61 protein-coding genes and 1 tRNA gene are annotated in these 49,984 nt (G+C 68.1%); 21 read left to right on the forward strand and 41 right to left on the reverse strand.

Going from position 1 to position 49,984, the window contains the following annotated elements:
- Positions 1-114 (forward strand): transposase (locus ACE3OG_RS14215; RefSeq protein ID WP_374309885.1); only part of this gene is annotated, 114 nt, incomplete at its 5' end.
- Between the two features lie 17 nt (positions 115-131).
- Here ACE3OG_RS14215 and murI read toward each other — a convergent pair.
- From murI to ACE3OG_RS14235, 4 genes are all read right to left on the reverse strand, one after another.
- Entirely contained in the window at positions 132-965 is an 834-nt protein-coding gene (gene murI, locus ACE3OG_RS14220) for a glutamate racemase (protein WP_374309774.1), read from the reverse strand.
- 128 nt (positions 966-1,093) lie between these two features.
- Positions 1,094-1,930: an RNA methyltransferase gene (locus ACE3OG_RS14225; RefSeq protein WP_374309776.1), complete on the reverse strand. Its 837-nt coding sequence runs from the start codon at positions 1,928-1,930 to the stop codon at positions 1,094-1,096.
- Positions 1,931-1,972: 42 nt separating this feature from the next.
- Positions 1,973-2,830 carry a pyridoxal kinase gene (pdxY, locus tag ACE3OG_RS14230; RefSeq protein WP_374309778.1) on the reverse strand — a complete coding sequence of 286 codons (858 nt, stop codon included), beginning with the start codon at positions 2,828-2,830 and terminating at the stop codon, positions 1,973-1,975.
- A complete protein-coding gene (locus ACE3OG_RS14235; RefSeq protein WP_374309780.1) occupies positions 2,827-3,684 on the reverse strand; it encodes a LysR family transcriptional regulator in 858 nt (285 codons plus the stop codon). Before ACE3OG_RS14235 ends, pdxY begins: the two co-directional genes overlap by 4 nt.
- 123 nt (positions 3,685-3,807) lie before the next feature.
- On the opposite strand from ACE3OG_RS14235, the gene ACE3OG_RS14240 reads away from it, so the two are divergent.
- Positions 3,808-4,605, forward strand: coding sequence for an SDR family NAD(P)-dependent oxidoreductase (locus ACE3OG_RS14240; protein WP_374309782.1), 798 nt, complete (start codon positions 3,808-3,810; stop codon positions 4,603-4,605).
- A gap of 21 nt (positions 4,606-4,626) precedes the next feature.
- On the opposite strand, the gene rfaE1 is transcribed toward ACE3OG_RS14240, so the two are convergent.
- The 7 genes from rfaE1 to ACE3OG_RS14275 all read right to left on the reverse strand — a co-directional run bounded on the left by rfaE1 (position 4,627) and on the right by ACE3OG_RS14275 (position 15,427).
- Positions 4,627-6,201 (reverse strand): D-glycero-beta-D-manno-heptose-7-phosphate kinase, encoded by a 1,575-nt coding sequence (gene rfaE1 / locus ACE3OG_RS14245; protein ID WP_374309784.1) that lies wholly within the window; start codon positions 6,199-6,201, stop codon positions 4,627-4,629.
- 112 nt (positions 6,202-6,313) lie between these two features.
- Positions 6,314-7,507, reverse strand: coding sequence for an AGE family epimerase/isomerase (locus ACE3OG_RS14250; protein WP_374309786.1), 1,194 nt, complete (start codon positions 7,505-7,507; stop codon positions 6,314-6,316).
- 96 nt (positions 7,508-7,603) lie between these two features.
- The gene (locus ACE3OG_RS14255) at positions 7,604-9,142 is read right to left on the reverse strand and encodes a YifB family Mg chelatase-like AAA ATPase (RefSeq protein ID WP_374309788.1); all 1,539 of its coding nucleotides are present in this window, start codon (positions 9,140-9,142) and stop codon (positions 7,604-7,606) included.
- A gap of 93 nt (positions 9,143-9,235) precedes the next feature.
- Positions 9,236-9,961 (reverse strand): nucleotidyltransferase family protein, encoded by a 726-nt coding sequence (locus ACE3OG_RS14260; RefSeq protein ID WP_374309790.1) that lies wholly within the window; start codon positions 9,959-9,961, stop codon positions 9,236-9,238.
- A 90-nt stretch (positions 9,962-10,051) separates the two neighbouring features.
- Positions 10,052-11,611, reverse strand: a complete 1,560-nt coding sequence (gene tsaE, locus ACE3OG_RS14265; protein WP_374309792.1) for a tRNA (adenosine(37)-N6)-threonylcarbamoyltransferase complex ATPase subunit type 1 TsaE — start codon at positions 11,609-11,611, stop codon at positions 10,052-10,054.
- 117 nt (positions 11,612-11,728) lie between these two features.
- A complete protein-coding gene (locus tag ACE3OG_RS14270; RefSeq protein ID WP_374309794.1) occupies positions 11,729-14,164 on the reverse strand; it encodes an ATP-binding protein in 2,436 nt (811 codons plus the stop codon).
- Between the two features lie 78 nt (positions 14,165-14,242).
- Positions 14,243-15,427 (reverse strand): glycosyltransferase family 2 protein, encoded by a 1,185-nt coding sequence (locus ACE3OG_RS14275; RefSeq protein ID WP_374309796.1) that lies wholly within the window; start codon positions 15,425-15,427, stop codon positions 14,243-14,245.
- Between the two features lie 86 nt (positions 15,428-15,513).
- Between ACE3OG_RS14275 and ACE3OG_RS14280 the strand changes: the two genes are divergently transcribed.
- Complete coding sequence (locus ACE3OG_RS14280; RefSeq protein ID WP_374309798.1) at positions 15,514-16,488, forward strand: aldo/keto reductase; 975 nt, start codon at positions 15,514-15,516, stop codon at positions 16,486-16,488.
- On the opposite strand, the gene ACE3OG_RS14285 is transcribed toward ACE3OG_RS14280, so the two are convergent.
- On the reverse strand, positions 16,452-16,688 hold the full coding sequence (locus ACE3OG_RS14285; protein ID WP_374309800.1) for a 2-oxoglutarate and iron-dependent oxygenase domain-containing protein: 237 nt from the start codon (positions 16,686-16,688) through the stop codon (positions 16,452-16,454). The genes ACE3OG_RS14280 and ACE3OG_RS14285 overlap by 37 nt on opposite strands.
- Positions 16,689-16,713: 25 nt before the next feature.
- On the reverse strand, positions 16,714-17,169 hold the full coding sequence (locus ACE3OG_RS14290) for an Lrp/AsnC family transcriptional regulator (RefSeq protein ID WP_374309887.1): 456 nt from the start codon (positions 17,167-17,169) through the stop codon (positions 16,714-16,716).
- A 288-nt stretch (positions 17,170-17,457) separates the two neighbouring features.
- On the opposite strand from ACE3OG_RS14290, the gene carB reads away from it, so the two are divergent.
- The 3 genes from carB to ACE3OG_RS14305 all read left to right on the forward strand — a co-directional run bounded on the left by carB (position 17,458) and on the right by ACE3OG_RS14305 (position 22,359).
- Positions 17,458-20,781 (forward strand): carbamoyl-phosphate synthase large subunit, encoded by a 3,324-nt coding sequence (gene carB / locus ACE3OG_RS14295; protein ID WP_374309802.1) that lies wholly within the window; start codon positions 17,458-17,460, stop codon positions 20,779-20,781.
- Between the two features lie 218 nt (positions 20,782-20,999).
- Positions 21,000-21,473, forward strand: coding sequence for a transcription elongation factor GreA (greA, locus tag ACE3OG_RS14300; RefSeq protein ID WP_374309804.1), 474 nt, complete (start codon positions 21,000-21,002; stop codon positions 21,471-21,473).
- Between the two features lie 67 nt (positions 21,474-21,540).
- A complete protein-coding gene (locus ACE3OG_RS14305; protein WP_374309806.1) occupies positions 21,541-22,359 on the forward strand; it encodes an EamA family transporter in 819 nt (272 codons plus the stop codon).
- Here the strand turns inward: ACE3OG_RS14305 and ACE3OG_RS14310 are convergent.
- The 6 genes from ACE3OG_RS14310 to ACE3OG_RS14335 all read right to left on the reverse strand — a co-directional run bounded on the left by ACE3OG_RS14310 (position 22,356) and on the right by ACE3OG_RS14335 (position 28,332).
- Positions 22,356-23,627 (reverse strand): Hsp70 family protein, encoded by a 1,272-nt coding sequence (locus ACE3OG_RS14310; protein WP_374309808.1) that lies wholly within the window; start codon positions 23,625-23,627, stop codon positions 22,356-22,358. The genes ACE3OG_RS14305 and ACE3OG_RS14310 overlap by 4 nt on opposite strands.
- Positions 23,628-23,717: 90 nt before the next feature.
- Positions 23,718-25,460, reverse strand: a complete 1,743-nt coding sequence (rpsA, locus tag ACE3OG_RS14315) for a 30S ribosomal protein S1 (RefSeq protein ID WP_374309810.1) — start codon at positions 25,458-25,460, stop codon at positions 23,718-23,720.
- A gap of 270 nt (positions 25,461-25,730) precedes the next feature.
- A complete protein-coding gene (locus ACE3OG_RS14320) occupies positions 25,731-26,093 on the reverse strand; it encodes a septal ring lytic transglycosylase RlpA family protein (protein WP_374309811.1) in 363 nt (120 codons plus the stop codon).
- 419 nt (positions 26,094-26,512) lie between these two features.
- On the reverse strand, positions 26,513-26,839 hold the full coding sequence (locus tag ACE3OG_RS14325) for a rhodanese-like domain-containing protein (protein ID WP_374309813.1): 327 nt from the start codon (positions 26,837-26,839) through the stop codon (positions 26,513-26,515).
- 63 nt (positions 26,840-26,902) lie between these two features.
- Positions 26,903-27,529 (reverse strand): molybdenum cofactor guanylyltransferase MobA, encoded by a 627-nt coding sequence (mobA, locus tag ACE3OG_RS14330; protein ID WP_374309815.1) that lies wholly within the window; start codon positions 27,527-27,529, stop codon positions 26,903-26,905.
- The gene (locus ACE3OG_RS14335; protein ID WP_374309817.1) at positions 27,514-28,332 is read right to left on the reverse strand and encodes a hypothetical protein; all 819 of its coding nucleotides are present in this window, start codon (positions 28,330-28,332) and stop codon (positions 27,514-27,516) included. Before ACE3OG_RS14335 ends, mobA begins: the two co-directional genes overlap by 16 nt.
- 159 nt (positions 28,333-28,491) lie before the next feature.
- Here ACE3OG_RS14335 and ACE3OG_RS14340 point away from each other — a divergent pair, with 159 nt between their 5' ends.
- The 4 genes from ACE3OG_RS14340 (at position 28,492) to ACE3OG_RS14355 (ending at position 32,548) form a co-directional block, all read left to right on the forward strand.
- On the forward strand, positions 28,492-29,379 hold the full coding sequence (locus ACE3OG_RS14340; RefSeq protein WP_374309819.1) for a TIGR01459 family HAD-type hydrolase: 888 nt from the start codon (positions 28,492-28,494) through the stop codon (positions 29,377-29,379).
- 131 nt (positions 29,380-29,510) lie between these two features.
- Positions 29,511-30,476 (forward strand): bifunctional riboflavin kinase/FAD synthetase, encoded by a 966-nt coding sequence (locus tag ACE3OG_RS14345; RefSeq protein ID WP_374309821.1) that lies wholly within the window; start codon positions 29,511-29,513, stop codon positions 30,474-30,476.
- A 269-nt stretch (positions 30,477-30,745) separates the two neighbouring features.
- Positions 30,746-32,320, forward strand: coding sequence for a 2-isopropylmalate synthase (locus ACE3OG_RS14350; RefSeq protein ID WP_374309823.1), 1,575 nt, complete (start codon positions 30,746-30,748; stop codon positions 32,318-32,320).
- A 152-nt stretch (positions 32,321-32,472) separates the two neighbouring features.
- A tRNA-Lys gene (locus tag ACE3OG_RS14355) sits at positions 32,473-32,548 on the forward strand.
- A 71-nt stretch (positions 32,549-32,619) separates the two neighbouring features.
- On the opposite strand, the gene ACE3OG_RS14360 is transcribed toward ACE3OG_RS14355, so the two are convergent.
- Positions 32,620-32,991 carry a hypothetical protein gene (locus tag ACE3OG_RS14360; protein WP_374309825.1) on the reverse strand — a complete coding sequence of 124 codons (372 nt, stop codon included), beginning with the start codon at positions 32,989-32,991 and terminating at the stop codon, positions 32,620-32,622.
- Here ACE3OG_RS14360 and ACE3OG_RS14365 point away from each other — a divergent pair.
- Positions 32,981-33,367, forward strand: coding sequence for a hypothetical protein (locus ACE3OG_RS14365; protein WP_374309827.1), 387 nt, complete (start codon positions 32,981-32,983; stop codon positions 33,365-33,367). The two genes, ACE3OG_RS14360 and ACE3OG_RS14365, sit on opposite strands and share 11 nt — an antisense overlap.
- Positions 33,368-33,586: 219 nt before the next feature.
- On the opposite strand, the gene ACE3OG_RS14370 is transcribed toward ACE3OG_RS14365, so the two are convergent.
- The 6 genes from ACE3OG_RS14370 to ACE3OG_RS14395 form a co-directional block, all read right to left on the reverse strand.
- Complete coding sequence (locus ACE3OG_RS14370; RefSeq protein WP_374309829.1) at positions 33,587-34,009, reverse strand: single-stranded DNA-binding protein; 423 nt, start codon at positions 34,007-34,009, stop codon at positions 33,587-33,589.
- Positions 34,006-34,206, reverse strand: a complete 201-nt coding sequence (locus ACE3OG_RS14375) for a hypothetical protein (RefSeq protein ID WP_374309830.1) — start codon at positions 34,204-34,206, stop codon at positions 34,006-34,008. The genes ACE3OG_RS14370 and ACE3OG_RS14375 overlap by 4 nt, the downstream gene beginning before the upstream one ends.
- 1 nt (position 34,207) lies before the next feature.
- On the reverse strand, positions 34,208-34,447 hold the full coding sequence (locus ACE3OG_RS14380; protein ID WP_374309832.1) for a DNA-binding protein: 240 nt from the start codon (positions 34,445-34,447) through the stop codon (positions 34,208-34,210).
- 86 nt (positions 34,448-34,533) lie between these two features.
- Positions 34,534-35,046: a hypothetical protein gene (locus tag ACE3OG_RS14385; RefSeq protein WP_374309834.1), complete on the reverse strand. Its 513-nt coding sequence runs from the start codon at positions 35,044-35,046 to the stop codon at positions 34,534-34,536.
- Between the two features lie 28 nt (positions 35,047-35,074).
- A complete protein-coding gene (locus tag ACE3OG_RS14390) occupies positions 35,075-35,272 on the reverse strand; it encodes a hypothetical protein (RefSeq protein ID WP_374309836.1) in 198 nt (65 codons plus the stop codon).
- On the reverse strand, positions 35,265-35,534 hold the full coding sequence (locus ACE3OG_RS14395; RefSeq protein ID WP_374309838.1) for a hypothetical protein: 270 nt from the start codon (positions 35,532-35,534) through the stop codon (positions 35,265-35,267). Before ACE3OG_RS14395 ends, ACE3OG_RS14390 begins: the two co-directional genes overlap by 8 nt.
- 225 nt (positions 35,535-35,759) lie before the next feature.
- Here ACE3OG_RS14395 and ACE3OG_RS14400 point away from each other — a divergent pair, with 225 nt between their 5' ends.
- Together ACE3OG_RS14400 and ACE3OG_RS14405 are read left to right on the forward strand one after the other, a co-directional pair.
- Positions 35,760-35,882, forward strand: coding sequence for a hypothetical protein (locus ACE3OG_RS14400; RefSeq protein ID WP_374309840.1), 123 nt, complete (start codon positions 35,760-35,762; stop codon positions 35,880-35,882).
- A gap of 49 nt (positions 35,883-35,931) precedes the next feature.
- The gene (locus ACE3OG_RS14405) at positions 35,932-36,177 is read left to right on the forward strand and encodes a hypothetical protein (protein ID WP_374309841.1); all 246 of its coding nucleotides are present in this window, start codon (positions 35,932-35,934) and stop codon (positions 36,175-36,177) included.
- Positions 36,178-36,194: 17 nt separating this feature from the next.
- Here the strand turns inward: ACE3OG_RS14405 and ACE3OG_RS14410 are convergent, their stop codons facing one another.
- The 5 genes from ACE3OG_RS14410 to ACE3OG_RS14430 form a co-directional block, all read right to left on the reverse strand.
- Positions 36,195-38,297: a hypothetical protein gene (locus ACE3OG_RS14410; RefSeq protein ID WP_374309843.1), complete on the reverse strand. Its 2,103-nt coding sequence runs from the start codon at positions 38,295-38,297 to the stop codon at positions 36,195-36,197.
- Positions 38,297-38,743: a hypothetical protein gene (locus tag ACE3OG_RS14415; protein ID WP_374309845.1), complete on the reverse strand. Its 447-nt coding sequence runs from the start codon at positions 38,741-38,743 to the stop codon at positions 38,297-38,299. Before ACE3OG_RS14415 ends, ACE3OG_RS14410 begins: the two co-directional genes overlap by 1 nt.
- A complete protein-coding gene (locus ACE3OG_RS14420) occupies positions 38,743-39,123 on the reverse strand; it encodes a hypothetical protein (protein ID WP_374309847.1) in 381 nt (126 codons plus the stop codon). Before ACE3OG_RS14420 ends, ACE3OG_RS14415 begins: the two co-directional genes overlap by 1 nt.
- Positions 39,120-39,335, reverse strand: coding sequence for a hypothetical protein (locus ACE3OG_RS14425; RefSeq protein WP_374309848.1), 216 nt, complete (start codon positions 39,333-39,335; stop codon positions 39,120-39,122). The genes ACE3OG_RS14420 and ACE3OG_RS14425 overlap by 4 nt, the downstream gene beginning before the upstream one ends.
- A gap of 297 nt (positions 39,336-39,632) precedes the next feature.
- Positions 39,633-39,875, reverse strand: coding sequence for a hypothetical protein (locus tag ACE3OG_RS14430; protein WP_374309850.1), 243 nt, complete (start codon positions 39,873-39,875; stop codon positions 39,633-39,635).
- Between the two features lie 908 nt (positions 39,876-40,783).
- Between ACE3OG_RS14430 and ACE3OG_RS14435 the strand changes: the two genes are divergently transcribed.
- From ACE3OG_RS14435 to ACE3OG_RS14450, 4 genes are all read left to right on the forward strand, one after another.
- Complete coding sequence (locus ACE3OG_RS14435) at positions 40,784-41,527, forward strand: hypothetical protein (RefSeq protein ID WP_374309852.1); 744 nt, start codon at positions 40,784-40,786, stop codon at positions 41,525-41,527.
- An 89-nt stretch (positions 41,528-41,616) separates the two neighbouring features.
- Positions 41,617-41,931, forward strand: coding sequence for a hypothetical protein (locus ACE3OG_RS14440; protein WP_374309854.1), 315 nt, complete (start codon positions 41,617-41,619; stop codon positions 41,929-41,931).
- Positions 41,921-42,187 (forward strand): hypothetical protein, encoded by a 267-nt coding sequence (locus ACE3OG_RS14445; RefSeq protein ID WP_374309856.1) that lies wholly within the window; start codon positions 41,921-41,923, stop codon positions 42,185-42,187. The genes ACE3OG_RS14440 and ACE3OG_RS14445 overlap by 11 nt, the downstream gene beginning before the upstream one ends.
- A complete protein-coding gene (locus ACE3OG_RS14450) occupies positions 42,184-42,510 on the forward strand; it encodes a hypothetical protein (protein WP_374309857.1) in 327 nt (108 codons plus the stop codon). Before ACE3OG_RS14445 ends, ACE3OG_RS14450 begins: the two co-directional genes overlap by 4 nt.
- 134 nt (positions 42,511-42,644) lie before the next feature.
- Here ACE3OG_RS14450 and ACE3OG_RS14455 read toward each other — a convergent pair whose 3' ends face one another.
- Complete coding sequence (locus ACE3OG_RS14455) at positions 42,645-42,863, reverse strand: hypothetical protein (RefSeq protein WP_374309859.1); 219 nt, start codon at positions 42,861-42,863, stop codon at positions 42,645-42,647.
- A gap of 157 nt (positions 42,864-43,020) precedes the next feature.
- Here ACE3OG_RS14455 and ACE3OG_RS14460 point away from each other — a divergent pair, with 157 nt between their 5' ends.
- The 4 genes from ACE3OG_RS14460 (at position 43,021) to ACE3OG_RS14475 (ending at position 44,895) form a co-directional block, all read left to right on the forward strand.
- Positions 43,021-43,587, forward strand: a complete 567-nt coding sequence (locus ACE3OG_RS14460; RefSeq protein ID WP_374309861.1) for a hypothetical protein — start codon at positions 43,021-43,023, stop codon at positions 43,585-43,587.
- A gap of 194 nt (positions 43,588-43,781) precedes the next feature.
- The gene (locus ACE3OG_RS14465) at positions 43,782-44,126 is read left to right on the forward strand and encodes a hypothetical protein (RefSeq protein ID WP_374309863.1); all 345 of its coding nucleotides are present in this window, start codon (positions 43,782-43,784) and stop codon (positions 44,124-44,126) included.
- Positions 44,126-44,470, forward strand: coding sequence for a hypothetical protein (locus ACE3OG_RS14470; protein WP_374309864.1), 345 nt, complete (start codon positions 44,126-44,128; stop codon positions 44,468-44,470). Before ACE3OG_RS14465 ends, ACE3OG_RS14470 begins: the two co-directional genes overlap by 1 nt.
- Positions 44,467-44,895, forward strand: coding sequence for a hypothetical protein (locus tag ACE3OG_RS14475; RefSeq protein WP_374309866.1), 429 nt, complete (start codon positions 44,467-44,469; stop codon positions 44,893-44,895). The genes ACE3OG_RS14470 and ACE3OG_RS14475 overlap by 4 nt, the downstream gene beginning before the upstream one ends.
- Before the next feature lie 4 nt (positions 44,896-44,899).
- Here the strand turns inward: ACE3OG_RS14475 and ACE3OG_RS14480 are convergent, their stop codons facing one another.
- From ACE3OG_RS14480 to ACE3OG_RS14520, 9 genes are all read right to left on the reverse strand, one after another.
- Positions 44,900-45,055, reverse strand: a complete 156-nt coding sequence (locus ACE3OG_RS14480) for a hypothetical protein (protein ID WP_374309868.1) — start codon at positions 45,053-45,055, stop codon at positions 44,900-44,902.
- 132 nt (positions 45,056-45,187) lie between these two features.
- A complete protein-coding gene (locus ACE3OG_RS14485; protein ID WP_374309870.1) occupies positions 45,188-45,799 on the reverse strand; it encodes a hypothetical protein in 612 nt (203 codons plus the stop codon).
- A complete protein-coding gene (locus ACE3OG_RS14490) occupies positions 45,762-46,604 on the reverse strand; it encodes a hypothetical protein (RefSeq protein WP_374309872.1) in 843 nt (280 codons plus the stop codon). The genes ACE3OG_RS14485 and ACE3OG_RS14490 overlap by 38 nt, the downstream gene beginning before the upstream one ends.
- 215 nt (positions 46,605-46,819) lie before the next feature.
- On the reverse strand, positions 46,820-47,311 hold the full coding sequence (locus ACE3OG_RS14495) for a hypothetical protein (RefSeq protein WP_374309874.1): 492 nt from the start codon (positions 47,309-47,311) through the stop codon (positions 46,820-46,822).
- Entirely contained in the window at positions 47,311-47,970 is a 660-nt protein-coding gene (locus ACE3OG_RS14500; RefSeq protein WP_374309876.1) for a hypothetical protein, read from the reverse strand. The genes ACE3OG_RS14495 and ACE3OG_RS14500 overlap by 1 nt, the downstream gene beginning before the upstream one ends.
- Positions 47,967-48,359, reverse strand: coding sequence for a hypothetical protein (locus ACE3OG_RS14505; protein WP_374309877.1), 393 nt, complete (start codon positions 48,357-48,359; stop codon positions 47,967-47,969). Before ACE3OG_RS14505 ends, ACE3OG_RS14500 begins: the two co-directional genes overlap by 4 nt.
- A 101-nt stretch (positions 48,360-48,460) precedes the next feature.
- Positions 48,461-49,225 (reverse strand): hypothetical protein, encoded by a 765-nt coding sequence (locus tag ACE3OG_RS14510; RefSeq protein ID WP_374309879.1) that lies wholly within the window; start codon positions 49,223-49,225, stop codon positions 48,461-48,463.
- A gap of 319 nt (positions 49,226-49,544) precedes the next feature.
- Positions 49,545-49,715, reverse strand: coding sequence for a hypothetical protein (locus tag ACE3OG_RS14515; protein WP_374309881.1), 171 nt, complete (start codon positions 49,713-49,715; stop codon positions 49,545-49,547).
- A 22-nt stretch (positions 49,716-49,737) separates the two neighbouring features.
- On the reverse strand, positions 49,738-49,984 hold a 247-nt coding region (locus ACE3OG_RS14520; RefSeq protein WP_374309883.1), incomplete at its 5' end, for a hypothetical protein.

Genomic DNA, 49,984 nt, shown 5'->3' on the forward strand with positions numbered 1-49,984 from the left:
AACTTCTTCGCCAGACTCAAGCAATACCGCGCGATCGCAACACGCTACGACAAGACCGCCCGAATTTTCCTCGGTGCTGTCCATCTCGCAGCCAGCGTGATCTGGCTCAATTGACGACAGGCTCTAAATCTTCAGGCGAACACGAGCGGCATCGGCTCGAGGCGGATCGCGCCGAATCCGCGCCGGCGCAGCGCCGCGGCGAGCGCGTCTTTCGGCTCGCGCTCGCCCGTGAAGACGGCGAGCGGCCGGGCCGGCCGCGCGGCGGAAGGCGGCAGGCCGAGCTCGCGCGTCAGCACATGGTCGGCGCGCCGGGCGATCGCCGGGGCCGGGTCGATCCACTCGACCGGCCAGGGCGCGAGCCGCTCGAACTCGCCCAGCAGCAGCGGATAATGGGTGCAGCCGAGCGCGATGCAGTCGGTGCGCCGTCCGTCCTCCTCGACGAAGGCCGGCGCGATCTCCGCCAGAACGTCGGCGTCGGGCGCTCCCGCGCCCTGCATGAAATCCTCGGCGAGGCGGGCGAGCCCGCGCGCGCCGACGAGCGTCACCTTGCAGTCGCCGGCGTAGGATTCGATCAGCGCGCGCGTGTAGTCGCGCGCCACCGTGCCGGGCGTCGCCAGCACCGAGATCATGCGCGAGCGCGAATGGGCCGCCGCCGGCTTGATCGCCGGCACCGTCCCGACGAAGGGCGCGCCCGGAAAGGCCGCGCGAAGATCGGCGAGCGCCAGCGTCGAGGCGGTGTTGCAGGCGACCACGACGATGTCGGGCGAGAACAGTTCGATCATCCGGCCGACGACGTCGACGACGCGCGGGGCGAGCGCCGATTCGGGCAGCGCGCCATAGGGAAAGCCCGCCTCGTCCGCCGCGTAGACATATTCGGCGTCCGGCCGCAGCCGCGCGATCTCGGCGTAGACCGTCAGCCCGCCGAGCCCGGAATCGAACACGAGGATTTTCGGCGCGCGCGCCATGCGGGAAAGACCTTCCAGATGGTCCGCGCCGGAGCGGCCGCGTCCGGCGCCGGATCGCCTCCATGGAGCCGCGCGAAGGTTAAGGCCCCGTTGATCGCCGCAAATCGCGACGCAAAGATGGCGCCGGCCTAGGCCCCGGCCTCGTCGGGGCCGGCGTCTTTGGCCGCGCGACGCTCCGCCGCGCCGACGCGCTGCCCCTCGACGAGCCGGACGAACATTCCTCGCAGCGTGCTCACGTCCTGCGCGCTCAGCTCCAGCCGATGAAAAATGTTGCGCAGGTTGCGCCGCATCACCGGCGCCTTGCCGAGCGGCCGGAAGAAGCCGACGCGCTCCAGCTCGGCCTCGAGATAGTCGAAAAAGGACAGCACCATCTCGCGCGGCGCAGGCGGCGAGCGGGGATCGGCGGCGAACGGCGCAGCCCCGCCTCCGCTGGCGCGCATCCACTCATAGCCGATGAGCAGCACGGCCTGCGCAAGGTTGAGCGAGGCGTAGGCCGGATTGACCGGAAAGGTGACGACGCGATCGGCGACGGCGACCTCGTCGTTGTCGAGGCCGGTGCGCTCGGGGCCGAACATGAAGCCGCCCTTCGCTCCCTGCGCGATGAGCGCCGCGGCGCGCGGCATGGCCTCCTCCGGCGTTTCGATCGGCTTGTGCTGGCCGCGCTCGCGCGCCGTGGTCGCGTAGACGAAATGGAGGTCGGCGCAGGCGGCCTCGACGCTGTCGAAGACTTTCGCCGCTTCGAGCAGATGCGCCGCGCCGGCCGCCGCCGCGTCGGCCTCCTTCTCATAGCCGTCGGTGCGCGGCCATCCCTGCCGCGGCGCAACGAGGCGCAGGTCGCAGAGGCCGAAATTGGCCATCGCCCGCGCGCACATGCCGATGTTCACCGCAAGTTGCGGCCGCACGAGGATCACCGCCGGCCCGCCGGCGAGATTGGGCCTTGTGTGGTTCGTTCCAGCTCCGACCATCGCGCCTTCTCGCCCGAAGCGGCCGCGAAGGCAATGCGCCCGTCACGCCGGGGAGAGATCGGAAAGGTCGAACCGAAGCTCGTAGGCGTTCTCGGCGAAGCTGCGCGCAAGGGCCCTGGAGACGCCGAGGGCGCTGAGACGCGCGGCCTCCGCCAGCGGCTCGCCGCGCGCGAGACGGGCGGCGAGCAGCCCCGCGAACAGATCGCCCGCCCCGTTGGGGCGCAGCGGCAGGCGCGGCGTGCTGACGCGCAGCGCCTCTCCTGCTCCGAAGACGATCGTCTCGATCTCGCCTTGCGGCGTCTGCGCGAGCGCGGCGCCGGTGACGACGAGCCGATCCGGCCCCTGCGCCATGACACGCGCGGCGGCGCGCTCCGCGTCCGCGAGCGTCCGAGCCGGCGCGTCCGCCAGAATCTCGAGCTCGAACTGGTTGGGCGTCGCGAGGCCACAGAGCGGGACGAGCCTGCGCCGAAACAGCTCGACGAGCCGCCCGTCGACGAAGACGCCCGGACCGTCGTCGCCGATCACTGGGTCGCACAGATAAAGCAGCGCCGGATTGCGCTCCCGCGCCCTTTCGACGAAATCGGCGACGACGGCGCCGATTTCAGCCGAGCCGAGGTAGCCGGTCAGCAGCACGCGCGCCGCCTCGACGAGGCCGCGCTCCTCGAGCCCGAGCAGGAGATCGGCGACGAGCTGCGGGTCGAGGACGCGGCCGCGCGCGCTTGGATAGCGCGGATGGTTCGACAGGAGCACGGTCGGGATCGCGACGACGCGGGCGCCGAGCGCCTGCATCGGAAACAGCGCGGCCGAATTCCCCACCGCGCCATGCGCCACCTGGCTCTGGACGGAGATGACGAAAGGCCCCGGCCCGAGCGGCGGCTCCGACGCGCCGGCGCCGCTCATCGCCGATCCGAGCCGGCGAGCGCGGCGCGCAGGCGCGGCGTCATAAAGTCGAGAAAAACCTGGATGCGGCGCGGCAGACGCTTGCGGCCGAAATAAAGCGCGTGCGCCTCCTCGGCGTCGACCATCGCCTCGTCGAGGACGCTGACGAGGCGTCCCTCGGCGAGTTCGCGCACCGTCTCGCCGTCGCCGGCGGCGATGCGGCCGCGGACCTCGCGGTCGACGAGGCGCCCGCCGCTCTTGAGCGGCCAGACCGCCGCCGCGCGGCGGAAGCTGAAGCCGAGGCAATTGTGGCGCGCGAGGTCGTCGACCGTCACGGGCGTTCCGTTGGCCGCGAGATAGGAAGGCGCCGCGACGACGCGCCGCCGCGCCCGCCCGAGCCGCGCCGCGGTCAGGCCCGAATCTGCGAGCTCGCCGATGCGGAACGCGACGTCGCACTGCGCGTCGTAGAAATCCACCACCTCGTCGGTCAAGGAAAGCTCGAGCTTCATCGATGGATAGTCTTGCGCGAAGGATGGCACGAGCGGCGACAGGCGATGGCGGCCGAACGGGACCGAGGCGCTGACGCGCAGCAGTCCGCGCGGCGACGCCGCGCCGCCGCCGATCTCGGCGTCGAGCGCGTCGAGGTCTTCGATGAGCTCCTCCGCCCGCGTGCGGTAGAGTTCGCCTTCCGGCGTCAGGCGCAGGCGGCGGGTCGAGCGCTCGACAAGGCGCGCGCCGAGCCGCGTTTCGATCCGCGACACCAGCTTGGCGGTCGAGGACGGCGTCATGCCGACGGCGCGGCCGGCGGCGCTGAAGCTCCCCGCGCGAGAGACATGCAGGAACACTGTCATCTCCCAGGCGCGCGCGTCGCTCACAGCCTCGATCCGCTCGATCCTGTCCTTGAATGACAAAGCATTACGACCGGACGACGGGCGCCGCCAGAGGCCGCGCGCCCTTACGTTGCGGCGAGCCGCACGCGACAGGAAAGGGACGCGCGAATGGATCTGCAACTTCAGGGCAAGACGGCGCTGGTGACCGGGGCGACCGCCGGCATCGGCCTCTCGATCGCGGAGCGGCTCGCCGTCGAAGGGGCGGGAGTCGTCCTCGCCGGCCGCTCGCGCGAAAAGCTCGACGCCGCGGCGGCCAAGGTCAAGGCGCAGGCGCGCGAGGGCGCGGCCGTCTCGACCATCCTCGCCGACGCCGGAACGGCGCAGGGCTGCGCGCGGATCGCCGAAGAGGCGCCGGACGTCGACATCCTCGTCAACAATCTCGGGATTTATGAATCGAAGCCTTTCGAGGAGATCGCCGACGCCGACTGGCAGCGCCTCTTCGAGGTCAACGTGCTGAGCGGCGTGCGGCTGTCGCGCGCCTTCTTTCCGAAGATGCTCGCGCGGGGTTGGGGGCGGATCATTTTCGTCTCGAGCGAATCCTCGCTGATGATTCCCGGCGAGATGATCCATTACGGGACGACCAAGACCGCCCAGCTCTCGCTGTCGCGCGGCCTCGCCGGGCTGACGAAAGGGACCGGCGTGACGGTCAACGCCGTGCCGCCCGGCCCGACCCGCTCCGAGGGCGTCTTCGACTTCATCAGGAGCGTCGCGCGCGACCCCGACGCGCCGGTGGATCGGCTCGAGGCGGAATTCTTCGACGCGATGCGGCCGACCTCGCTGCTGCGCCGGATGATCGAGCCGGAGGAGGTCGCGGCGCTCGTCGCTTTCGTGGCGAGCCCGCTGGGCGCGGCGACCAACGGCGCGGCGCTGCGCGTCGAGGGCGGCCTCATTCCGACGGCGGTCTGAGGCGCCGCGCGCCGCGCGGCCTCAGTGGGTGACTTCGGCCTTCTTGACGAGCTTCGTCGTCGACTGGCCGGGCGAGAGCCCGGCGAGCACGACCCGCCCGCCCCGCGCGCGCACGATGTCGCCGCCGACCACCTGCTCCTCCGAATAGTCGGCGCCCTTGACGAGGACGTCGGGCTGCAGCGCCTTGATGAGCTCATAGGGCGTGTCCTCGTCGAACAGCACGACAGCGGACACGCCCTTGAGCGCGCCCATGACGGCGGCGCGCGATTCCTCGTCCTGAATCGGCCGGGTCGGCCCCTTGAGCCGGCGCACAGAGGCGTCGGAGTTCAGCGCCATGATCAGGCGGTCGCAGGTCGCGGCCGCCTGCTTGATGAGCGAAATGTGGCCGGGGTGCAGGAGGTCGAAGCAACCATTGGCGACGCCGACGGTCAGCTTCTCCTTCGCCCACGCCCAACGCTGCGCGACGGCTTCCTCGAGCGTGACGTGCCGCCCGTCGTTGACGACGGGCGAGGCGAATTCCGAGGCCAGCGAGGCCGAAAGCTCCTCGGGCGTCACGCAGGCGGTGCCCACCTTGGCGACGACGACGCCCGCCGCGTGATTGGCGAGCTTCATCGAATCGTGCATCGAAAGGCCGGAGGCCAGCGCGGCGGCGAGCGTCGCGATCACCGTGTCGCCCGCGCCCGAGACGTCGAACACGTCCTGCGCGACCGTCGCCATATGGATGGGCGGTCCGGAGAGCGGGAAATAGGACATGCCCTTCTCCGACCGGGTGAGGAGGATGTTCGCCTCGCTCGCCTCCTGCGCGACGAGCGCGGCGTTGAGCGCCTGCGCGTCGCTCTCGCAAGGCAGGCGCGTCGCGGCGGTCATCTCCTTGCGGTTGGGCGTGAGGATGGTCGCGCCGCGATAGGCCGAGAAGTCCAGCCGTTTCGGGTCGACCAGCACCTTTCTGCCCGTGCCGGCGCAGGCGTCGATGATCTCGCGCAGCGCGCGCAGGGACAGCGCGCCCTTGCCGTAGTCCGACAGGACGACGACGTCGGCGCGCGCCGCGGCGGCGGCGGCCGCGGCGATCAGCGCGTCCTCGACCGCCGGGTCGTGCGGCGTGGTGTCCTCATGGTCGACGCGCACGATCTGCTGGTGCGCGCCGAGCACCCTGAGCTTGCGGGTCGTCGGGCGGTCGGCGACCGCGATCATGCCGGAAAGGTCGACGCTGCCATGCGATTCGAGGCAGCGGACGAGGTCGTCGCGCGCCTGATCGAGGCCGGTGAGACCGACGACGTCGACGGTCGCGCCGAGCGTCGCGAGATTGGCGACGACGTTGGCGGCGCCGCCGGCCACCACGCGCTCGTTGAGCGAGCGGACGATCGGCACCGGCGCCTCAGGGGAGATGCGGCTGACGTCGCCGTGCAGGTAGCAGTCGAGGATCAGGTCGCCGATCACCGCGACCCTGCAGCGGGAGAAGCGGTCGATGACGGGAATCATCTGCGGGCGGCGCTCGGCGCCGGCCTCCTCCGCGCCCCCTGCCGACGCGCCCCGGGAAAGGGCGGCGGGGGCGGCGGGCTGCGCCGCGCTGTCGCGGTCGGACTGAGGCGAGGGCATCAATGCTGGCTCCAGATCGTTGGTCCGTCGGACATCGGCCGCCCGAAGGGGCGGCGTCGCGACGAGCGGCTGAAAGGCCCGCCCGACGTCTTCTCCCATGCGCCGCGCCGCGTCAGGCGCTTTTCGGCTCGAACGCCTTCGACGCCTCCACGGCGGCGAAGGCGAGATGGTAGAGCGTGCTCGACGGCGCGAAGGCGACGATCGGCTCGCCGTCCGCCGAAACATGATCGATCCAGCCGCCGGCGAAGGGCCGGCCGAGGAACGTCGAGGTGAGCGCGCCGATCATGTCGGCGGCGAAGCGCGGCGCGCCGGCGTCGCCCCTGTCCGCCATCGCGGCGGCGGCCTTGACCGCCTCGGCGTGCGGCCAGACGCGATGCGAAGGCTTCGCCACCCTCATGTCGCGGTCGATCTCGTCGACGATGAGGCCGTCGGCCGCGACGCCGCGCCGCAGCGCGCTCTGATGAAGCTGCAGGATGAAAGGAAAGACGCCCTCGCCCGAAAGTCGCTCGTATTGGGAGAGCAGCCAGACCCATTCGAAATGATGGCCCGGCTCGAAGATTCCAGCCTTCGCCGGATCGGGATGCGGGCTCCAGTCCTGCGCGAAATGTTCGAGCAGGACGCCCGGATCGGCCGCGAAAAGCCGCGCGCGGAAGAGGTCGACGATCTTCTTCGCGCGTTCAAGGAAGCCGCGGCCGGGGGCCGCCTCCTCGAGCGCGAGGCACGCCTCGAGAAGATGCATCAGGGGATTCTGGCGCTTTGCGCGGTCGTCCACGGGGAAGCGGTCGTAGAGCCCGCCGTATGTTTCGTCGGTGAGCGAAGCGTCGACGAAGCGGGCGACGTCGTCGGCGTGGGCGAGCAGGCGGGGATCGCCGTTGAGGCGATGGAGCGCGGCGAGCGCGAAAAGCACGAAGGCGTGCGCGTAGGAGTCGCGGACCGCGGATGCGACCGCGCCGTCGGCGCCGACCGAGAAGGCGACGCCGTTCGCGAGCGAGCCGTCCGCGCCGTAGAGGCGGACGAGGGACGCCATGGCGGCCTCGGCGAGCCGGCCGCCGTCGGCGCTCCAGCCGAGTTCGGCCGCCTGCGAGAAGACATAGATCTGGCGGGCCTGCGTCATCACGCGACGCGGAACGTCGCGGATCGGACGGCCGTCGAAATCAAAGCGCTCGTCGAACAGGCCGAGCCGCTTGTCGAACCCCTCTGCGCCCCATAGCGGCAGCGCGACGTTCGTGATCCAGCCGCGAAACGCCGCGGCCGCGACGCGCGCGGCGGAAAGGTCGGCGGCCTCCTTCAAAAGCGCTTCGTTCATGCAATCCTTCTTCGGCCGCTTCCGACGGCGCGCCAGATTCCCGTAAACGGGCCCGCAGTTCAACCCCGGCGGCCGCCGCGGGCCGGGGGCGCGGCGTCAGGCCGCGCGCATCAGCCGCGTCGCGTCGACGCGATAGGACAGCGCCTCGGCGAGATGCGCGCTCCCGACCTCGGCCGCGCCGTCGAGGTCGGCGATGGTGCGCGCGATCTTGAGCACGCGGTGAAAGCCGCGCGCCGACAGGCGCAGCCGCTCGGACGCCTCCCGCACGAGCCGCAGGCCCGAGGAGTCGGGCCGCGCCGCCTCCTCGATGACCGCGACCGGAGCCGCGGCGTTGCAGGCGACGCCCGAAAGCCCCATGCCCGCGTAACGCGCGCGCTGGAGCGTGCGCGCGGCGGCGACGCGGGCGGCGACCTCGCGCGAGCCCTCCGCCGGCGCCGGCAGCATCAGATCCGCCGCGGAGACGGCGGGCGCCTCGACATGCAGGTCGATGCGGTCGAGCAGCGGCCCCGATATCTTCGCCTGATACTGGGCCATGCAGCGCTCGTTCGGCTGCCGCTGGCAGGCGAAGCCAGGGTCGATGGCGTGGCCGCAGCGGCAGGGATTCATCGCCGCGACGAGCTGGAACCGCGCCGGATAGACGGTGCGATGCGCCGCCCGCGAGATCAGCACCTCGCCCGTTTCGAGCGGCTGGCGCAGGCTGTCGAGCGCCTGCGCCGAGAATTCCGGCAATTCGTCGAGGAACAGCACGCCGTGATGGGCGAGCGAGACCTCGCCGGGGCGCGCCTTGACGCCGCCGCCGACGAGCGCCGCCATCGACGCCGAATGATGCGGCGCGCGGAACGGGCGCCGGTCGGTGAGCGCGCCGCCCGCGAGGTCCCCGGCGACCGAATGGACGAGCGAGACTTCGAGCAGCTCGGCGGGCGAGAGCGGCGGCAGGATCGAGGGCAGCCGCGCCGCCAGCATCGACTTGCCCGCGCCCGGCGGGCCGTTGAAGAGCAGATTGTGGCCGCCGGCGGCGGCGATCTCGAGCGCCCGCTTGGCGCTCTCCTGCCCCTTGACGTCGCGCAGGTCCGGTTGCGCGTCGCCGGCCTTGCGTACGCCCGGACGCGGCCGCGCCATGACCTGCGTCCCCTTGAAATGATTGACGAGTTGGAGTAGCGACAGCGGCGCGAGCACGTCGAGATCCTCGCCCGCCCAGGCGGCTTCGGGGCCGCAGTCGTGCGGGCAGATCAGGCCGTGGCCGCGGGCGTTGGCGGCGATCGCGGCGGGCAGCACGCCGGCGACGGCGGCCACCGCCCCGTCGAGCGCCAGCTCGCCGAGCACGGTGTAGTTCTGCAGCGCGTCGGGCGAGATCGCGCCGATCGCCGCCATGACGCCGAGCGCGATCGGCAGATCGTAATGGCTGCCCTCCTTGGGCAGGTCGGCCGGAGCGAGATTGACGGTGATGCGCTTGGCCGGCAGGGCGAGGCCGGAGGCGTTGAGCGCGGCGCGCACCCGCTCGCGCGATTCGGCGACCGCCTTGTCGCCGAGGCCGACGACGGCGAAGACGACGTTGCCGTTGGCGATCTGAACCTGCACGTCGACGGGGCGGGCCTCGACGCCTTCAAACGCCACCGTCGCGACTCTAACGACCATCGGATGATCTCAACCATCAACTCTCGGCCAGCGTAACCGAAGCCGCAATCGAGAGCAAGAACATCCTGTGAACAAAGACCGACGCGAACGATCTCAGCTCACGTTGCGCTCAAGCTCCCGCTCGGCCTCGGCGATCACATGCGGCTCGCCGACATGCAGCCACACGCCGTCGAGCCGCTGGCCGTAGAGGCGGCCTTTCCCGGCGGCGTCCCAAAAGAAGGGCGCGAGCGGAAAGATCTTCTCGGCTCGGCCGGCGAACAGCTCGGGCTTCAGGATTCCGACGCCGGCGTAGACGAAGGGCGCGACCTCGCGCTCCGGTCGGCGGGAGAGGCGGCCGGCGGCGTCCATGAACACGTCGCCCGGCCAGTCGACGCCGACGCTCGTCGCGGTCGCGGCGACGAGCAGCAGGACGTCCATCTCGGCGGGATCCCACGTCTCGGCCAGACGGCTCAGGTTCCGCCTCGGCCCCTCGATCCACAGCGCGTCGGTGTTGGCGACGAAGAAGGGCGCCTCGCCCAGCAGCGGCAGGGCCTTCGCGATTCCCCCGCCCTGATCGAGCAGCGCGTCGCGCTCGTCGGAGACGATGACCTCGAGGTCGCGGCGGCTCGCAAGATGCGACTCGATCTGGTCGGCGAGGTGATGCACGTTGACCACGACGCGGCGCACGCCGGCCTCGGCGAAGCGGTCGAGCATATGGTCGAGCATCGACCTGCCGCCCACCTTGATCAGCGGCTTCGGCGTCGTCTGCGTCAGCGGCAGCATGCGCCGCCCGAGGCCGGCGGCGAACACCATCGCCGTCGACGGAATTTCATGAGCCATCTCGAAATCGCCGCCTTTCCGCCGGCGGCGCGCCGCGTGCGCCGCCGTTCCCTGATGACATTCCTGTTTGACCGCGCGACGACGCTTCGCTCAGGGCTCGGCGACGAGCCGCGGCGCGTGGGCCTCGCACCAGGTCCTGATCTCGGCGAGGCTTTCATGGCGCAGGTTCTTGCGCAGATAGCGCTCCACGCGCGGCAGATGGGCGAGGTATTGCGGCTTGCGGTCGCGCGCGTCGAGCCGCACGAAGATGCCCAGGATCTTCGTCGCGCGCTGCGCCCCGAGAACGGCGTAGGCCCGGGCGAATTCGGCGAGGTCGAACGAGGGGCCCGCCTCGCGCCGCCAGCGCGCGTAGGCGCCGAGCAGCTTCAGCTCCATCGCGTCGGACACGTCGACGCGCGCGTCCTGCAGCAGCGAGACGACGTCATAGGCCGGATGGCCGAGCACGCAGTCCTGAAAATCGACGAGGCCGACGCGGGCGAGCCCCTCGCGCTTCGGCAGCCAGAGAAGGTTCGGCGAGTGGTAGTCGCGCAGCGTCCACGTCGTCTCAAGGGTCAGCGACGAGGACAGGACCTTCTTCCACAGATTGACGAACGTCGCCTTGGCGCCGGAGGAGAGATGCCTGCCGCCGCGGGCCGGCGCGTACCAGTCGATGAACAGCTCGACCTCGATCAGCAGGGCGTCGAGGTCGTAGGGCGGGATCTGGTATTCGTCGCCGGGAGCGATCTCGATCGTCTCGGGCGGCTTCGCCGCATGGAGCTTGGCGAGCGCCCCGGCGGCGAGCGCGTAGCGCTCGAAGTCGGGCGCGCCGTCGACGAGCACGCCCTCGACGCCGAGGTCCTCGAGCAGGACGAGGCCGCTTTCGAGATCGAAGGCGTAGATCTCCGGCGCCGACAGCCCCTCGGCTCGCAGGCCCTTGTCGATGGCGACGAACGGCCGCGCGTCCTCGGCGAGCCGGGCGATGGCGCTGTAGGGCTTGCCGAAGCGCACCGGCGGCCCGTCCGGGCGCGGCGGCGAGATCATCAGGATCGCCGTCCCGCCGTCCTCGCGGACGAGGCGCTCGAACTGCCGCGTCGAGGCGTCGCCCTGCATGTGCTCGCGCCGCGCCCCGCGCCAGGGCGTCGCGGCGAGCAGCGTCTCGAGCGCGCGCGAGCGGGCGAGGCGCTCGGCGAAGGCGCCATGGCCGGCGACGACGACGGAGCGCGCTTCGTCCCCGCTCTCCGGGTCGAGGGCGAAGCTGAGGTCGAGCCGGTCCTGCGACAGGCGCGAACCGCCGCGCTCGGGCCACTCGACGATGACGAAGGCGCCGTCGGCGGCGTCGTCGAAGCCAAGCTCGTCGAGCTCCTCGGGTTTTTGCAGGCGATAGAGGTCGGCGTGCACGACGGGCGCCTCGATCCCGTCATAGACCTGCACCAGCAGGAAGGTCGGGCTCGGGGCCTCGAGCTCCGGGTCGCCGGTGAGGCGGCGGATCAGCGCGCGCGCGAAAGTGGTCTTGCCCGCGCCGAGCTCGCCGGAAAGGGTCACGAGGTCGCCGGGGCGGATCAGCTCCGCGACCTCGTCGGCGAGGCGCGCCGTCGCGGCCTCGTCGGGCAGGCGGCGCAGCCAGGAGGCATCGTTCGTCTGCGGCGCGTCCGCCTGCGTCGTCAGATCCATCGCCCCCTCCGCCTGCCTGAATTTAAGAGCGCCGCCCGAAGAGCCGCGCTCTTCTGGGAACAAGTCGATGCGTCAAAATTATGAGAGCGGCCGCGAACGGCGGGAGCCGGGATGCGGTCACCGCGGCCCGCTTTCGCGGTCTTCGCCCTGCGCGTCGCGCGGATCGGGGAAGAAGCAGGTGACCGTCGTCCCCGCTCCCGGCGTCGAATCGACGGCGATCCTCCCCCCGTGCAGCTCGACGAAGGAGCGGGCGATCGAGAGGCCAAGGCCGACGCCGCGATGGCGCGAGCCCGAAGCATGGGTCCTGAAGCGGTCGAAGATATGGTCGATCACTTCGGGCGGCACGCCGCGTCCGTGGTCGATCACCTCGAACACGACCTCACCGTCGCGCCGCAGGGCGACGAGCTCGACGCCCGCTCCGGCCGGCGAGAAGCCGATCGCGTTCGACAGGAGATTCGTCAGGATCTGGCGCACGCGCTTGCCGTCGGCGACGAAGGCGCCGAGCGGCTCATGCGTCTTCACTTCAAGGCTCACTCCCGCCTCGGCGGCGCGGTCGCGCATGGCGTCCGCCGCGGCTCTGGCGGCCTCGCCGGCGTCGATCTCCTCGCGCGAGAGCTCCATGGCGTCGGCGTCGATCGAGGCGAGGTCGAGGATGTCGTTGATGATGGCGAGCAGCGCCGTCGAGGAGGCGTTGACGTAGCCGACATATTCGAGCTGGCGCTCGTTGAGCGGCCCGACCGCCGGGTCGCCGAGGAGCTGCACGAAGCCGATGATGTTGGTGAGCGGCGAGCGCAGCTCGTAGGAGACGTGGTGGACGAAGTCGTTGCGCAGGCGTTCGGCCTCGACGAGCGCCTGGTTGCGCTCCGTCAGCGCCCGCGCGACGTTCACGCCGGCGGTGGCGTCGATGAAGGTGACGAGCGTCGCCCCGTCCGGCAGCGGCGCGGCGGCGCAGTCGAGCACGCTCGAATCGGCCCGCGTCATCCGCGTCTCGCAGCCGAGACGGCTGTCCTCGAGGCCGGCGACGGCGGCGCGCAGCTGGCTCCAGTCGTCGGGGCGCGCGAAACGCGGCGCGCACAGCTCGACGACGCGGTCGACATGGGGCTCGCCGCCGAGCATGGCGGGTTCGAGCCCCCACAGCTCGGCGAAGGCGGGATTGAACAGCTTGAGCCTGCCGTCGCTGCCGAACACGGCGACGCCTTCCTTCAGCGCATCGAGCGTCTCGCTCTGGACCCTGATCGCGGCGTTGAACTGGGATTCCAGGCGGAAGCGCTCGGTCAGGTCGTCGTAGAGGTAGGTCACGCCTCCTTGCGGATTGGGGTTGATGAACACCCGCAGCGTGCGCCCGTCCGGCAGGTGCCAGGCCTGCTCCTCGGGCTCCAGCGCGCGATAGGCGGCCATGAGGCCCTCTTTCCACAGGCGGTAGTCGGCCTGCTCGGGGATGAGCATCGCGGCGCGCAGATGGTCGAGGATCTCCGAATCGCTCGGGCGCTCGTCGAGGAAGGCCTGGTCGAGGCCCCAGAGCTGGCGGTAGGCGGCGTTGTGGAAGACAAGGCGCTTGCCGCCGTCGAAGATGGCGACGGCGGTCGAAAGCTGGTCGAGCGTGCGCGCATGAGCCTCGCGCTCACGCGCCAGCGCGTCGCGCGCCGCCTGCAGCTCGCTGACGTCGACGGCGGTTCCGGCCGAGGCGAGCCCCTGCCCCGCCTCGCCCGCGGGCGCCTCGACGACGTCGAACTGGCGGCGCTCGCCGGCGACGACCGCCGGCGCGCGGGCGCGCCAGACGCCGCCCGCGGCGCGCGCCGCACGGCTCGCCTCCCGCGCCGGCTTCTCGAGAAGCTCGAGGCCGCGCGCCACGGCGTCCCTGGCGTCCCTGGCCTCGACCGCTCTGGCGTAGGCGGCGTTGACGAAGGCGAGGGCGCCGTCGGCGCCGCGCAGCCAGGCGGGATCGGGCGAGGCCTCGATCATCGCCCACAGGGATTTGAGCTCGGCCCGCGCCTCGGCCTCGAGCTGGCTGAGGCGCAGCGCTTCGCGCCGGTCTTCGGAGACGTCGCGCAGGCGCAGCGCGGCGAGGCCATGGACCGGCGCGCCCTCGGCGGCGAGGCTGCGTCCTTCGCGCGTCGCGACGGTCAGGCTGAACCTCCGGCCTTCCGCGCGCAAGGCGGCGGCGGCCTCCCCGAGCGCGCGCGCGCATTCCGGCGCGAGCCAGGTCTCGAAGCGCGCGGGCTCGCCCGGCAGGAGCGAGAGGTCGCCAAGGGCCCGCGGCGGCGCGTCGGCGGCGGGCCAGACGAGGACGGCCTGCCCGGTCCCGCACAGCGCAAATTCGGCCTCGTCGAGCCGCGCGCGCAGCGGCGCGTCCTCCGACGCGGCTGCGGCATCAGAGGCGAAGGCCATGCGGCGACCCGATTTGCGCAGGAGCGCCGCGCCGGCGAACAGCGCGCCGCCGCCAACGAGCGCGAGGGCCGCCGCCGCCGTCGCGCCGTCGAGCGGCTGCGCGCAGGCCGGGCTCGAAAGAAGCGCGAAAAAAACGCCTGCGCAGATTCTGAGCCGCCCCGCCATGCCGCTTCCCGAACTATCCTGAAGAGCCTCGCCGCCGCGCAGCCTAAAGCCTGCGGGCGGGAATGAGAATCCACCCGTTCAGGGTCGCGGACGCAGCGCTTTCGACAGGGGCGCGCCGCTGATGAACAACAGCCCGCGCGCGATCGGCTCGCCGAGCGCGGCGGCGGCGGCGGGATAGCGCGCCAGCAACCGCGTCGCGACGCGCGAGCGCGCCGACCAGCGCGGCGTCGCGGCCGTCGCGTCGGGATCGGAGCAGTCCATCCGCCGCAGGAGCCGGGCGAAGTCGAAGGGCGTCCAGCCGCGCTCGATGAAGAAGCGCGCATGGTCGATCAGGTGGTCGATCAGGATCGCCTTGGCGCGGTCGTTCGAGTCGCCCGACCCGCCCGGCTGGTAGGAGAGCACGTTGCGCAGTTGCGGGCGCTTGGAGAAGACGTTGCCGCCGTGCAGCCGGTAGACGGCGAGCGCGTCGTCGATCAGCACGCTGCCGCAGACCGCGTTGACGCCGAGGCAGAAATAAAGGTCCGTTCCGGTGCGCAACGTCTTGAGGGCCGGCTGGTCGAGAAAGAGTTCGAGCGCGTCGCGGCGGAAGCAGTTGCCGGAAGTCGGCGACCATACCCATTCGTTGGTCATCGGCTCGACGAAACGCAGGCGGGCGAGGATCGAGCGGTCGACGTCCTCGCCCGGCCAGTCCTGCGAAAACATCGCTCCGGCGCGCTGGCGGTAGGCGCGCAGGCGCTGCGGCTCGCGCCCGCGCCGCCCGGCGACGACGCGTCCGAAAGCCTCCTCGGAGCCGAGCACCACCTCGCGTCCCGAGGCCTGCAGCATGTCCCCCGACGAGAAGCCGACATGCACGCGTAGCGAAAGATGCACGAAGACGTGGGTCGCTACGCAGTGCGGCAGCAGAAGGTCGTCGGCGTCGACGAAGATGACATAAGGCGCGTCCGAGGCGCGCAGCCCGTCGAGGGCCGCCGGAGTCTGCCCGTCGTTGGCGGCGCGGCGGATGATCTTCACGCCGCGCCGGCCGGCCTCGATGCGGGCGAGAACCTGCGGCGTCTCGTCGGTCGAGGCGTTGTCGACGACGACGCATTCGACGTCGGGATAGGTCTGCGCCAGCGCCGAGCCGACGCAGGCCTCGAGAAAACGGCCATAGTTGTAGTTGACGATCACGACGCAGACGCGCGGCAGGCTCAGGGCCGGCGCCGCGGCTCCCGTCTCGCCCCCCGTGCGCGCCGCCGGCGCCTCGCGCGTCAACGCCTCGTCCATGCTCCGCCCCCGATCCGTCAGGCCGACATGGACAGGGAATTGGCGAATCCGTCAATATGGCGGCGCAAGCCGTCCGGAGGCCTCCCATGGAACGCATCTCCAGATATGTCCCGCTCGGCGCGGGCGGACCGCAGGTCAGCGCGCTCGGCCTCGGCTGCATGTCTTTGTCAGGCGCCTATGGCGCGAACGACGACGCCGAAGGCGTGAAGCTCATCCGGTCGGCGCTCGACAGGGGCGTGACCTTTCTCGACACCGCCGACATGTATGGCTGGGGCCGTAACGAGACGCTGGTCGGCGCGGCGCTCGCCGGTCGGCGCGGCGAGGCGTTCGTCGCCACCAAATTCGGCTATGTGCGCGGCGAGGGCGACGCGCTTTTGATCAACGGCCGCCCGGATTATGTGTTCAGGGCCTGCGACGCGAGCCTCGCCCGGCTCAAGCTCGATCATATCGACCTTTACTATCAGCACCGCGTCGATCCCGACGTGCCGATCGACGAGACGGTCGACGCCATGGGCCAGCTCGTGCGGAAAGGCAAGGTCCGCCATATAGGGCTCTCGGAGGCGCGGCCGGAGACGATCCGCCGCGCGCAAAAAGTGTTTCCGGTGAGCGCGGCGCAGACGGAGTTCTCCCTGCTCTATCGCGTCGAGGCGCAGGAGACGCTCGAGACGACGCGCGAGCTCGGGATCGCCTTCGTCGCCTGTTCGCCGCTCGGGCGCGGCCTGCTGACGAGCGCCGCGCCTTCGTCCGCCGGGATCGCCGGCGACCGGCCTGCGACGCATCCGCGTTTTTCGGCCCGCAATCTCGAGCTCGTCGACCGTCTCGCGCAACTGGCCAAGGCCAAGGGCTGCAGCCCGTCGCAGCTCGCGCTGGCCTATGTGCTGGCGAAGGGCGCGATCCCCATCCCCGGCACGCGGCGCCTCGCGCGCCTCGAAGAGAACGTCGAGGCGCTCGACGTCGCGCTCAGCGAGCAGGACGTCGCCGCGCTCGAGCAGGCGATCCCCGCCGACGCCGCGGCGGGCGAGCGCTATCCGCCCGACCTGCTCGCCAAGGCCTGTCTTTGAGCGCCGCCGGCGAGCGCTTCGCCGCCCGCGACGCCATGGCCGGTCAGATAGAAGAAGCCGAAGCCGCGCGCCGCCTCGCGCAGCTCCCGCAGGAAAGCTTCGCGCGCCTCCCCAGCCGCCGCGGCGCGCCGCAGATCGACGACCGGAAGATCGAATCCGGCGCGGCCGTCCTCCTCGCGCGTCGCGTTCGGCTCGCCCATCCGCGCCTGTCCCCTTCGTCCGGTCCTATCCGGCGATCGGAAAGGCCGTCTCCGACTTAATCGTTTCCAGCACGAAGCGCGAGGTGACTTCGCGCAACGGCGCGAGGGCGACGAGGCGCTTGTAGAACGCGTCGAACGCCGCGGCGTCGGCGGCGACGACCCGCAGCGCGTAGTCGACGTCTCCCGCCATGCGGTAGAACTCCATCACCTCCTCCATGTCGGAGAGGGCGGCGCCGAAGTCGGCGAGGATTTGGGCGGAATGCTCGGCCAGCCGCACGGTGACGAAAACGGTCACGCCGAGGCCAAGCTTGACCGGGTCGAGCAGCGCGATGCGGCGCCGGATCACCCCGGCGGCCTCGAGCCGCTGGAGCCTTTTCCAGCACGGCGTCTGCGAAAGGCCGACGGCGGCGGCGATCTCGTGGATGGGACGGGCGGCGTCCTGCTGGATGAGGCGCAGGATGCGGCGATCGGTGGCGTCGATTTTGGGCGGCATCATGATAATTCAGTCTATAGATTTTATGTAATTAAGAACGCCACACTTCGCGACGCATTGCAAGCCCCGCGACGGGTTGAGACGAGAGGGGTTCTGGTCTAGACACCTGTGGCCGCGCCCGCCCGCCCGCGCCCTCGCGCGCGTGCGGCCCGGCGCGATCCTTGCTCCGCGCCGCGTTCGATCGCCGCGTGGGCGGCTCCGGTTCGAGCCGCCCACGGCGTCGGCGCGCGGCGCGCTCAGGCCCTAGCTTCAACCCCGCGCGACTGGGACCCTTTCATGCCGAAGCGCACCGACATCTCGACGATCCTCATCATCGGCGCGGGGCCGATCATCATCGGACAGGCCTGCGAGTTCGATTATTCGGGGACGCAGGCGTGCAAGGCGCTGCGCGAGGAAGGCTACCGCATCGTCCTCGTGAATTCGAACCCGGCGACGATCATGACCGACCCGGACATGGCCGACCGCACCTACATCGAGCCGATCGTTCCCGAGGTCGTCGCCAAGATCATCGCCAAGGAGCGCTACGCCTCTCCCGGCGGCTTCGCGCTTTTGCCGACCATGGGCGGCCAGACGGCGCTGAACTGCGCGCTCTCGCTCAAGAAGATGGGGGTGCTGGAGCAATATGACGTCGAGATGATCGGCGCCTCGGCGGAGGCGATCGACAAGGCCGAAGACCGCGAGCTGTTCCGCGAGGCGATGACCCGGATCGGCCTTTCGACGCCGCGCTCGCACCAGATCAAGACGCTGTCGCAGGCGCTCGCCGTCCTCGACGATATCGGCCTGCCGGCGATCATCCGCCCCTCCTTCACCATGGGCGGCACCGGCGGCGGCATCGCCTACAACAAGGCCGAATTCATCGACATCATCGAGCGCGGCATCGACGCCTCGCCGACGAGCGAGGTTCTGGTCGAGGAGAGCGTGCTCGGCTGGAAGGAATACGAGATGGAGGTCGTCCGCGACCGCGCGGACAACTGCATCATCGTCTGCTCCATCGAGAACATCGACCCGATGGGCGTCCATACCGGCGACTCCATCACCGTCGCGCCGGCGCTGACCCTGACCGACAAGGAATATCAGGTGATGCGCGACGCCTCGCTCGCCGTGCTGCGCGAGATCGGCGTCGAGACGGGCGGCTCCAACGTGCAGTTCGCGATCAATCCGGTCGACGGCCGCATGATCGTGATCGAGATGAATCCGCGCGTCTCGCGCTCCTCCGCGCTGGCCTCCAAGGCGACCGGCTTCCCGATCGCCAAGGTCGCCGCCAAGCTCGCGGTCGGCTTCACCCTCGACGAGATAGCGAACGACATCACCGGCGGCGCGACGCCGGCCTCGTTCGAGCCCTCGATCGACTACGTGGTGACCAAGATCCCGCGCTTCGCCTTCGAGAAATTTCCCGGCGCCGACAATGTGCTGACCACGGCGATGAAGTCGGTCGGCGAATCCATGGCCATCGGGCGCACCTTCGCCGAGAGCCTGCAGAAGGCGCTGCGCTCGCTCGACACCGGACTCGACGGGCTCGACGAGATCGAGATCGACGGGCTCGGCCTTGGCGACGACATGAACGCCCTGCGCGCCGCGCTCGGCGTGCCGACGCCCGACCGCCTGCTCGTCGTCGCGCAGGCGCTGCGCCACGGCATGACCCCGCAGGAGATCCACGAAGCCTGCCGCATCGACCCGTGGTTCATCGAACGCATCCGGGAGATCCTCGACCTCGAGGCCCTCGTGCGCCAGCGCGGCCTGCCGCAGGACGCCGAAAATCTGAGGATGCTGAAGGCGGCCGGCTTCTCCGACGCGCGTCTTGGCGCGCTGACGCCCCAGAGCGCGGCCGCCGTCGGCAAGTTGCGCCAGAAACTCGGCGTGCGCCCGGTCTACAAGCGCATCGACACCTGCGCGGCCGAGTTCGCCTCCCCCACGGCCTACATGTATTCGACCTACGCGCCGCCTTTCGCCGGCGCGCCCGCCGACGAGGCGCGCCCTTCGCAGCGCGAGAAGGTCGTCATCCTCGGCGGCGGCCCGAACCGCATCGGCCAGGGCATCGAGTTCGACTATTGCTGCTGCCACGCCTCCTTCGCCCTGCGCGAGCGCGGGATCGAGACGATCATGGTCAACTGCAATCCCGAGACCGTCTCGACCGACTACGACACCTCCGACCGCCTGTATTTCGAGCCGCTGACCGCCGAGGACGTGCTCGAGGTCATCGCCAGGGAGCGGGAGGCCGGGACGCTCAGGGGCGTGATCGTGCAGTTCGGCGGCCAGACGCCGCTGAAGCTCGCCAGCGCCCTGCAGAAGGCCGGCGTGCCCATTCTCGGCACCAGCGTCGATTCGATCGACCTCGCCGAGGATCGCGACCGCTTCAAGCGGCTGCTCGACAAGATCGGCCTCAAGCAGCCGATGAACGGCATCGCCTATTCGGTCGAGCAGTCGCGCATGGTCGCCGCCGACCTCGGCCTGCCGCTCGTCGTGCGCCCCTCCTACGTGCTGGGCGGACGGGCGATGGCGATCATCCGCGACCACGCCGAATTCGACGATTATCTTCTCGGCGTGCTGCCGGGCCTCGTGCCCGCGGACGTCAAGGCGCGCTACCCCAACGACAAGACCGGGCAGATCAACACGGTGCTCGGCAAGAACCCGCTGCTGTTCGACCGCTACCTCTCCGACGCCGTCGAGGTCGACGTCGACGCGCTTTGCGACGGCCGCGACGTGTTCGTCTGCGGCGTCATGGAGCATATCGAGGAGGCCGGCATCCACTCGGGCGACAGCGCCTGCTCGCTGCCGCCGCGCTCGCTCTCCGCGCAGACGATCGCCGAGCTCGAGCGGCAGACGCGCGAGCTCGCCCTCGCCCTCGAGGTCGGCGGCCTGATGAACGTCCAGTACGCGCTGAAGGACGGCGAGATCTTCGTGCTCGAGGTCAATCCGCGCGCCGCCCGCACCGTGCCCTTCGTCGCCAAGGTGGTCGGCCTGCCCATCGCCGGGATCGCCGCGCGGATCATGGCCGGCGAGAGCCTTTCGAGCTTCGGCCTCGCCGCGCCCGCGCTCGACCATGTCGGCGTCAAGGAGAGCGTCTTCCCCTTCGCGCGCTTTCCCGGCGTCGACACCGTGCTCGGCCCGGAGATGCGCTCGACCGGCGAGGTCATGGGCCTCGACCGCTCCTTCGCCGTCGCCTTCGCCAAGAGCCAGCTCGGCGGCGGCACCAAGGTGCCGACCTCCGGCGCCGTCTTCGTCTCGGTGCGCGACGACGACAAGGCGCGCGTGCTCGGCGCGATCAAGCTGCTCGCCGGCCTCGGCTTCAAGATCCTGGCGACCGGCGGCACGGCGCGCTACCTCGCCGGCGAAGGCGTGCCGGCGCAGCGGATCAACAAGGTGTCGGAAGGGCGCCCGCATGTCGTCGACGCGATCAAGAACGGCGGCGTGCAGCTCGTGCTGAACACCACCGAGGGCAAGCAGGCGCTCGCCGACTCGCGCTCGCTGCGCCGGGCGGCGCTGCTGCACAAGGTGCCCTATTACACGACGCTCGCCGGCGCGATCGCCGCCGCCGAGGGGGTCAAGGCCTATCTCGCCGGCGACCTCGAAGTCCGCGCTCTCCAGGATTATTTCGGATAGCGGACTATTTGGGCTTAACCTTTACGCTGGCGCGCCTGCCACTTGCGGCGGCGCGCGCGAAGGTGTCTCTTAAGGACGACCGATTTCCAGACGGTTCGCGCAAGCCGGTGGCGCTCCGCCCCCGGCTTGCGCGTCATTTAAGCCCGCCGCGAAAGTCGGCGCGACGAAGGCGCTCCGCCCGGCGGGCGGACGCCCGGACCAAGGATGCGAAGACGGATATGGACAAGGTTCCGATGACGGCGGCGGGCCATCTCGCCCTCGAAAGCGAGCTGAAGCGGCTGCAGCAGATCGAACGGCCCCGGATCATCCAGGCGATCGCCGAGGCGCGCAGCCATGGCGACCTGTCGGAGAACGCCGAATATCACTCGGCGAAGGAGGCCCAGTCGCTCAACGAAGGCCGCATCGCCGAGCTCGAGGACAAGCTGTCGCGCGCCGAAGTCATCGACGTCTCGAAACTCTCCGGCTCGACCGTGATGTTCGGCGCGACCGTCACCCTCGTCGACGAGGACACCGAGGAGGAGAAGACCTACCAGATCGTCGGCGAGGCCGAGGCCGACGTGAAGTCCGGCCGCGTGTCGATCACCTCCCCCACCGCCCGCGCGCTGATCGGCAAGAAGGTCGGCGACAGCGTCGAGGTGAACACGCCCGGCGGCGGCAAGAGCTACGAGATCCTGAAGGTCGTCTTCCACTAGGTTTTGGGCTTGGCGCGCGGGCTCGGCTCCCTGGCGCGCGACGGGAGGCGCATTGCCGGCGCACACCATGGCGCTCGTCCTCCTGGCGGCGCTGCTGCACGCCAGCTGGAACGCGCTGATCCGCTCGAGCGCCGACCGCAGCCTCGACGCCGCGTTCGTCGCCGGCGGCGCGGGAGTCGCGGCGCTCGCCGCCCTGCCCTTCCTCGCCGCGCCCGCGCCGGCCTCTTTCGGCTTCCTCGGCGCGTCGGGCGTCATCCACGTCTTTTACATGCTACTCGTCGGCGCGATCTACGCGCGCGGCGAGATGAGCGTCTCCTACCCGCTCATGCGCGGCTCCGCGCCGCTGTTGACCGCGCTCGGCGGCGCGCTTCTCTTGGGCGAACGAATGTCGGCGCTGGGATGGGCCGGCGTGGCGCTGACGAGCGGCGGCGTCCTCGGCCTCGCCGCCTCGGCGGCGCGGCGCGGAAGCGCGCCGACCGCGCTCGCCTTCCTCAACGCGGCGGTCATCGCGAGCTATACGCTGGTCGACGGCGCGGGCGCGCGCGTCTCGGGCTCGCCCGTCGCCTATACGCTGTGGACGCTTCTTCTCAGCGGCGCGCCGGTCGTCGCGCTGGCCATGCGGCGGCGCGGCGAAGCCTTCTGGCGGCATTTGCGCAGCCGCTGGAACAAGGGGCTCGCCGGCGGCGCGGCCAACGCCGCCGCCTATGCGCTCGTGCTTCAGGCCATGACGCAGGCGCCGGTCGCGGCCGTCGCGGCGCTGCGCGAAAGCTCGATCGTCTTCGCCATGGCGATCTCGGCCTTTTTCCTGAAGGAGCGGCTGACCCCGGCGCGGCTCGCCGCTGCCGGCGCGATCGCCTGCGGCGCGGTCCTGCTGCGCCTCGCCTAAGCCCTCACCCTGTCCGTCGCCATCAGCGCGAGGCCGGAGGCCACCGACTGGAAGGCGTCGCCGACATGAATTTTCCCCTCGCCGAAGCGGCGCGCGAACAGCGCCCGCACGGCCGGCACGTAGGAGGTGCCGCCGGTGAGGAACACGGCGTCGATCTCCTCCGCGCCGAGGCCCGAGGCGTCGAGCGCGCGCTGCGTCGCCGCGCCGATCCGGTCGAGGTCGTCGGCGATCCAGCTTTCGAACGCGCGTCGGCTCACCTGCGCCTCGATATCCACCCCCTCGCGCGAAAAGGAGAAGCGCGCGCTCTCCTCGCCCGACAGCGCCGCCTTCAGCGCGCCGACCGCGCGATAGAGCTCGAAGGCGAGGTCATGCTCGATCACGACCCTGAGCTTGCCGAGCTTCTGCGGCTCCTCCGCCGTCTTGATCAGCTGATCGAGCTCGGCGAGCGTCTGCGGGGTCTTGAGGAAGGAGAGCTGGTGCCATTGCGCGAAGGCGGCGTGCCAGAAGGCGGGGATCGGCAGGCGCTTGTCGAACGAGCGATAGAACGAGCCCTTGCCGAGCTTCGGCGCGACGACGTGCTCGATGATGCGGTAATCGAAGCTGTCGCCGGCGACGCCGACGCCCGCATGGCCGAGCGGCGCTGCCTTGAGGCGTCCCTTTTCGCGCGAGAGGCGCAGCACGGAGAAGTCGCTGGTGCCGCCGCCGAAGTCGGCGACGAGCGCGGTTTCCTCGCGCCGCGCCGTCCGCGCGCGCCAGTAGGCGGCGCCCATCGGCTCGAGAGCGAGCTCGACCTCGCCGACGCCGGCGAGGCGGAAGGCCTCGCGCAGCCGCGCGACGGCGAGCGCCTCGTCGGGATTCTCGCCGGCGAAGACGACCGGCCGGCCGGCGAGGACGGCGACGCCGCGCGGCGCCTGCGCCAGCAGGTCGCGCAGGAACACGGCGATCAGCTCCTCGACCGTCAGCCGGTGGCCGTAGAGGCGCGTCTCCGAAAAGCCGCGGCTGCCGAGATAGGTCTTCACCGACTGGATGAAGCGCTGCTCGCCTTCGGGCGCGAGCGCCCGCTCGAGCGCCTGCGGCCCGCAGGCGTGGGCGAGCCTTCGCCCCTCGCGCCAGAAGGCGAGCGCCGAGCGGAACGTCGGCGTCGGCCCCTGCGCGCTCGGAAAGACGAGGCTCTCGACTTCGCCGTCCTCGAAGGCGAGCGCGACGACGCTGTTGGTCGTGCCGAAATCGACGCCTATGCCGCACAGGCGCGGGCCGCTCGCGCTCATTCCTCGTCCCCTCAAAACAAAGGCCCGCGCGAGTTTTCGCGCGGGCCGGAATTATTGGGCCGCCCCGCGCGTCGCGGGGTGGAATATGCGTCAGTCTTCGGCCTTGCCGCCCTTCTCGCGCGCCTTGAGGGCCGCGCCGAGAATGTCGCCGAGCGAGGCGCCGGAGTCGGCCGAGCCGTACTGGGCGATCGCCTCCTTCTCCTCGGCGACCTCGAGCGCCTTGATCGAGACCGACACCTTGCGGGCGCGGCGTTCGAACTGGGTGACGCGGGCGTCGACCTTCTCGCCGACGGCGAAGCGCTCGGGGCGCTGGTCGGCGCGGTCGCGCGCGAGCTCGCTGCGCTTGATGAAGGCGGTGTAGTCGGTGCCGACGACGCGCACGTCGAGGCCGCCGTCCTTCACGTCCATGATCTCGCAGGTGACGACGGCGCCCTTCTTGAGGTCGTCGCCGGCCTCGCCCGGAGCGCGCGGCTCGGACGATTTGGTCGACTCGCCGTCGAGCTGCTTCACGCCGAGCGAGATGCGCTCCTTGTCGATGTCGACGTCGAGCACCTTGGCGCGGACGACGTCGCCCTTCTTGTAGTCCTCGATCGCCTGCTCGCCCGGACGCTTCCAGTCGAGGTCGGAGAGGTGGACCATGCCGTCGACGTCGCCGTCGAGGCCGATGAACAGGCCGAACTCGGTCTTGTTCTTGACCTCGCCCTCGACCTCGGAGCCGATCGGGTACTTCTCGGCGAAGGACTCCCACGGATTGGCGAGAGTCTGCTTGAGGCCGAGCGAGATGCGGCGCTTGACCGGATCGACCTCGAGCACCTGGACGTCGACCTCCTGGCTCGTCGCGACGATCTTGCCGGGATGGACGTTCTTCTTGGTCCAGGACATCTCCGAGACGTGGATCAGGCCTTCGATGCCGGGCTCGAGCTCGACGAAGGCGCCGTAGTCGGTGATGTTGGTCACGCGGCCGCGGAAGCGGGCCTCGACCGGATATTTCGCCTCGATGCCCTGCCACGGATCGTCGAGCAGCTGCTTCATGCCGAGCGAGATGCGGTGCGTCTCGTGGTTGATCTTGATGATCTTGACGCGGACCGTCTGGCCGATGCTCAGCACCTCGGTCGGATGGTTGACGCGCCGCCAGGCGATGTCGGTGACGTGCAGCAGGCCGTCGATGCCGCCGAGGTCGACGAAGGCGCCGTAGTCGGTGATGTTCTTCACCATGCCCTCGATCACCTGCCCCTCTTCGAGATTGGCGACGATCTCGTGGCGCTGCTCGGCGCGCGACTCTTCAAGCACGGTGCGGCGCGAGACGACGATGTTGCCGCGGCGGCGGTCCATCTTGAGGATCTGGAACGGCTGCGGCACGCCCATCAGCGGGGTGACGTCGCGGATCGGGCGGATGTCCACCTGGCTGCGCGGCAGGAAGGCCACGGCGCCGTCGAGGTCGACGGTGAAGCCGCCCTTGACCTGGTTGAAGATGACGCCCTCGACCTTCTCCTGCTTCTCGAAGGCCTTCTCGAGCTTGACCCAGCTCTCCTCGCGGCGCGCCTTGTCGCGCGAGATGACCGCCTCGCCGAGCGCGTTCTCGATGCGCTCGAGATAGACCTCGACGACGTCGCCGACCTGCGGCGCGCCCTCGCGGTTCGGCCCCTGGAATTCCTTGAGGGCGACGCGGCCCTCGGTCTTGAGGCCGAGGTCGACGACGGCGACGTCCTTTTCGATTGCGACGACCGTCCCCTTGACGACCGAGCCCTCGAAGGCTTCGCTACGGCCGTAGCTCTCGTCGAGGAGCGCGGCGAAATCCTCGCGCGACGGCGCGTAGGTTGAAATTGATGACATGTGGTCTCCGTAAGGCCTGCGCGTCTCGCGCAGGGGGCGCCGGGGGCTAGAGGTAAACATGCTCCCCTCCGCCGAACTCCCTGACGCGAAGGCTCGTGCTTCGCGCCGGGAGAGCCGCTTGCGGCGGACCGGCGCCGGAACGGCGGAGAAAAGCGGGTTTAAGCCGCCTATCTAGCAACGTCGCGCCGCAGCGGCAAGAGCGCGCTTGAGAGCGCCGCGCAGGTCGCGCGCCCGATCGCGGGAAGACCGCGCCGCCGCGTCCTTTCTTGTCTACTTCTCGGCTATTTTCGTGGCCGCCGGAGCGTCGGCGCGCGCGACCTTGAGGGAGACCACCCCCGCCTCGATCATGCCGAGCGCCAGCGCCGCGCCGCGCGCGAGATCGAGGTCGCGCCCCTTGACGAACGGCCCCCGGTCGTTGATCCGCACGATGATGACCCGGCCCGTGGCGGGATTGCGCACTTCGAGGCGCGTGCCGAACGGCATGGTGCGGCTCGCGGCGGTGAAGCCGTCGGGATCGAAAGCCTCGCCCGAGGCGGTGATTTTCCCCGATGAATAATAAGACGCCTTGATGGCGATCACGTCAGTGATTCCGGCGAGCGAGTCAGCGTAGACGATCGAAGCCGGAGACATCATGCAAAGGCTAACTGCGGCGACCCAAGAAAATCTCAACTGCACGCCTCCTCGAACATTTCGGAAGCGGCGCGATTAATAAGAGATTATGACAAAATATGGATGGATGAGCTCGCCTCTCCGCGGCCAATCTTGACCGTGTTGGAACAGGCGGGGGGATCGACTGCGCGGGAGAGCGACGCCGCTTTGGGGCGTCCAGCCACATGAATCCCTGCGTCTCCACGACCGGACGCCGCAGGCTCGACGTCGACGAGCGCGACGGCAGGAGACGCCAGAACCTGCGGCGTGCGCGCAACGCCGATCGTCGCCGGACGGACCGGCGTCCGATCAGGATCGCGGCGTCATGTCGCGCTTGCGTCCGCCCCGGCAAGCTTCCGCCGGCGGCGATCTACGGCCGCCGCTTCACGCGAGCGGCGGCGGGCTCAGCGCTCGACGGTCTCGCCGCTCTGGGCCCATTCGAGGAAGCCGCCGGGAAAATGCGCCGTCACGTCGCCCCGGCCTTCCCTTTGCGCGAGATCGAGCGCGGCGAGCGAGCGCTTGCCGGAACGGCACGACAGCACGACGCGCTTGCCGGGCGCCGCCGCCGGAAGCCTCGCCGGATCGAAGCTCCGCAGAGGATTGAGCGTCGCGCCCGGAATGTGGCCGGCGGCGTATTCATCGGGCTCGCGCACGTCGACGAGAAGAATCGAACCGTCGGCGAGGCCGCGCTTCAGGTCGTCGATGTCGACATTTTCAACGGGGGCGGCCATGGCGCGGTCTCCTGAAATTCGGGCCGCCCTGTTTACATGACGCTTCTGCATCGCGGAAGGCGGTCAGCCGCGCCTTTCGGCGATCTCGCGGGCGCGGCGCAGATCTTCCGGCGCGTTGACGTTGAAGAAGGGGTCCAGCGGCTCGGCCGGCCACTCGGCGAAGGCGCAAAGCCTTCGCGCGAGAAAGGCGCCGACCCCGCGCAGGCCTTCGCCGTCAAGCGCCGCGCGCAGATCGGAGCGCGACGAGACGGGCCAGAGCGCGACGACATGATGGGTTCGGCCGCCCGAGCGCGCGCAGGCGATCTCGGCCCCCGCCTCGCGGCGCGCGGCGGCGAGGCGCGCGGCGAGATCGCAGGGCAGGAAAGGCGCGTCGCCCGGCGCGAACAGCGCATCCTCGACGCCCGGCCGCTCAGCGGCGATCCAGTCGAGGCCGGCCAGGATCCCGGCGAGCGGGCCGAGGCTTTCCGCGCGCCCGTCGGCGACGACGGGCAGGCCGAAGCTCCCGAAGCGCGCCGGATCGCCATTGGCGTTGAGGATCGTCCCGGCGCACTGCGGCGAAAGGGCCTCGATCACGCGGGAGAGGATCGAGGTCCCGCCGATCTCCTGCAGCGCCTTGTCGCCGCCGCCGAGGCGGCTCGCGAGGCCGCCCGCGAGCACGACGCCGACCGGCGCGCTCAAAATCTCCACCATAGGGCGGCGACCGGCCCGAGCTCGCGGCCGGCGTTGCGGCCGGCGACGGTGAAGAACCCGCCGAGCTGCACGGACCAGCGCGCGGCGAATTCATAGACGAGGCTGAGCTGGAGCTTCTCCCAGGCCGAGCTCGGAAAGCTCGCGGAGCCTTCGGTCTGCAATTCGCCAAATCCCTGCATGAGGACCAGAAGCTTTTCGACCGGGCGGACGCCGAGGGCGAAATCGAAACGCCAGCCGCCCGGCTGACCCTGTGCGTAGAAGCGGTAGCCGGCCTCTGCGCCGACGAAGGCCGGCATGGCGCCGAGCGCGAATCCATAGCCGGCGAGACCGCGCAGGTCGAGCGAGGCGGCGCGCCGCGGCGAGGCGAGCGCGCCGTTGAAGGAAAGGCCCGAGGTCAGGAGCGTCGCCTGCGCGGAGGCGACGAAGCCGTTCGCCTCGAAGATCCCGAAGCGCGCGCCGGCCCCGCTCTCGCCGAGGCCGCTCGTCGAAGGCAGCGGCGCCGGCTGGCGGACGCGGTCGTAGGCCGGAGCGGCGACGAGCGTCACCCGATCCGTCAATCCATATTCGAGATAGGCGCCGAGCTCGAATTTCTGATAGTCGGGCACCGGCACGAGCCGGCCGCGGCTGTCGAAGGCGCGCGTCGAGCCCGAGAACGCCGCCCCGGCGATGAGCTGGCCCTCGCCCGGCGGCATGAGCCAGGCGCCGCAGCGGGCGCCGGTCGCCGTCAGCGCCGACAGCGCGCCGAGCGTCGCCGCGCAGAGGCGCGCGCGAAAAGCGGTTTTTGTTTCCGGAGACTCGCGCACGCGGCGCCATCCCGCTTGGCGCGATAATTGAGATATGTCATCACGCGTTTGTATAAGTCGCCACGGCGCCGGGGTTGCATTTCCCATCCCGGTCCCGACATGGTGAACGGGGCGGCGCGCGGGACGCGTGAGCCCTTCTCCCTCACGTCTGGAGCGAGCGTGCCTCATCTTCTGCAGGGCCTGCGCGAAATTGCGCCCCGCTACGACCTGATCCTCTCAGACGTCTGGGGCGTCGTGCACAACGGCGCACGCGCCTACGTCGAGGCCGCCGACGCCCTGTCGCGCTTCAGGGCCGGCGGCGGAACGGTCGTCCTCATCACCAACTCCCCCGCGCCGAGCCGCATCGTGCGCGGCCAGCTCGACTATCTGCGCGTCCCGCGCGCGGCCTACGACGCCGTCGTCTCGTCGGGCGACGTCACCGTGGCGCTGCTCATGGAGCGGCGCGGCCTGAGCCTGTTCCACATCGGCGCGGCGCAGGAGACGGGGCTGTTCGACGAGGTCGAAGCGCTGTGCGGGGAGCGGCCGCGCGAGGCGCCGATCGAGACGGCCGACTTCATCCTGTGCACCGGCTTCATCGACTTCTACCACGAGACGCCGCCGGACTACGACGAGCGGCTGAAGCGCGCCCGCGCGCGCGGCCTCGACTTCATCTGCGCCAATCCCGACATCGTCGTCGAGGTCGACGGCGCGCTGTCCTGGTGCGCCGGCGCGATCGCCGAGCGCTATGAGCGGATCGGCGGCCGCGTGATCCAGGCCGGCAAGCCCTTCGCGCCGATCTACGAGCGCGCCCTCGCCCTGGGGGCGGAGGCGCGGGGGGGCGCGGTCGAGCGTTCGCGCGTCCTCGCAGTCGGCGACGCCATGCGCACGGACATCGCCGGAGCGGCGAAGAACGGCCTCGACGGACTGCTCGTCACCTCGGGCATTCATCGCGCCGAACTGCACCTGAGCGAGGACGAGGACGCCGCCCTCGACGAGGCCGCGCTGCGGCAGTTCGTGGAGGATTCGGGGCTGCGGCCGAGCGCCGCGACGCCCGCCCTCGCCTGGTGAGGCGGCGCGCTTGACGGCGCCGCGGCGGCGCGGCAGGTTCGCGGCGCCGCGCGCCACGAGGGCGCAGGCGAGAACGCAGGAACGATGATGCGTGTTCAGCGACAGCCGCGTTGGCGCCGGCGGAGCGCCCCTTGAGCGCCTCCGCGCCCGCAAGGAGCTTCGTCCTCGCGCTCGATCCGCAAAGCCCGCCTTCAGGGCTCGAAGGAGCGGTCGTCGCCATCGGCAATTTCGACGGGGTGCACCGCGGCCATGTCGAGGTGATCCGCCGCGCGAAGGCGCTCGCGGCCGAGCTCGGGCGTCCCTGCGCCGCGCTGACCTTCGAGCCGCATCCGGCGGAGTTCTTTCGCGGGCGCCACGCGATCTTCCGGCTCGGCTCCATGGAGTCGAAGGCGCGCGAGTTCGAGCGGCTCGGCGTCGACGGCATGATCGTCGTCGAATTCAACGAGGCGCTGGCGGCGCTGGATCCTCAGGCCTTCGTCGAGGACGTGCTGGTTCGCCGCGTCGCCGTCGGCGGGGTCGTCGTCGGCTATGACTTCCGCTTCGGCGCGGAACGCGCGGGCGGGGCGCAGACGCTGTGCGAGGAGGGCGCGCGGCGGGGCTTTCGCGTCGAGGTCGTCGAGCGCGTCAACGTCGAGGGCGGACGAAATGCGCCGGCCTCCTCCAGCGCGACGCGCGCGGCGCTCGAGGCGGGCGACGTCGCGCAGGCCGCGCGCCTGCTCGGGCGCCCCTACTCCATCGCCGCGCAAGTCCTGCCAGGACAGCAGCTCGGGCGCACGATCGGCTTTCCCACCGCCAATCTCGCGCCGGGTCCGGCCTTCCGGCTACGCGAGGGCGTCTACGCCGTGCGCATCCTGATCGACGGAAAGACGCATGACGGCGTCGCCAATTACGGCCGCCGGCCGACGGTCGGCGACGGCGCGCCGCTGCTCGAAATCCATGTGTTCGATTTCGACGGCGACCTCTACGGCGAGGCGGTCGAGGTGTTCTTCGTCGAATGGCTGCGCGGGGAGCGCAAGTTTCCTTCGCTTGACGCGCTGAAGGCGCAGATCGCCGAGGACGCGCAGGCGGCGCGCAGGCTCTTGCGCGGCGAGGCGTGAGGCGTTGGGACGCGAAAAGCCTTGTCTTCGCCGCGTCGTTCGCTTAATTTTCGATCGGTTTATATTGTCGAGCCGCATGTGACGTTCGAGTCCGCCATTCAGCATGTTGGCTGCGCGGCCCTTCCGGGCGCGACGGGCGGAGCTTGGCTCGACGCCGAGACGCTTCTGCTTATCCGCCCCTGAGGGCCGGCCGGGCGTTTCGCCTGGGCGCTCAGGGGACGCGCCGCCGCACAGAAGCCGCTCTTTAATTCTTCCGGAACCGAAACGTCATGACCGAATCCGCCGCCCCGCGCGACGACGCGCGCTCCAATTCCGAATCCGTCGTCATCTTCGACACCACCCTGCGCGACGGAGAGCAGTCGCCCGGCGCGACCATGCATCTCGAAGACAAGCTGCAGGTCGCTGAAATCCTCGACCAGATGGGCGTCGACATCATCGAGGCCGGCTTTCCGATCGCCTCGGAGGGCGATTTCGAGGCCGTCGCGGCGATCGCCGAACGCGCCCGCAACGCCGGCGTCGCCGGCCTCGCGCGGGCCATCGAGGCCGACATCGCCCGCTGCGGCGAGGCGGTGCGCAAGGCGCGGCGCCCGCGCATCCACACCTTCGTCTCCACCTCCCCGATCCATCTGCGCCACCAGATGAACAAGAGCGAGGATCAGGTCCTCGAGATCATCGCCCGCACGGTGACGCAGGCGCGCAACCTCGTCGACGACGTCGAATGGTCGGCGATGGACGCGACCCGCACGCCGATCGACTATCTCTGCCGCTGCGTCGAGGCGGCGATCCGCGCCGGCGCGACGACGATCAACCTGCCCGACACGGTCGGCTACGCCCTGCCGCACGAATATGAGGCGATGTTCCGACAGGTGCGCGAACGCGTGTCGGGAGCAGACAAGGTCGTCTTCTCGGTGCATTGCCACGACGATCTCGGCCTTGCGGTCGCCAATTCGCTGGCCGGCGTCGCCGGCGGCGCGCGCCAGGTCGAATGCACCATCAACGGCCTCGGCGAGCGCGCCGGCAACGCGCCGCTCGAGGAAGTGGTGATGGCGATGAGGACGCGCGGCGACTCCCTGCCCTTCCGCACCGGGATCGACGCGACCTATCTGAACCGCGCCTCGAAGCTGGTGGCGGCGGTGGCCTCCTCTCCGGTGCAGTCGAACAAGGCGATCGTCGGCCGCAACGCCTTCGCCCATGAGAGCGGCATCCATCAGGACGGCGTGCTGAAGAACGCGCAGACTTACGAGATCATGACGCCGGCGAGCGTCGGCGTCACCAAGACCTCGCTGGTGATGGGCAAGCATTCCGGCCGCCACGCCTTCAAGGACAAGCTGCGCGAGCTCGGCTACGAGCTCGCCGACAATGCGCTGGCCGACGCCTTCGCGCGGTTCAAGAATCTCGCCGACCGCAAGAAGGTGGTCTACGACGAAGACCTGATCGCCCTCGTCGACGACGAGATCGTCCACGCCCATGACCGCATCAAGCTCGTCGACCTCACTGTCTTCGCCGGCACCAGGGGGCCTCAGTCGGCGGTGCTGACGCTCGCCATCGACGGCGAGGAGAACACGCACCAGGCGACCGGCAACGGTCCGGTCGACGCCATCTTCAACGCCATCCAGGCTCTCGTGCCGCATGGCGCGACGCTGGAGCTCTATCAGGTCCACGCCGTCACCAAAGGCACCGACGCGCAGGCGGAAGTTTCGGTGCGTCTGTCGGAGGACGGCAAGACGGTCACGGCCAAGGGCGCCGATCCCGACACGCTCGTCGCCTCGGCCAAGGCCTATGTGGCCTCGCTCAACAAGCTGACGATGCGGCGCGCGAAAGGCCACGACGCCCTCGCGAGCTGAGCGGACACGCTCGGCAAGACTTATGAAAACAAGACGTTGGCGAAGACGCAAAACAGTGGCGCGGACCGGCTTTGGCTCTGGACAGCATGAAGCCGGTTTGCTAAACGAACGCCTCCGAAGCGGATGGCCCGACCTTCCGCGCGGGGTTTGATGGGCGCATAGCTCAGTTGGTAGAGCAGCTGACTCTTAATCAGCGGGTCCAAGGTTCGAGCCCTTGTGCGCCCACCATCAAATCAAGGGCTTAGCGCGCGTCGCCGGTAAGCTTCCCCGCTCCGGTAAGCGTACGGTAAGCGCGCGGCTCAAATTCCGCCTCCGCGGCGCGGCCAGATGAACTGATCCGGCGTCTCCTCCGCCCGCGGCACGCCCGTGTCGATCGCGAGCACGTCGACGCCTTCGAGCAGCGGGGCGGCCCTAGAGGGCGTCACGTCCTTCAGCTCGGCCGGCGCGGCCTCATAGGTCGTCTCGAATCGCACCAGGACCGGGCCGCCGCCGATATGCGCGCCGATCGCCTGCGCCGGCTTGCCGAAGCCGCGGTCCAGCAGCTCGCGCGCCGCCGCCAGCTGGGTGCGCTCGTCGGCGCCGCGGCGCATCAGCCAGACGAGCTTGTTCACCGCCTCCGCGCCGTGCCTGGCGGCGAGCTCCTTCATCGGCCGGGTCAGCTTGTTCGGCACGCCGCGCTTGCGGCCAGGGCGCTTCGGCTGGCCCAAGCATCATGCGCCCGACCTTCTCGCCGCTCGGCGTGAGGCGGACGCGGTGAACGGCGCGCGGCGCGTTGGTCTCGACGTCGCGAAACAGCAGGACCGCCGCCGGGACGCGCAGGGTTTCGCCGCCGTCGCGCCACGGGCAGGCCGGATGGAAGCGCACCCATTCGTCGGCGCCGGCCGGCAGGACGAGCTTGCGCGACGCGAGGTAGCGCTCGACGATGGTTCCACGCGGGTCGCGAGCCGCGTTCCAGAGTTCGAGCGCGCGTTTGGTGCGCTCGGCGTCGTCGGGATCGGGCCCCGCCGAGCGTGGCGCCCGATCTACGGGGCGCGACCGCGCCTGTAGGTCGCGCGAGAGGCGAAGGCGCACGCGGACGTGATCCTTGCAGTCCTGCCAGGGATCGCCGCAATAGGAATGCGTCCTGAAGGAGCCGTCGCCCGTCAAGGTGACATGCAGGCTCCGATCGGCGGGCCCATGCTGCGGGCCGGGACACAACACGTCATGCCGGCCGAGCGGTTCGCCGCCAAGGAGACGCGCAGCTACTCTGTTGTCCATGCGCGCCTCCTAAAACGGAATTTCGTCGTCGGGGCCGGACGGTCCGGTCGGCGCCTGCCAGCTCGAGGACGGGTCGTAATCCTTCGGCGGGCGACCGGAGCCGCGATCACGCGGGACCTTCGGCTCGCGCTTCTTCGGCGGCTGGTGCAAGGCGAGCACATGGTCGGCCGTGACCGACAGTGAGACGCTCGCCTTGCCGTCCTTCTCGTAGATCTTCGCCTCGAAACCGCCTTGAACGCTGAGGGCGTCGCCGTCGCCCAGTCGCTCGAGCTCGGCGCAGGCCGTCTCGCCAAAGGCGAAGATTTTCCAGAAGCGAAACTCCGTTCCGGCGCGCTCCTTCAGCGTCGCCATCACAAAGGCGTTGCCCGCCTTGGAAATGCGGCTCTCGGGGGCGCGAAACAACGTGCCCTTGACCAACACCGAGGCGCTCATGCGCGCCTACCGTCAAAGGCCAACTCGGCGACAAGCTTGGCGCGGCTGAGCGGCAGGGCGTAGCGGCGGGCGAGAAAGCCCGCTTGCAGTTCGAGGCGGTTGAGGCTATTTTCCGGGCTGTTCCAGCTGCCGAGCAGAACAATCCCGGAGCCGGTCCGCGCGCCACACGCGGCCGGCTTCGCTGCTTTGTGGGTCATGTTATTCCGTAGCCTCCGAGGTCGACGCCCGCGCCGGGCTGATCCTCGACAAAGCCCAGCTGTCGAGGTCTTCCGGCCTGTAGAGCGTGACGCGCGCGCCGGCCCTCGCGAACGGCGGGCCGCCGCCGATGACGGCGAGCTTCATCAAGGTGTTGTACGAGCCGAAGCCGAACTTCTGCGTCAGATATTCGCCGGCGTCCCTCCTGTTGAGGAATTGCCGCGCCTCTTCCAAATTAGCCATGCTGCCACCCGGATTGAATTGGATGGCTTTGGATTATGCCCATAAATCACAGCGCGTCTAAAGCCGCGTCCGCAAAACTACGGGAATTATTTCTTATTATTTTTCATGAGCTTAAGACGGTTTTTCCGCATTAGTCCCGTAACTTTCGTTTTCGCCATCCCCTCCATCTCGCCAACTTTTTTGACGGCCTGCGCTTGAATATCTTCCCTCGCCTGATCGACGCCGGCCGCCCTTATGCGAGGCCTGATGCTTTTCTTGGTTTCGGCGACGAGCTTAGGAATGTAGATTTCCTCGATTGCCGCCTTCACCGCGCCCTTGGTCGTGTCGTGCTTCTCCGGCCGGCCTGGGCGTCGTCTCAACCGCTTTTTCAACTGCAACAGAGACGAGCCTTGCGGATCGAGCGCGAAAGCAAGCGCCTGCCTCAGGTCGGGGGTTAAGGGCGCGTTGCCTCGAAGAATGCCCAGCAGGGCTTGCAGCCCGCCGGAGACGTCGTTTTCCTCGACGGACTTCTTGCCGCTTCGCTCTTCTCGCGTGACGCGTTGGATCTGGTTCTCATCGCGAAGCCATGCAATCGCGCGCTTTTCGTTGTCTGAGGCCATCGTCGATCCTCCGGGCCAGTCGCGAACGTTAACATGCTGCGCCGGCGCCGATCGCCAGCGCGGCCGCCCGGTGCTTTTCGATCAGGTCGGCGAGCGCAGGAGAGACGGACGCGCCGTGCTGCGCCGCGTGGGTGACCGTCGCAGCGGAGGCGAAACCGAACAGCGCGGCGAGACCTCCGGTGCGCAAGAAGCGGCGGCGGGAGGCGGCGGTTTTGTTCTCAGCCATGGTCAGTCGCCTCCAGCATAGCGAGGTGAGCGCGATCAGCGCGATTTGCGATCTTGCTCGCCGCGATGCGCGCGATTTTGAGGACGGAGAGAGACCGCGTGATGTGGCAGCCGCGTCGCTTAAGCTCTGGCATGTGTCCGGTGAAGATCATCTCGATTACTTCAAGGCACACGACCAGATCGTCGGTGTCGCTGGCCAAGTCTCTAATGGTGTCAATGTCAGGCAAGCCGGTAGCGGCCGCCGGAACGGTGACGTTCGGCATGGTTATCTTCCCTTGATCGGAAACAGACGGTATGAGATAAATATCTCAATCCCTTTCGGTCAAGAGAAATATCTTAAATTGAGTAAAATATCTCATGTGACCGGAAGGCAGCTTTCCGCCGCGCGAGCCTTGCTCGGCATGGATCAAGCTAGCGTCGCTGCGCTTTCGAGCATTTCAATCCAAACGCTTCGGCGCATGGAGGCTGCCGCGGGGCCGGCCACGGGAATGCCAAACAACGTTTCGGCCGTCCGCTCCGCCCTCGAGGCGGCGGGCGTCGAGTTCATCGCCGAGAACGGCGGCGGCCAGGGGGTGAGGCTGAGGAAGGACGCGCCGGAGGGGAAACCGTGATAGGCTTGCAGCTATGATCGACGACGCAGACACGCAGGCGACGGCCGCCTTGAAATCGGGCGGCGGCGGCGGCACATTTGACGGCATGGAAGCGCGCGTCGCCGTTCTCGAAAACAGTGTTCAGCACATCCGCGACGACATCGCCGAGGTGCGCAAGGACGTGCGCGAAATCAGGGGCGACATAGCCGGCCTTCGGAGCCAGGACGAGAAGAACTTTCGTCTTCTGTTTGGGGCGCTTATCGCCGTCGCTCTCGGCCTCGCCGGCCTGATGGCGAAGGGCTTCCACTGGTTCTGAGCGCCGCCTGCGCGCCCCTACCTCCTCCGATCATACCTCCGCGCCGACAGCGACGCAGCCAGCGCCGTAAGGTCGGCGGGATCGGGCGGCGGCGCGTCGGGGCGCGGATCAAGAGCCGGAGCGCGGTCGCTTCGCTCCTTGTTGGAGGCGATCCTTTCCGCCCCGCTCGCCGCCAAGGCCGCGGCGAGCCCGACGCTGTTTCCGAACCGCCGTCCCGCGGACCGGTTTTCTTGCTGGCGAGCGAGAGCGTCCGCGAGCGCTGACACATAGCGGTCCCGTTGCCCTCCCCGCGCCGCCAGGATACGGGCGATCTCCCCATAGCTCTGCGTCGGATCCTGCCTGACGACGGCATTGTAGAGAGCCTGCACCGGCTTCTTGACAAGGAGCGTCGAGGCCATGCCGGTGAGCGTAGAGTTGGGATTGAAGAACGGCGTCTCGCTCGACGGGTCCGGCTTCATCGCCCGCATCGCCGCCTGCCGCTGGGCTGTCTGCGAATTCTCGACCACCTTGTTGAAGGTGTCGCGGAACTTCGCCTCGCGGTCCACCGCGTCGATGACTTCGCCCGTGCGATTGAGGCCGAACACCGTCCCGAGCCGCGCCCGGTTCCAGTCGCCCTCGCCCTTGATGATGTTCCTGCCGGCGACGAGATCGTTCGCCCGCGTGTCGAGCAGGCGCTCGATCTCGCCGCGCGCTCCCTTCGCCAGCGCCGCGCGTTCGCCCGGCTCCATCGCGCCATAGCGCAGGTTGAGCGCCTCCGGCGTCATCGCCGTCTTGCCGCTGTCGAGAAGCGACGTTCCCTCGCCGACCGCCTCGGCCCGCCGGGCGAGCGCCGCGCTGTCGCGGTTCGCCGCTGCGTAGCCCGGAACCTGCGCCTCAAGCGCCGCGTTCAACTCACCGCGCATCTGCCGCAGCGCGCCCTGCTGCCGCGCCACCGCGCCGGCGGGGACGCCGAGGCCGGGCGCGTCATACTGGATCACGTTGTCGAGCTCGCCCTTGATCTTGTGCAGGTTGAGCGCCGCGCTCTTGGGGACGAGCGCGCCCGTCGGGCCATTCTCCATCAGGGCGTCGCGCAGCGACGTGAGCGCGCGGCGCTCCATTCCCTCGGAACCCGTGATCATCTGCCCGAGACGCGCCAGCACGCCGCTCGTATCGACCGGCGGCGCGGCGCCGAGCGCCTGCGGATAGCTCCGCGCGTCGACGTCGCCGCGATGCGCGAGGATGGCGTTGGTGGCGAGCTGGGGGTCCTCGGCCGGTCCGAGCGCGCGATTGAAGTCGCTCTGAAGGCGCTGGTTGGCGGCGGCGTTGCGTTCGGAGAGCGCGCGCGCCAGGACCGAGCGCCCCTCGTCCGAATTGAGCGCCGCGCCCTGCGCCTTGCCGAGCAGCGCCGGTCCGGCGTCGGCGAGCATCGCGTCGCCGCCGAGGCGGCGCAGCTCGGACTGGACCTGCTGCGCGCCGTCGGCCTGAAGCGCCGCGAGAAGATGCTGGTTCGCCGCGTTCGAGATCGGCCCGTTCCGGCTCGACAGCGCGTCGGCGAGCGCCGAATAGCCCCTGCCGATCCCTGCCGCGACAAGCGGCATGGCCCCGCCGAGGCCGAAGCCGAATCCGGCTCCTCTCGCCTCGCTGGCGAGCGTCCCGCGCGCGTCGCTCCAGTCGGGCGCGTCGGACAGGCCCTGCGCGGCGCCGACGCCGGCGCCGCCGAGCGCGGCGGCCAGCGCCTTGGCGCCCAGCGACGCCGCCTGCGCGGCGACTCTGGCCGCGCCGAAGGGAACCGCGAGGCCGCCGAGCGCCGCCCCCGCCCCCGCGACAATCGGGTGCTCGCGCGTCAGCTGCGCGCGCGCCGCGCGCTCGGCCGCCAGATTGGCATCATAGCTCTGGCCGTTGTTGAGGCCCGGAAGCCATGTCTTCTCGGCGGCGACGAGCCGGTCGGAGAACGGCAATCCCATATTCAGCGCCCGCGCGCCGCTTTCCAGCATCCCCATGACGCCGCCATGATCGGCGGCCGGCGCGGCTGGAGCGGGCTGGGCGTGCATCTGAGAGAGCGCGCCGATCGCCGCAGTCTCGTCCGGCGCGTCGACCTCATATTCCTCGCCGCCGGGCATGGTCATGTGGAAGGTCGGCATTATTTGACCCTCCGCACCTTGATGCCGTTGATGATCTGCTCATGCCCGGCCGCCATCGGCATGTTCGCGCCGCCCTGGAACTCGGGCAGAACATAGCTCTGGGTCAAATCCTGCCCCGTCACCGGGTCCGAGATGTGGTGCGCGCCATCGTAATCGGTGATGATCTTCTGCACCTGCACGGGGTTGATTTTCTGGCCCGAGGCGATCGCCTGCGCCGTCGCCTCCCGGATGGCGTTGCCGACGGCGATGTTGCGCTGCTCGATCTGGCTCGCCTCGAGTTCACGCGCGATGCGCCGCGCCGCCTGCAAAAGCTCCTGATCGTTCTCGACCGCGAGCCGCGGCAGAAGCTTGGCGATCCTCTCGACGCTCTCGCGCCTGAGCGCCTCCGGCGCGCACGCCGGCGCCGAGCGAAAGGCGGCGACATAGGCGGGCGGAGGCAGCGACATCAGGCGTCCTCCTTGTCCGGTTCGCCGGAGCGGCGCAGAAACTCGTTCGCGACCTCCTCCGGATCATAGCCATAGCGCCAGCAGAGCAAATTCAGGCCGCCTACGGGATCCTCCAGAAGACGCCGGATGATCTTTTCAAGCTGCCGCATGCCGGCGAGCTCGACGCCGAGGGTCGTGCCGTTGCGCTCGGCCTTCTCGACATATTTGCCGAGCCCGGCATAGCGTCGCATCCCGGCGTCCATCTCGATCTCGCGCCGGGCAATGTCCGCGCGCAGGCACTCGGGCAGGTTCGGCCATTCCGCTTTCGCCCGCGCCGACCAGCCCGGCGGCGGCAAGGTGAGCCCCGCGTCGAGCGCGGCCTTGACCGGATCGTCGCTCATGCTGACGCCGCGGTGATCGTGACGCCCGATCCATCAGCGGTCGCCGGCGCGCTCATGGTGATCGAAGCCGGATAATTCGCGCCGGATTGATCGGGGCTGTTGACGAGAACGCCGGATTGGCCGCCGGGCGTGACGGAAAGCACGATCGCTCCCGCCGGAATGCCGGCCCCCGACAGCGCCTGACCGGGATAGACGGGAACAGGCGTCGCCATCGTCTGCCCCCGTCTACGGTCCGACGGCAGCCCTGCGCTTGTGCCGGCTCTAGCAAAGCTGGAGCACGCTCGCTGGGAGATGACGCGGACCTATGAGGATGACCTCGCGAGGAGCGGGACGGGCGCGACGCCTCTACGCGTCGCCGTGGGCAGGGCGAATAGTGCCGCTAGGCGGACCGGGCGAACAGCCCGGCGAGTAAACCGGCATGAATAAGCCCCGCGTTCGCTGCGCCGCGCAACCGTCAAAGGTTGCGCCGCCTAGCGTATGCAATTCGGAGAAAAACGATGGGCTTTGCTTCATCGCTCGCCCGCGCCGCTCGCGACAAGGTTCGCGGCGGCGAGAGCGGGCATACGCCGCTCACGGTGTCGGACGTTCGCCGGAGCGTTCATCAGCTTCGCCGCGATCGCGAATACATGCTTGAGCGCGAGCGTCGCGCCGGCATTGAGAAGGCGCTCGCCGAGTTCGGCGGCGCTGAAGCCGTCGCCGCGCTGGCGACCAAGGTCAAGCCCGGCAAGGCGCGCGGCGTTGGCGAGCTTCACCGCAAGACCGCCAAGGCGACCAAAGGGCCGGGTTTCAATCCCGCGCCCTGCGCCGCCAACTTTCGCGCCAAATTCGCCTGACCGCTCAACCCGGCATGGGAGACCGTGCCGGGCGCTTTCGCGCGCCTGTAGTGCTGTTATAAAAGCAACACCACACCACACCACACCACAACAAACCCGCCGCGGGCTGCCCGCGGCGGGCGCTTCCGCGCGCCTTCGGCGACGCAGCATGAATTGTGGCGAAATCATGTGGATTTGGCACCAAATAAGGCAATTTGGGGCGATGGTTACATGGTGGTTACATTGACGGTGGAACTTAACGAGAACAAAGTATGTGCATTTCGATGGTGCAGTGCGATTTTGTGCGATTTCGCACTTTGGGCGCGGTACGTTCCAGCGCGGCAATCGCTGTTTTTTCAATGGGTTACCCCTATATATTTATAAATTCTTTATACTATACTTAGAATAGAGAAAAATAGGAGTGTGTTAGGCTTTTTTCTTGTGGGCCTTACGGCCCATTTCATATACCCTTACACACACCTCTAAAACCGCCAAACCTAAAGAGACCTTAAAGGTCACGCTATCATATTCTTTTCATTAGTGTTTTCGTTTTGAGCTATTCCCTGCCGATCTATGCAGAAAGAGGTCAGGAACGAATTCCCTTTAGCATTTCTTTAGCAATTACTTGTAAATTGTTTAGTTTCGTTTTTTCTTGATTAGTTTTTGAGTACTCATTGAGCCCTCATTGAGCCCTCATTGAGTACTCAATGAGCCATCAATGAAGGATCAGACCGACCAACGCCGTTTGGCCGGGCTGAAGCGCTGAAATGTAAATGTAAGCGCTTTATTTATTGACGTATAAATTACTACAGCACATTTATGGTGCGAAATAATTGAAAGTGTCGGCTATGAATGATGATGAAAATGACCTTCTCGTGACTGAAATGGCCGCGCGACACTGCAAAGTCTCGCGCGCGACATTCATCGGATGGCGCAAGTGCGAAAAATACAGGCTGCCGGTCCCGGAGCGTATTGGCCGCGGCGACTTCTGGCGGCGTGGTGATCTTGATGACTACATGCGCAACCGATATGGTGGGCGAAGGTTGATTACCACACGAACCGTCAACGGTTCGGTTTGCGCTGTCTCCAGCGCGCCTGCGCCCGCCAAAGCGCCAAAATCTACGCCGCTGCCGCCCGTCAAGCCTGCCGACCTCGACCCCGCCGACTGGATCATGCATCCTGCCGCGCCCGGCGAATTCGGGCCTGCGCAGATGCCCTGGCCGCCGGAGGAAGGGAACGAGGAAAATCTGGCGCTCGCCATTGCGCTTGCGCGCGGCGCCGCGACAAGGCAGGCGGACGGCTCTCCGCCGGACCCTGAAGTGTGGACGTCTTTCTGGATCGTTTTCCGCAGCGCGCCTTATCGTCTCGGCGCGATCACATTTTTCAAGCGCTTCAAAGATCGCTTCATGCGTGAGCTGCCGTTCCTTGAACGGAACATGCATGACGGCACGAACCCGCCCGAGATGTTTGAGCGCTGGAAGTGGGTGCGCGCCGTCGTCCTTGGCGAGATCGACCCTCATGACGACGAAGACTCATCGGAGCCGGATGGCGGCGACGACCTCGACGATATGCTGCGTAGGCTCACCCCATAACACATTATGCCGACAATACTATTAATGTATGTCGATCATAATGTAACACGCGATGGTCGCGCCGGCGGTCGAGTTGTAAGGAGGTCCGGGTGAATGATTATCAGAAAGATGACGCCGAAGCGCGGCAGCGGTTGCGCGTCGCGATTGTTCGTATGGAGCGAGCGGTGATTAGCATTCATCAATGCGTCCATATGGCCGCCGCCGTCCGCTTTGAGCATGCCGGCGCCCTGCCGCCGCTGGAGATGGTCAGGCGGGTTCACGATATCTCGATTAGCGTCATGAGGGATATGGACGCTGTGGCGACCGCGTTGCGCATGGCGCAGAAGGCGTGTGACAAGGCGCTCGACGACGCGCTTCTCATGGCGCTTCAGGCGCCGACGCAGGAACAATGCCATGCCGGGTAATCGCCCGATCACTGGCGCGCAGCGCGAGGCGCGGCGCGCGAGCATGCGCAAGCTGAACGCGCTCAAGCGCAAGCGCAAGATGCGCTGGCTCGCGCCTGAGCTGCCGGCGCTGGAGCCGTCACGGCGCTGGCTTGCGCCTAAGCCGCGCTCGCCGGCTGAGCGGGAGGCGCTGGCCCGCGCCGTGGCGCGAGCGGACGTGGCGCGTAAAGTGGCGCGCCGCATCGCCCGACGCAACCGATCGGAGGCGGGAACATGAAACTACCCTTGCAATCCGCCGCAGGCGGAGGCACGCTGCCGCCTGTGGAGGCGCGCGTGTCACGGCTTGAAAGCGATATGGCCGAGATCAAGTCGGACCTCAAAGCCATGCGCGCCGACATCGCATATCTGAAGGGGCGCTTCGAGGGGTTCGAGGGTCAGCTTAAGGGGTTCGAGGGCCATCTGCGCTCGCTCCCCGGCTCATCCTCTTCGTCCTCGCGATCTTCACCGCGTCCGGCCTGCTGCGTTATTTCGGGCATTGAGCCCGCATCGCCCGTCGCGCCCATGCCGCGCCGCGCTGGCGCAGCAAGTATAAAGAAATAATAAGCGCAACATAACGAAACTATTCTGTGGATCGGCAAACAACGGCGTGGCATTATCCGCCCGCTTGCCGCGCCGTGAACACCTATGGCCAGTTGAGGCCGTCCCCTAAAGCCCAAAACTCAGGAGCAGTCATGTCACGCCGCAACAAAGCCGCTCGCGCTGCTGTCGAAGAGACGCCCGTTCAGGGAACCATTGACGCCGAAAACGTCCCCGAGCGGACGCTCGCCTACAACGACGACGGCGAGTTGATCTATGAGGACACCGGCGAACTGTATATCGCGCCCGGCGAGGAGACGAGCGACGCGCCCGCGGAAGCTTTCCAGGCCTATGACGAGACCGACGAGCATCCGCAAGAGGAGCGGCCGCAAGCCGCCGAAGACTGGCGGCCGCAGTTTCAGGAAGACGAGCCGGAGCCCGAGGACGACGTGACGCTATGCGAAATGGCTCGGGGAGCACATCGTCGATGTCGACGACTATGTCGCCAAGGTGATGGCGAACTGGCAAACGCTCATGTCGCCGCTGACCGAGGAGCGGTTCTGGCTCGCCGCCGTCGCGACGTTAACCGTTGGCGCGCGTCTCGCCAATCAGCTTGGGTTCGCGGCGATCGACGAGCTGGCGCTGCGACGCTTCCTGCATACCGAATGGACCCGCATGCGCCAAGACCTGTCGCTGGCGCCGAACGATCTCACCAAAGCCACCAACGTCATTGCGTTGCTAGGCCAGTTCCTCGGCGAGCAGCGGGCGGAACACACGCTGGTCACAGACGTGCTGGCAAGCGGCGCGAGCGCCCCGGCGGTAAAGGTGTTCCACGAACACACGCTCGACCGACTTAAGACCATCACCGTGCGCATCGCCAAGCAGACGAAACATGTCCGCATCGCCAAAGGCGCGTTCGATGATTGGTTGACGAAGCGTGGCATGCCGGTGCCGGCGTTCACTAGCGCCGCGACAAAGCTTCTGCACATGCGAAGCGGGCTCGACTTCATGGGCGCCGGCACGCGCTATGCGACCGCAACTGAACCTATTTACACGATCGCCGCCGCCGGCACTGTGCTTGAAAAGCACATCGCGTTCTGATTAAATATAGATTGCACTCAACTAAATCGCGCGCTAGTATAATCGGACCGTGGCAAGCGGCGCTAGCGCCCCGCCCGCCCCTTTTCCGGGCCGCGCGCAAGCGGGAAAGCCCCTCCCCTGGCTATAGCTCGGGAGGGGCTTTTCTTTTGTGCGCCGAGACCCAATATCAGGAGTAAGTAACTAGAGGAGGTCACATGCGGAGCGAATTCGAGCAGCGCATCGTGCGGCATGTGCTGGAGCTGATCTTGCAGGATGGTGACCAGCAACTGACAGTATTCTCTAAACAAGACGGAGTGCTGTGCGAAATTTGCGACGCCGACGAAGCGCTCGCTTCTCTTTTGCCGGACCCCGGAGGTAGTTTTCTCGTTTTCCCAAGAAGGAAAGATGGTAGGTATGTTCTCTATGAACGCACAGCTCCTACCCCCGAGTACACGATCGAGTGGGGAAAGGGCCGCGAGGTCTGCACGGCCGACTCTCCAGAAGGGATGAAGCTCATTGCGCAGGCGGTCGAGCTGGCTCGGCAGGAGGAAGCGGCGTGATGCCAAGCGAATTCGAGCAGCGCATCGTGCGGCATGTGCTGGAGTACGCCCTCAAAAACCCACAACGCTACATCATCGTGTCGGATCGCAAGAAGGATTATGGGTATGGTGAGCGCGACGTGACGAAGCTCGTCGAGCTGATCAGCGCCATGCCTCAGGCGGATATACATTCTGAACTATTTTCGACTTGGGGTGGCCGCCACTATTCTTATAGTCTCAGCACTTGCTGGCGCGTCGTCGTGAAATGGGGCCGCGGTCGCGACGTGTGCATTGGCCGCAAATCTGGCGGTCGCGAGGCCGTCGCCTGGGCGCTGGAGCAGGTCGAGAAAGAGGAAGCGGCGTGATGCGCGGGTTTGCACTTGTACTTTTACTTTGGATCGCTACGATTATTTCGACAGTTCTGCTATTTAACCACGTCAGCCCGGAGAGCACGCTCATTGGCGTAGGTATCCTGCTCCCAATCCTCACCGTCACATCCGCACTCATACTTGCACGCGCCCTTTCACGAGAACCGAGCGACGAAGCTGGCGACGCCGGGATTGAAAGCAGACGCAATAAAACGGCCGTCCCAACACCAGAAAACAAAGAACAAAAAGCGGCGAGGCGCAAAGCCTTTATTGAGATACTCATCTTCGCCAGCTTCGCTTATTCGTTTTGGTCATTGCTGGATATGCACAAAAACGAGTGCCCGGCGTACATGCGGCATGCTGAGTGCATGCATCGCGAACGACTGAAGCCCCAGTTCCGGCTATTGCCGGCACCCTTATAAAAAATTAATCGTAACCCTTCTTCCCCTTCCGCCAGCTCCGGTTCGCCTTCTCCGAGCGCACGCGCAGATTACCGGCTGAATTGCCGCCGCCGTTCCTGATCGGGTGTTTGTGGTCGATATCCTTGCCGGCGATCGCCGCCGCGCCGAGTTTCTTCTTCATCTCCGCCCGAGCGGCGTTTCGCTCGGCGCGGATTTTCTTCTGCTCCGGGCTCGCCTGATAAACGCTCTGGCGCGCAGCGTGCCGGCGGTTCAATTCTTCTTTGCTCAAAGCCATTGCGCTGACCTTCGCTGGTTACTGCACGCCGTAGGTTTCCGAGAACTGCTTCAGGATCGCCCGATTGCGGTCGGTGACGCGCTGGCCGAGCATGCTGCCGCCGAGTCGTCCCGCCTCCTCGCGTCGACGGCGCGCGCCGGCGAGCTGCTTGCTGGTGATCTTCTCGTCGGGAGACTTCCCTTCATTGTAGGCGGACACCAACTTCATCGCCCGCGCCCGCTCGGCGGACGTCGTCGCCGCCGAATAGGCGTCGAGCGCTTCGCGCCGCCCCTTGCCCTCCTCGCGCAGCGCCTTGCGCGCCCCCCATGCCGCCGTATCATACTGCGCGACGCGCCCCGGCTTGAACCCGAACGCCTGCACGCCGGCCTCGACTGGCGACAACGGCGCCATGCCTGGCTCGCCTCCCCTGCCGGTTTTGCCTTCCGTCGCCAATCGGTACGTCTTCGCTAGGTCGGCGACCGCCTTAGCCGGGAACAGCTTCTCAAATGCTTTCTCGAGATCGCCCTTGAACAATGACTGCGCGCCGTCGACCGTATCGACCAACAGCCCCGCCGGCGCGCCGGCGATTTCCCCCAGAAGCCAGTTTCGGAGACTATCCGGCCGATCCCCCTCCGGCTCCCCGAACGTCAAGAGGTCGCCAAGACCCAGCCGATGATGCACGTCGACGCTCAGCGGGCCAAGCGCCCGCGATAGCGCGCGCTTCCGCCAGCAAGACCGCCGCCTCGTTATGGTTCATCGCGGCGTCCGTATTGTCGCGGATCGACGCCGGAATCTCGACGCCGCGCTCCTTTGCGCGCGCCAGCATCGCTTTGACGCGCGCCAGGATATCTTTGCGCGCCTGCGCCGCGCCCTGCGCACGCCCGTCGATGGTGGTCGCGTCGCCGCGGCCGGGTGGGAACTCGCCGACGACAGCGAGCGCTTTCTCATTGTTGCCGGCGCGGGCGGAGCGCTCGTCCTCGGACCGTTTCTTGCCGACAGGCGCTTCCTCTTCGCCCCCTACGACCGCCCTGATATTCGCTTTCGCCTGCTCCCGCGCCGCCTGCGCCTCTGGTGATTTATCTTCAAGCACGCGTGGAACGCGCGCCGGCGCTGATTCCTCAGACGTCGCGCCCTGCTCGCGAGCCTGGATCACCTGACGCGGGTCCTCGACCTGCACGGCGCTACCCGGCAGCTTCGCCTCCTCCAACGCGGCGACCTGCGCCGGAGCGGTCTCCTCCGTGCCGGCGGCGGCTTTGACCTCGACGCCGTCCGGCGTGCGCTCGGTCACGGCGACCGGCGTCTCGCCCTGCGCGACACGCGCAGCGGCCTCCTGTTTGGAAACCGGCCCCATCTCCAGCAGCTCGTTGAGCTTGCCGGCTTTATCCGCGGCGACGATCTCCTTCGCCTTCGTCAGAGCAGGATTGTAATCAACAACCCTGCCATCTTTCAGCGGCATGCGCTTAAGACCCTCGGGAGGGGTCCTCGGAGCGTTCGTGCCGGCAGGATAAAGCACTGCCGCGCGCTGGCCCGCCTGCGCCGCCTGCTGCTGGATGCGCAGCGTCTCGGGCAGTTCTGGAGTCGTTTGTTCGGGTGCGGTCTGCGCCGGCGCCGCCTCCCTGACCGTGACCGTAGGCGCTTCGGCGGCAGGCGGGGCCTCCGGCGGAGCTGTGACTATGGCGGGTTGCGCCGGCGGCGATGATTGTTCGGGAGCTGCTTGTTCCGGGACGGCGGGGGGACCGCCAACGCCGCGGCGTTCAAGAGCTTCTGAACGACATCAGTGGGCAGCGGACCGCAGCCACAGCCAGCGCCGCCATAAAATTCGCTGCTCATGACCGAAATCCAATCCTGCTTGGATTGACCATTGCTGGTCACGACGTCGATCCACACCCGATAGGTTGCGCCGCCGACGCCGCGCCCGAGCCGGAACGACACTTTTGTCGCCGTCTCGTCGATGGTGAGCTTGTCAAGCAGCATCGCCGGCGCGGTGATCGGAAACATTCCATGCGCAGCCGAGACAAGCGTCTCGCCCGGCGCCAGCCATTCGCTGTAGTCAAATGTGTAGACGTGTTGCTCCGCGTACTCCTGTCGGAAGACGCCGAGCGCGCCCTGCGCATCGGAGACGTAGAGATACTGGCTATTGCGCGGCGCGGCGGTCGAGGTCATCACCACCCCCATGCGCGCTGTGAGCGCACCTGGAAAGATCGAGGGAAGGACCAGCGCTGACCGCTGGCGAGCGTGCCATGCCGCGTCTCGGTACGAGCCAGATTGACGCCGTTCTCGAACCGTCGACCGTGGTACTGCGCCATCGCCGCATTGGAGTAAGGCTTCGCGGGCTGCGTCATCATTCGCGCCAGCAACCCGTCGAGCAGCGCGCCCATATGCTTGTCGAATAGCCAGTCCGGCACACGGGGAAAACCGTCGTGGTCGGTCGGATCGACTACCGTCAACGCCACATGCGCGTGCCACTTCTCCGGCGCAGATGGCGGGTTGCGAATTTCAATCGTGGCGAACGGCGCGCCAGGCTGCGGCATAGTGGCGGCGCATGCCAGCCCGCCGCCGGTCTTGTCGGAACATGGCCGTAGCCCCTCGACCCACAACAGCCTATTTACGAAGGCGTCGCCTTCCTCCGCCGCCGGCGAAATTTTGTATTTGTGCTGGCGCGGGCAGGCGCAGAAAGAAATGATGTGCGTCCATGCGTCCGAACGCATGAAGAATTCGCGCACCGTCATAAACAGCTCGCGCAAGATCATGCCATCGAGCGCACCGGGCAGACGGTCGCGCGCCAAGTCCACGAGCCTGATCTGGGCGGAAAGGACGCTCATGCCTTCACCGCCGTGAGCTGTTGCTCGAATTTCGCGACGAGCGCACTGGCGCGCTCATCCTGCGTCTGCTCGTCGTCGTAGAGCTGGACATAGCCGGCGACGAAATAGAGCACCGCCAGCCGGTACTGGAGCGGCAAAGGCACGGCCTGCGCGCTCAAGTCGTCGGCGTGGAACCGCGGCGCTGACAGCGGCTCGAAAAGCTCGCGCCGCCGCAGGCGCACCGTGTAGCGCCCCTCCAGCAGCATGTCGGGGCGCATGCGAGCGATTTCGCCGAACGCGTAGTTTAGCGCCTCGACAAGCTGATCCGTGCCGAAGCGATGCGGCTCAACCCTGTCCTGCAACAGATTGCGCGCGCCGGCGACATAATCGGCGGCCGTGTCCAGCCCCATCCGCCCCTCCCACTATAACGCGGGGGCGCAACCACTCCTGCGTGACTAGGATTGGTCACGCCCCCACCTGCACGTCCTGACGGACATGTTCAGAGGGGCGCTTAGGCGCCGGCCTGAGTGACGATCGCCTCGACGAGCGCCTTGCCGTCGAGCACCTTGTGGCCGTAGACCTGAAGCCCGCGCAGAATGTCGCCGAAAGTGCGCTCGGAGCGCATCGTCTCGACCTTGGTGATCTGCGAGGCGAAGGTCAGCGCGTGCGAGTGGCCGGCGTAGACGGCGAACTCGCCGTCCGCCAACCCGCCGACCGTTCCATGCGGCAACAGGTTGCTGGCGTAGAGCGTGAAGCGATCAACCATGCCGAGGCGGCCATTGCGCAGCATCGTTACGCCGTCGCCCGACAGGTAGACCTGCCGCAGCTCGGAACGCTTGATCTGCGTCGTCATCCACGTCGGCATGACGATCCAGCGGCCCTGCTCGGGCACATTCTGCTCGTCGAGCGCGAGGCCCGCGCGCAGGATGATGTCGATAACCTCAATCTCGCCAACGTCAGGATCGCGGCTCACGGACGCAAGCGGAGCGCCGCTTACGCCGAGATTAAGGTTGTGAGAGATCGCTCCGGCCGCCGGACCGCGGTTATTGGCGTTCGCCTGTCCAATCAGCGATTGAAGCACATCGGTGTCGATGCTGATCTTCATCTGCTGAGCGGCGTCGTCGGCCCAGAGCGACATATTGTTGATGTCGCTCTGTTTTTCGATGATGTCGTCGAGGATGAAGGCGAAGTAATAGCCCTGGTCGATGTTCAGCGACACCTTGCCGCCGACCGGACGATCCAGCTCAAGATCGCCGCTGATCAGGTACTTCTTCATCGTGACGGTCGGCTTCGTGCGGATCGCGATGCGGTCGCCGAAGTTCTTGATCTCGCCCTCGTACAGGGCGTGTTACCGTGGCGGCTCTTTATCCACCACTTCTGCCGGTTTCCCGGCAGGTCGGACTATATCATCGCTCCGAAGAGCGTCCGGCGCTCGTGGACGGCTTATTCTTTCGTCACCGTCTAGTCTCTGAACCTTCCACACCCCTCGGCATAGACGAACCCATGCCTACATGCGTGGCTTGGCTGCTGATTGGCATATCCTTGAAAGGACTTAGCTTTCCAGCAATTCACCGGATTTTACACGGACTACGATTTCAATCCGTGTTGCTGATCGCAGCGAGGACGGTTGACGGATAAAAACGCTCGATCAACTTGCTCGACCAGATTTCAGGGATGAACCCTGCGGCCGAATAGTCGACGTTGGTGGAGCCGGCAGGATAGATCGGAGGAACCGTCCCTGCACCGGCAAGGGGGTAGATTGCCATCGGCGTGGCGCCTGCATACGAGTTACCGGATGCGCCCCTCACGCTGCGCGGCGAAGATGTCCTCTTCGATCGCCCGACGCTGCTGCTCAGGGAATTTCCCCTTGAGCGCGTCTGCGTAGAACTGCGTGATTTGGGCGCGCGAATAAGAGGCCCTAACAAAACCCTTTGTTAACCATGTTTGGTTGACCGTGAGGGATGGCCAAGAAGCTGCTGCCCGACGCCCTCTGGGCGGAAATCGCACCTCTATTCCCTCCTGACCGGGCTCGCCC

The sequence above is a fragment of the Methylocella sp. genome (assembly GCF_041905455.1).
Taxonomy (GTDB): domain Bacteria; phylum Pseudomonadota; class Alphaproteobacteria; order Rhizobiales; family Beijerinckiaceae; genus Methylocapsa.

Bases quoted from the DNA above. Each gene is read 5' to 3' on its own strand.
- murI (WP_374309774.1), bottom strand. From the start codon at position 965: ATGGCGCGCGCGCCGAAAATCCTCGTGTTCGATTCCGGGCTCGGCGGG.
- ACE3OG_RS14225 (WP_374309776.1), bottom strand. From the start codon at position 1,930: ATGGTCGGAGCTGGAACGAACCACACAAGGCCCAATCTCGCCGGCGGG.
- pdxY (WP_374309778.1), bottom strand. From the start codon at position 2,830: ATGAGCGGCGCCGGCGCGTCGGAGCCGCCGCTCGGGCCGGGGCCTTTC.
- ACE3OG_RS14240 (WP_374309782.1), top strand. From the start codon at position 3,808: ATGGATCTGCAACTTCAGGGCAAGACGGCGCTGGTGACCGGGGCGACC.
- rfaE1 (WP_374309784.1), bottom strand. From the start codon at position 6,201: ATGCCCTCGCCTCAGTCCGACCGCGACAGCGCGGCGCAGCCCGCCGCC.
- ACE3OG_RS14250 (WP_374309786.1), bottom strand. From the start codon at position 7,507: ATGAACGAAGCGCTTTTGAAGGAGGCCGCCGACCTTTCCGCCGCGCGC.
- ACE3OG_RS14255 (WP_374309788.1), bottom strand. From the start codon at position 9,142: ATGGTCGTTAGAGTCGCGACGGTGGCGTTTGAAGGCGTCGAGGCCCGC.
- ACE3OG_RS14260 (WP_374309790.1), bottom strand. From the start codon at position 9,961: ATGGCTCATGAAATTCCGTCGACGGCGATGGTGTTCGCCGCCGGCCTC.
- tsaE (WP_374309792.1), bottom strand. From the start codon at position 11,611: ATGGATCTGACGACGCAGGCGGACGCGCCGCAGACGAACGATGCCTCC.
- ACE3OG_RS14270 (WP_374309794.1), bottom strand. From the start codon at position 14,164: ATGGCGGGGCGGCTCAGAATCTGCGCAGGCGTTTTTTTCGCGCTTCTT.
- ACE3OG_RS14275 (WP_374309796.1), bottom strand. From the start codon at position 15,427: ATGGACGAGGCGTTGACGCGCGAGGCGCCGGCGGCGCGCACGGGGGGC.
- ACE3OG_RS14280 (WP_374309798.1), top strand. From the start codon at position 15,514: ATGGAACGCATCTCCAGATATGTCCCGCTCGGCGCGGGCGGACCGCAG.
- ACE3OG_RS14285 (WP_374309800.1), bottom strand. From the start codon at position 16,688: ATGGGCGAGCCGAACGCGACGCGCGAGGAGGACGGCCGCGCCGGATTC.
- carB (WP_374309802.1), top strand. From the start codon at position 17,458: ATGCCGAAGCGCACCGACATCTCGACGATCCTCATCATCGGCGCGGGG.
- greA (WP_374309804.1), top strand. From the start codon at position 21,000: ATGGACAAGGTTCCGATGACGGCGGCGGGCCATCTCGCCCTCGAAAGC.
- ACE3OG_RS14305 (WP_374309806.1), top strand. From the start codon at position 21,541: ATGGCGCTCGTCCTCCTGGCGGCGCTGCTGCACGCCAGCTGGAACGCG.
- ACE3OG_RS14310 (WP_374309808.1), bottom strand. From the start codon at position 23,627: ATGAGCGCGAGCGGCCCGCGCCTGTGCGGCATAGGCGTCGATTTCGGC.
- rpsA (WP_374309810.1), bottom strand. From the start codon at position 25,460: ATGTCATCAATTTCAACCTACGCGCCGTCGCGCGAGGATTTCGCCGCG.
- ACE3OG_RS14320 (WP_374309811.1), bottom strand. From the start codon at position 26,093: ATGATGTCTCCGGCTTCGATCGTCTACGCTGACTCGCTCGCCGGAATC.
- ACE3OG_RS14325 (WP_374309813.1), bottom strand. From the start codon at position 26,839: ATGGCCGCCCCCGTTGAAAATGTCGACATCGACGACCTGAAGCGCGGC.
- mobA (WP_374309815.1), bottom strand. From the start codon at position 27,529: ATGGTGGAGATTTTGAGCGCGCCGGTCGGCGTCGTGCTCGCGGGCGGC.
- ACE3OG_RS14350 (WP_374309823.1), top strand. From the start codon at position 30,746: ATGACCGAATCCGCCGCCCCGCGCGACGACGCGCGCTCCAATTCCGAA.
- ACE3OG_RS14370 (WP_374309829.1), bottom strand. From the start codon at position 34,009: ATGAGCGCCTCGGTGTTGGTCAAGGGCACGTTGTTTCGCGCCCCCGAG.
- ACE3OG_RS14375 (WP_374309830.1), bottom strand. From the start codon at position 34,206: ATGACCCACAAAGCAGCGAAGCCGGCCGCGTGTGGCGCGCGGACCGGC.
- ACE3OG_RS14380 (WP_374309832.1), bottom strand. From the start codon at position 34,447: ATGGCTAATTTGGAAGAGGCGCGGCAATTCCTCAACAGGAGGGACGCC.
- ACE3OG_RS14385 (WP_374309834.1), bottom strand. From the start codon at position 35,046: ATGGCCTCAGACAACGAAAAGCGCGCGATTGCATGGCTTCGCGATGAG.
- ACE3OG_RS14390 (WP_374309836.1), bottom strand. From the start codon at position 35,272: ATGGCTGAGAACAAAACCGCCGCCTCCCGCCGCCGCTTCTTGCGCACC.
- ACE3OG_RS14395 (WP_374309838.1), bottom strand. From the start codon at position 35,534: ATGCCGAACGTCACCGTTCCGGCGGCCGCTACCGGCTTGCCTGACATT.
- ACE3OG_RS14400 (WP_374309840.1), top strand. From the start codon at position 35,760: ATGCCAAACAACGTTTCGGCCGTCCGCTCCGCCCTCGAGGCGGCGGGC.
- ACE3OG_RS14410 (WP_374309843.1), bottom strand. From the start codon at position 38,297: ATGCCGACCTTCCACATGACCATGCCCGGCGGCGAGGAATATGAGGTC.
- ACE3OG_RS14415 (WP_374309845.1), bottom strand. From the start codon at position 38,743: ATGTCGCTGCCTCCGCCCGCCTATGTCGCCGCCTTTCGCTCGGCGCCG.
- ACE3OG_RS14420 (WP_374309847.1), bottom strand. From the start codon at position 39,123: ATGAGCGACGATCCGGTCAAGGCCGCGCTCGACGCGGGGCTCACCTTG.
- ACE3OG_RS14425 (WP_374309848.1), bottom strand. From the start codon at position 39,335: ATGGCGACGCCTGTTCCCGTCTATCCCGGTCAGGCGCTGTCGGGGGCC.
- ACE3OG_RS14435 (WP_374309852.1), top strand. From the start codon at position 40,784: ATGAATGATGATGAAAATGACCTTCTCGTGACTGAAATGGCCGCGCGA.
- ACE3OG_RS14445 (WP_374309856.1), top strand. From the start codon at position 41,921: ATGCCGGGTAATCGCCCGATCACTGGCGCGCAGCGCGAGGCGCGGCGC.
- ACE3OG_RS14450 (WP_374309857.1), top strand. From the start codon at position 42,184: ATGAAACTACCCTTGCAATCCGCCGCAGGCGGAGGCACGCTGCCGCCT.
- ACE3OG_RS14460 (WP_374309861.1), top strand. From the start codon at position 43,021: ATGTCGCCGCTGACCGAGGAGCGGTTCTGGCTCGCCGCCGTCGCGACG.
- ACE3OG_RS14465 (WP_374309863.1), top strand. From the start codon at position 43,782: ATGCGGAGCGAATTCGAGCAGCGCATCGTGCGGCATGTGCTGGAGCTG.
- ACE3OG_RS14470 (WP_374309864.1), top strand. From the start codon at position 44,126: ATGCCAAGCGAATTCGAGCAGCGCATCGTGCGGCATGTGCTGGAGTAC.
- ACE3OG_RS14480 (WP_374309868.1), bottom strand. From the start codon at position 45,055: ATGAAGAAGAAACTCGGCGCGGCGGCGATCGCCGGCAAGGATATCGAC.
- ACE3OG_RS14490 (WP_374309872.1), bottom strand. From the start codon at position 46,604: ATGCCGCTGAAAGATGGCAGGGTTGTTGATTACAATCCTGCTCTGACG.
- ACE3OG_RS14495 (WP_374309874.1), bottom strand. From the start codon at position 47,311: ATGACCTCGACCGCCGCGCCGCGCAATAGCCAGTATCTCTACGTCTCC.
- ACE3OG_RS14500 (WP_374309876.1), bottom strand. From the start codon at position 47,970: ATGAGCGTCCTTTCCGCCCAGATCAGGCTCGTGGACTTGGCGCGCGAC.
- ACE3OG_RS14505 (WP_374309877.1), bottom strand. From the start codon at position 48,359: ATGGGGCTGGACACGGCCGCCGATTATGTCGCCGGCGCGCGCAATCTG.
- ACE3OG_RS14510 (WP_374309879.1), bottom strand. From the start codon at position 49,225: ATGAAGAAGTACCTGATCAGCGGCGATCTTGAGCTGGATCGTCCGGTC.
- ACE3OG_RS14515 (WP_374309881.1), bottom strand. From the start codon at position 49,715: ATGGCAATCTACCCCCTTGCCGGTGCAGGGACGGTTCCTCCGATCTAT.